Consider the following 44,492-nt stretch of genomic DNA (forward strand, 5'->3'; position numbering starts at 1 on the left):
AGGAAACACTACAACACAAAACGCCCGCACAGTGCTCTGGGACATAAACCGCCGGCCCCGGCAACCATCGTTCAATTGGACCAAAGGCCGGCCACGCACTAACAATCAACTTGGACCACACATGTGGGGCTGATCACCCTCAGTTCCAAGCAATTGTTTGTATGAACACCGTTTTGGGTTTTGCAGGCTCTTTCGCGATAGGTCGGAAGAAGTAGACTTGAAGCGTTTTTGTTATCAGTTTGGTATTGAAACGGGTTGTTCTAGCGCGCAATTGCGGTCGCCGCCAACCTGCTGCGCAATACAGCGAAAGGAAACACTGTGCCCAAAACACTGAAAGCTTGTTTGTCTTTGTGGTTGGTTGCAGTCGCTCCTGCGTACGCACAAGAACCTCCTCGTCTCGTTTTGCAGCTAACCGTCGACGCGTTTCGGGGCGATCTGCCGACACGCTACTTTGAGAATCTTGGGGAGGGTGGCCTTAAGTATTTACTAGAAAACGGTGTACACTATCTGGACGCCCATCATTGCCATGCCAATACAGAGACGGTTGTCGGACACGCCACATTGGCGACCGGTGCAACTCCGGCAGTACACGGGATGATCGGAAACATCTGGTTCGACAGAACCTTGGACCGCGTTGTCTACAACGTTGAAGACAGCACCGCTCCGCTTCTTGGAGATGGCGCTGGCATCAATGACGATATTGAAATTGACCCAACACAGGCGGCAGCTGGCACAGATGGCCGGTCACCACGCGCTATGCTTGTTACGACGCTTTCGGACGAATTAAGCGCTTCCACTGCTGGTGCGGCCAAGGTCTTTGGAGTTTCAATCAAAGACCGTGGGGCAATTACAATGGCGGGACAAAGCGGCAAAGCCTTCTGGTTCTCAAAAGCCGCAAATCGTTTTGTCACAAGCTCCTATTACTATGACAAATACCCGGATTGGGTTTCCTCATGGAATGACGCATCGCCGAGCGCCTCCTTTGAAGGAACCTCTTGGGAGTTGATGCACCCAAAGGAAGCCTATCTCTTTGGCGACCGTGACAACCAACCATGGGAGACGGATGTCGCCGGGTTCGGCATAACCTTTCCTCATCGCTATTCTTCGACGCAAAATGGGTTTGACCCGCTGAAAAATCCCTACTTCACGACCTTTTTAACGCTTAGTCCCGCTGGCGACGATCTGACAGCGCAGTTTGCCAAACGGTTGATTGATGCCGAGGATATCGGGCAAGACGCGGTAACGGATTATCTGGCGATTAGCTTCTCGTCCGTAGATTACGTCAACCATGTATTTGGCCCTTCCAGTCTTGAAGCCGAGGATACGATATACCGCCTCGATCAGACTCTCAAGAATCTCTTCGCGTTTATCGACGAACGGATTGGGCTGGAAAACGTTTTGATCGTTCTATCGGCGGACCACGGCACCACCGATGCGCCGGGCTATTTGGAGAGTTTTGGCATCCGAACTGGCCTTGTTGCTCCGGACACATGGGACCCGACGGAACGAATAACCAAGCTTAAGGAGCGGTTTGGGGTCACCGGGAAATTGCTTGAGGGTTATAATCACCCCTATCTCAATATCGCCCCCGAAGTATTGGCTCGCAGTGATATTGACTTACCCACGCTGGAGTCAGCTATTGCAGAAGAGCTTCTATCCTTTCCCGATGTGGCATTCGCAGTCCCCAGTACGGCTATCGAAGCAAACCTCCTGCCCGATACCGACATCATGCGCCTGGTCCGCAACAACTATCATCCCACCCGATCCGGGAACATATACGTAGTCTTCAAGCCCGGCTGGTTTATCGCAGACTTCGATGGTCTGTCCGTCACATCCACCCATGGGTCACCGTGGCGCGGTGACACACATGTGCCGATTATCTTTGCTGCACCGAGCTTAAAACCGCAACGGGTCGCGCGCCGGGTTTGCACGACTGCTCTCGCATCCACACTGTCTGCATTATTAGGCACGGCACGTCCAAATGGTGCGAGCGGTGAGGTACTACAAGAAGTCTTGGATTAGACCGCTGTGCAGCGCGAGACCTGATACTGAAACACGCTAGGCCAGACCGCGACGACATCGTCCATAAGGCGATCCGTATATTCGTTGCTTCCAGGCAATTACCGCACCCGCCCAACGCAGCACTCTTTAGCGTACACAACTGCGGATCAGAATTTCACGGAACATATCGTTCCGGCTTCGGAGACTGAATACTCTCCAAATACCCAGCAATTTCGATTAGTCTGGAAGGAATACGCGTAACCAAACCATTCCCCGTATCAAATTCGACAGTAGGGCCGTCGTTTAACTCGGTGATTATAGGCATGTCATCGCGAGGTTCTTGCGCTTTCAAATAACCGTCCAAGATCGACATGACCTCTAGCATCGGCCACACGCCTCCCCTACGGTCGGAAATCTTTGTTAAATCGGCAGGATCTGTTTTCAAATCAGCTGCGTCAGGTCCTTTTCCAGATGCATCGATTCCGTGACATCTGGCGCAATGCTCAACAAAGAGGTCTTTGCCAAGGTTCGAAAACTCATCGGCCACAGATATCGTTGCAACCGAAGAAATGCCCATGCTTGCAACGATCATAAAGTACCTCATAATCCGGAGGTCCTTTGCTAAACGAGAGTTCACTACAACAAAAATGGACCGACATCTTCCGCCGGTCAACGTCGGTCCTTTAACACATAACGTTCGCTACCCGCTTCGGGCCGCAAGCAGCTAGTGATGCTTACCTCAGAGAACGGCAGCACCGAGCCCAATGCTACCGCCTCGGTGATTTTGTAAGCACGGTAGATACGGTGCGCGTCTTTCTACTTCTTGTGATCGCGATTGCGCCCAGCACTAAGGCACATGCAAAAGCTTGAGGAAAAGAGATGGCTTCGCCAAAAGCAAGATATCCCACGGCAAACATTGTGGGCAATTCGATACTTCCGACGACCGCAGTTTGGGAGGCTCCAATGACAGGCGAGCAAATCGTGTAGATAAGCTGGGGCACGAACGCGGTGACCAGTCCAATACCAGCAATGAGAAGCCAATCGGATTGTTCTCTAGGAAGAAGCTCTCCAACCTCAGTACCAAGGATGAGCGGTGTGAGGCCCAGTACAGACCCCAGAGAAACTGACGCGATACGTGCCAATGGCGCAATCCGAGACAACCTGTGCACCAGGACACAAATTCCGAAGCCAAACCCGAACGGAGCGGCAAGGGATATCAGCAGCGTTGGCAGATGTCCCCCAGCCACTGACGCAGGCGAGCCAGCGAGGACAGCTGCCACCACAATCAGACTAGCGGCCAACATGGCGCGTCGCGTGGGTGCATCGCCAAACACAGCCCAAGCGACAACTAAGGTGAACACCGGATAGGTCATGTAAAGCACACCCACTGTCGAGGCGGGCAGCTTCTCCAGCGCCGTTACATATCCGATCCAACCAAGCCCCATTACGGCTCCGGCTGAAAGACCCCAAGTGATCTCTCGCCATTCTTTTCGGTGCACAATGAGAACAGGAAGCAGAAGAATTGCCGCAACAATGTAGCGATAAAATGCGACCGCATAGGGTGCGACGCCTTGCTCGGTTAGGCTGCGGCTGAAGTAGGGAACCAGGCCGAAACAGATTGAAGCAAAAAGAACACCAAAAACGGCAAATGCGTAAGGGATGGATGGTCGATTTCGCGCAGATGTCGTTGCCATAATCTGGAGCTATCACGCATTTGCATCTTCGTCTTCAGAGATTCTACGAAAGACTGCTTTGTCCCGCACACCGGTCGTTCACTGAATTTTTCTGAGCGACCGCACTGAGCCCAATACAGACATTTGGTTCAAGCGCAGCATCTGTCGAAAAGGACTAGAAACGTTCATTCGCTGCGTCCTGCGCCTTGGTTCACGAAGCAAAGTTAAGCCGCCATTGCTTTTTCATTCTGTACTAGTCCACACTGACTCTCCGTAAATGGTAAAGGGAGACCCCCATGAGCAAAGAAACGATCGGATTTGTTGGTGTTGGCTTGATGGGTCAAGGTATGGCCTCAAATCTGCTAATGGCCGGTTTCACAGTTAATGTGATTGCTCATCGAAACCGCGGACCTGTCGATGAGTTGGTCGCTCAGGGTGCGACGGAGGCGGAAAACCTCGCGGAGCTTGCAGCAGTGTCATCAGTTATCCATGTTTGTGCGCCCGGTTCTCCTCAGGTCGAGGCAATCGTGGCAGCCATGATGCCGTCCATGCAGGCCGGTAGCGTCATTGTAGACTGCTCCACGTCAGACCCGAATTCCACTTTGGCACTCGCGAATAAGTTAGCGCAGGCCGGTCACCATATGGCGGACGCGCCGTTGGGCGGGACACCCGTGCAGGCACAGAACGGAGAGCTGGCGACCATGGTCGGCGCAGACCCAGTTGTTTTTGAGCGGTTGAAGCCTGTTATCGCAGCTTGGGCAAAGACCATCGTTCACATCGGCCCATGTGCTGCAGGGCATAAAATGAAGCTTCTGAATAACTTTCTTTCACTGGGATACGCGGCGCTCTATTCGGAAGCGTTGGCACTGTCCGAAAAAGTCGGAATATCCACCAAGGAATTCGACTCGGTCATTCGTGGCAGCAGGATGGATTGCGGGTTTTATCAAACCTTCATGGGGTACGCCGTTGAAGGCAATCGAGACTCCCACAAATTCACTTTATCCAATGCTCTGAAAGATTTGCGTTACCTCGAAGCCATGGCAGATGAAGTGGGGATGTCCAATCCAATCGGAAACGCCGCAAAAAACAGTTTTGCAATGGCGCTCGCCGCTGGAGGTGACGGGCCGAACGACTACGTTCCTCACCTTGTGGATTTCGTAGCTGCGAGAAACGGCGTATCCAAGGCGTAATTCTGGTCGCATTGCACAAGCAGTTAAATGCGAACTCTTTAAGATACGGGCACAAGGATTTCAGGTAATACCGCCAATCATGATGAGGATTAGAACTGAGAATTTTTTTCCTTGGCGTTTGATTAGAAAGTTTCATCCTGCGTCATTTCCTTCTTAACATCAAATCCTTCGTAAAACCGCGCTACTACCTCTGACGTCGTTAAATTTACAGAGTGGTTGTCGTGTGTTACGTTGAAATCCGGATAACTCATTTCACGGATGCTCACGAACTGTTGGCGCTCAGAGCAAAAACCAATCAATTGACCTCCTCCGAACCGCTTCACAATGCGGCCTGCTGCCGGTTAGTTGAGCTCAACTGGCGCTGAATGAAAAGGCGCGGGACTTCTTTGCCAAGTCACTCACTCAACAATAAAAAAGAATAATGAAATACTTGCTCCAAACCCCAAGTGCCAGAGCAATCCTGATGGCACTCTTCATAATCATTGTCGTGAGGGTGTGCTGCCATGAAGGAGCTGGATATCAAGAGCCTGATAAAGAGTATTGGGACGGCAGAGGCAGGCCCTAACCCGCACTGCCACAGCCTTATGTGTCTTCTTTCCTCTCATAAGCTGTCATCTGAGAAAAATGGTCAGATGACCAAGTTGAGCCCAAAATGCCCCTGATCCACGAACATCGGAATACAAAAAACTGCAAGTAATCGGCATTCTATGCAGCTAAGTGAGCTACGAGAAGGTATATGCATAAGTCCGAAGTGTTAAATGCGGTGCGTCAGGTATGGCAGAGCAGAAGGGAACCACTACAGTGCCGTTAAACAGACACCGCGGACCTTAGTTGTTCTTTGCCAATTTGGCATTTGGAGCCGCGTAGATGAGGGGTGCCTCGCTCGAGAACCAAGAATTCATCGCCTAACGAATAAGCAAACTCAAAAAACTGCTCGACCAAGACTATAGCCATTTCCCCTTGATCGCGTAGCAGGCCGACGACTTCCCCGATCTGTTTGATAATGTTTGGTTGAATACCTTCGGTCGGTTCGTCCAAAAGCAGTATCTTTGGCTTCGTGATCAACGCGCGCGCAATTGCAAGCTGTTGCTGTTGACCACCAGATAAGTCGCCCCCGCGCCGAGAAAGGAACTCTTTTAAGACCGGAAAAAGCTCGAAGATATAGCTGGGGATCGCGTGATCGCTGCGGGGCAGGCAGGCGAAGCCGATTTCGAGGTTTTCGCGAACCGTTAAAAACGGAAAGATCTCGCGCCCTTGCGGAACGTAAGCCACTCCTTTTCTGGCAAGCTCAAAGGAAGTGACATTGCCGATTTTTTTGCCGTTCAGCACATAGTCGCCACCGCTGCGGGGATGCGTGCCGGATATCGCTTTCAAAAGACTTGTTTTTCCAACGCCATTTGTCCCCATCACGCAGGTCACCTGACCCTGACGCGCGGTAATGTCGACGGCGTGCAAGATCAGGCTGCCGCCATAGTGCAGGGTCAGATCGGAGATGTTCAGAAGGTCAGCGGCCAAGATAAACCTCGATTACTTTTTCGTTCCGGGTGACATGGTCCAACGATCCTTCGGCCAGAACCGATCCATCGTGCAGCACGGTGACTTTGCAGTTTAAGCGACGGACAAACTCCATATCGTGTTCGACAACGACGACGGCCCGGGTTTTGGCCGCTTCGACAAGAATGTCGGTCGTATGCTTGCGCTCTGCCGGGGTCATCCCCGCCGCAGGCTCATCGACCAGCAGCAATTGCGGGTCCTGAGCCAGCAGCATCCCGATCTCGAGCCATTGCTTTTGCCCGTGGCTAAGTTCACTTGCCTTGCGGTCCAAGGCGCTCTGCAGTCCGATTTCCTCGGCCAGCGTTGCGACTCTCTCATGATCTTCCTGACGCGCCCGGAACCGCAGTACAGCCAACGGCCCGCGTTTGTTTTTCAAAGCAAGCATCAGGTTTTCTCGGACGCTTTGGTCTTCGAACACAGTCGGTCGCTGGAACTTTCGCCCCACTCCGGCCTGCGCGATCTGACTTTCGCTCATCGAAAGTAGTGAAACCGATTTTTCACCCCAAAGAACATGACCATCATCCGGCTTGGTCTTGCCCGTGATGATGTCCATGAACGTCGTCTTGCCCGCCCCGTTCGGGCCGATGACGGCGCGCATTTCGGCCGGGCCGATTTGGAATGTCAGGTTGTTGATCGCCTTGAAGCCGTCAAAGGACACGGAAACGCCAGAGACTTCGAGAAGCGTGCTCATTCATTCGCCTCCTTTTCGCGCAGCGATCCAAGGTCTGGTCCTAGGTCGGCCCCATGTCGATCCGGCGCGCGGCGCTCTGTAAGCTTGTCGATCAGTCCCCCTATGCCGCGCGGCGCGAACAGCGTGACCGCAACAAATGAGAACCCAAGCAGGATGGTCCACCAGTCGACCCATTGGATCGTGTAGAACCTAAGCGAGATATCAGGGGCTTGCCCGCCCGTGAACCATGTCGACAGCAACGAGACAAAGGCCGCACCGATCACCGCTCCGTACAGCCGTCCGCGCCCGCCGATTGCCACCCAAACGGCCAGATAAATTGACGCAATGGGCGCAATCTCGGCCGGGTTAATGATGCCCGCCTGTGGATAGTACAAAGCGCCCGCGATACCACAAATCACGGCGGTGAAGGTAAAGATGAAAAGCTTGTAGGCCTCGACCGAGTATCCAAGGAACCGAACGCGGCTTTCGTCGTCTCGGATGGCGCGAATGACCGATCCAAATTTGCCGGACACCACCGATGCGCAGACAAGGTAGCCAAGGCCAAGCGCCAAGGCGGACGCCCAGAAGAACAGGATCGAAACTGTTGATTGCGGCACCGAGTCCAGTCCCGGCAGGTTCTGCAGCCCGGACAAACCATTGTTCCCGCGCAACCCGCTGTCGTTCTGGAATAGGTACAGGGACAGCGCCAGCGTCATCGCCTGCGTCAGGATAGACAGGTAAACCCCGGTCACCCGACTGCGAAACGCCAGCCACCCAAAGATAAGGGCCAGCAGACCGGGCACCAACACGACGGCAGCCAGTTGCAGCGGTAGGGAATGTGCGAAAGCCCAGATTGGGGGGAACTCGGATGCGCCGACAACGCCGAAAATCTGAGTGGCAATGCCATCCGAGATTTCCTGAACCGTCGGCGGCAAGGCAGAGGCCGCGAGGCTGTCGACCACGATTATCTCGGTACGGGCGTACATCAGCCACATGCCGATGGCATAGCCGCCAATGCCAAAGAACGCCATGTGCCCCAGCGACAGGATACCTGTGTATCCCCACACCAGATCCATTGCCAGCGCAGCAAGACACAGGCACAGCGTCTTGCCCAAGGCTTTTATAAAGCTGGTGGAAATCAGCCCGATGCCAAACCCTTCGCCCAAAAAGGTGATGATCGCCGTAAACAGGGACAGGATGATCAGAAAGATCGCGACAGAGGGATAACGCAGCACCAGCGGCTTGCGTATCGGCTCGGCTGTAGAAGTCATGTCAACCATATCACGCTTCCGCCGCCCGACCTTTGAGCGCGATGATGCCGCGCGGTCGGAATTGAATGAACAGGATGATGAAAAGGATCATGTAGGTCTGCGCAGCCAGCGTATTGGAGGGGTTGAACCACTCAATCCCCTTTTGCAGCGTTCCGACCATCGTCGCGCCCAGCAACGTGCCCCAGATGTTGCCAACGCCGCCGACGACCACCGTCATAAAGCTCTGTACAATGTAGTCAGAGCCCATCTCGGACGTGACTTTGGCGTAAAGCCCGATGGCCACGCCGGCGATGCCAGCAATGCCCGAACCCAGACCGAACGTCAGCATGTTGATCCGGTCCGGGTTGATGCCCATCGAGGACGCCATGCGCGGGTTCTGGGTCACAGCCCGCACCTCAAGCCCCAGCCGGGTTCGGTTCATGACAATAAGGAACAGCGCCAGAAACAGCAGCGCCAGAACGAAGATCGCAATGCGAATGTAGCTGATCGACACGATGTCGTTCAGAACCATCGACCCATCCAACCATGCCGGCGCAGTAAGAGGACGCGCCTGCGTGCCAAATATATTTTTGGCCAGTTGCTGCAAGGCAATGGAAACACCGAAGGTTGCCAGCAACGTCTCTAGCGGGCGGTGGTACAACCACCGAATGACGAGCCGCTCCAGCAGAACTCCGGCCCCGAAGGTCACGAGAAACGCGCATGGAATAGCCACAAGGATCGAAAGCGTCAGGTCAGGAATGAACAACTGCACCACATAGCCGGTGTAGGCGCCCATCATAATGAATTCACCATGCGCCATATTAATCACGCCCATGACCCCGAAGGTGATCGCAAGACCGATTGCAGCGAGGAAATAGATCGAGGCCAGAGACAGCGCGTCCAACACCAGATCCGCTGTCTGGTTCAATGCAACCTGCGTTTCGATGTTGTCCAAAGCCGCCTGTGCAGCAAGGGCGATGGGAAGGGGGGCCGACACGTACACCTTGAAAAACTTATGCTTTTGAACGGCTTCGGCAATATCTTCCTGTGCCACCAGAGGGGCCGCCAAACCTTGCTGGGCCAACACCTGATACGCGGCCTCTCGGGCGGCGTCCTCGTCAAGGCTCGCCACTTGCACACCCGCAACGGTATCGCCGTTTATGTTGGCGATCAGGGTTTGCTTTACCGCTGCGGCATCCACCGGTTCCGGGGCCAACCCGTTTGCGACAAGAAGGTTATAGGCTTGGTCCTGCGTCAACTCGTCTGATCCGACCTCAATGCCAACCGCACCGTCCGGGATTTCATCTGCGGCCTTGATTTCGGATGAAACCAAAGGATTGAGCGTTGCCCTGACATCAACACCCAGATCGCCGGCAAAGCTGTCGATTGCAGCAAGCCTCGCGGCCTCATCCTCATCAAAGCGAATGGTGAGCAAGCGTTCCAACCGGTCTTTGCGCGCCTTGAGGTCTGCGTCTTGTTCAGCCTCGATGGAACCCCGCAGGGCAGACAGGTGCGACGCTTCGGCGTCTCGCTCAATCGCTGTCAAAGCAGCGACGCGTGTCCTTGGATTGGGGTCGTTCAGCTGAAACTGCACCAGAGCAGACGCGATCAACCCGCGAATGCCAGAATTGGGCTTGAGTTGTTTGTATTTCTTTTTCTCGACAACCCCGATCTCGGCCCCGTCAGATACATCGAAGATCTGCAACCCACCGTCAGCCTTTGAGGCAAAGACAAAAAGACCGATTTCTTTGTTGAACCACATGTCCTTGGCCTGCCAACGCTCCAGAACGGTCTGCGCTTCCGGCAGCCCACTTTGCGCCAGCGCGTCGATCGCAGGGCCAATCGTCTTGCGAGAGGATTTCTGAATCACCTCCGCGTGGGACTGCAATATCTGCTGCACCGGGGCGTCTGCGGATTGCGCTTGCAAAAGGGTAGGGGCCACAAGGACCAGCAGGGCAAGCACTGCCCGCCTGAACGGAAGCGTCATTTAGGAAGACCTTTGTATTGAGCCTCGGGGCACAACTCGCGCGCCCCGAGGAATTCAGGTTAAGACCTTAGTAGTTGGACTTGATCTGTACGCAGCTCTCGGTTTCGGTGTTGTACATCCCGCAACCCAGCTCTTTCCAATCCGACACGAGAACAGCGGACTCAGGCAGATAGTCGGTCCAGGCATCGCCCGGAACTTCTTCGGTCTGGCTGATGATGTCGAACTGACCGTCTTCCTGGATTTCACCGATCAGGACCGGCTTGGCCAGATGGTGGTTGGGCAGCATCACAGCGGTGCCGCCTGTCAGGTTCGGGAATTCCTGACCGTACATGGCGGTCCGAACAGCGTCCACATCGGTGGTGTCGGCAGCCGTCGCCGCGTTCACCCACATGTTGAAGCCGATATAGTGGGCCTCCATCGGGTCATTGGTCACACGGTCCTCACCCATTCGGGCTTTCCAAGCTTCGACCCATGCTTCGTTCGCATCGCTTTCGGCCGACTGGAAATAGTTCCAGGCCGCCAGGTGACCGACGAGGTTGGTGGTATCCAGACCGGCTAACTCTTCCTCACCGACCGAGAAGGCGACAACCGGAATGTCATCAGCCGAGATGCCCGCGGCGGCAAGTTCTTTATAGAAGCCAACGTTCGCGTCGCCATTGATGGTCGAAATCACGCCGACTTTCTTGCCATCCGCACCAAGCGCGACCACGTCGGCCACGATCTTGGACCAGTCCGAATGTCCGAACGGCGTGTAGTTGACGAAAATGTCCTCTTCCGCGATGCCCTTCTGCTTCAGGTAGCTTTCAAGGATATTGTTCGTGGTCCGCGGATAGACGTAGTCGGTTCCCAGCAGCGCAAATTTCTCAACTCCCAGCTCATCCAGGAAGTAATCCGTGGCTGGGATCGCCTGCTGGTTCGGCGCAGCGCCTGTGTAGAATACGTTTTTCGAGCTCTCTTCGCCCTCGTACTGAACCGGATAGAACAGCAGGCCGTTCAGTTCTTCGATCACCGGCAGGACGGATTTGCGGGAAACCGATGTCCAGTTGCCAAAGATCACGTCAACTTCGTGCACTGTCAGCAACTCACGCGCCTTTTCGGCAAAAAGCGGCCAGTCCGAGGCCGGATCTACAACGACAGCTTCAAGCTCGCACCCCAGAAGACCACCGGCTTCGTTTTGCTGTTCGACCAGCATTTCCATCGTGTCTTTCAGCGTGGTTTCCGAAATGGCCATGGTGCCGGACAACGAATGAAGGACGCCAACCTTGATCGGGCAATCGGCCAGTGCAGGCAATGAACTGGCCAACAGGACTGCGGCGGTTGTGGTGAGAAGTTTGGTGTGCATCAGCATTTCCTTTTATGCGACGCGCAGCAGGGTTGTTCGGGGCGCCGAAACGTCCCATATACCCCCCCCACGCATAATTGCGGTGTGCGAGGGCGTCTTCAGGTTTCCTGGGCTGGGCACCTTCGCACATGTTCCAAGCCGTCTTGCGGCACTCCATAGTGCTAGGACAGTTCTCCGCAGCACTCAGAGTCTCATGACCCGAGTTCCTGGACAGATTGAGGGTATTGCCTAATCTTGCGGCAGCGCAGCATGCCCCGCTTAATAATGCGGCAGCGCAGCGAAGCGGCTCTTATACACCGCCAAGGATCAACAAGTTACACTGATCCAAATACTGCTTGGCGGTACGGCGCGCCACATTTGCCTTCGTTTCGTCTGAACCAAAGGTCGCGGTTTGCAGCAGACGTGCATGCGCGTGTTTGGAATTCACCCTGTGGCTTAGGACAAATTCGGCATTTTCTGCTGTGGTCGTCGCTTCCAGCAGAGACACAAACCCGCCGCGCCGCAGTTCATAGTCCTGAGCTTTGGCATCGTTCAAAAGCCACGCATGTTCCATTTCAGCCGAGAAGCGCCCTGCACAACCTGCAAAGGACTTTACGATCCCACTTTCTGCATAGAGCAATCCAGAAGACGCCAGGATGCACAGATTTGAAAGCAAAAATGTTCTCAAAGTGCTCATAAAATTACCATCGTCAATGGAAGTGCGCCCGTCAAGGCAGCACTCTGAAATCAACTGTGTTCAGTTTAGGGCTTACTTGAAATAAAATACCCCGCCTTTTTCGAGCTCAGATTTGATTTATCACACCGGTTCCGCAATATAAGGCCAAGCTCGCACCAAACTTCTGAAGAGGCCGAACTGACGCTCACTATCGGCTTCAAATAGCTAAAGCGTCGCATTAGTTGGAAGTTTCAATGTCTGAACTGAGACCCGCTTGAAACTCTCGATCCGCTACCCAAGACCAAGATTGAGGCCGCTCAAGCAGTCGTTCACTCAAACCAAACGTGCTGCAGTGTAGCAAACAACGGCTTTGTCCGCACAGCAGACATTGAGTGATTTTTCCCGAATGACCGATATGCGGACATTGCTGCCATCCGCATTTTTACTCCAAAGGACCGCAGTCAGCCCAAAGCGGTCAGTCAAAAAGCAAGGAAAATGGGCATTATCTTAATTATTCGGTGAATACCAGATCGGTGACGTATACGCGCGCTCTTGTCCGATCAATGTCGCTTCTTCAGGAATGTCAGCGCCTAGACGCACTTTGTCGTAAACGACCCAGCGTGGCGTCGGGATTTCAATGACCCGCGCGTAGTAAAACGCGTGTTCGACGGCATCAAAATCTGGGTCCACCCAGACCGTTCCCAGCTCTGAAGCGCCGATGGTGTTGACATAGTTTGCCGCTTCCAGGTCGACCGTATTGCCCACTGCTGGCAGTTTCCCGTCAGCATCCAGTTCACGGTCACCCGACCACGCCACATCATAGACTTTTTCCGACAAGTTCCCGTCGCTGTCCATCCAGCCTTTGACGATCTGGATGCGATCAAGATTGGCCCCGATGGGATCGCGTAGTGCATAGACCATGAAAGTTGGCGCATCGGACGTTGCCACTCGCAAATCACCACCCATCGGAACACCCTTTTCGTATCCAACAAAGGCTGGAGCGCGAGACCTCATGTCATCCTCGTCGAACTCCCATCCCCCAAAGAACCGCACAGCCATGCGCGGACCTGTTGTGGCATAGACCTCGCGGCGCACCATGGCATCCCATAGACTAGCGCGCGTGTTCTCTTCGGCCCAGACACCTGTGTACCCTGACGCCACCAATGACCAACCGGGGAAAATTCCATTTTCTGTTTCGGTGAACGGATGCGACGCACGTGTCAATGAAGGTTCGGCATTTGTTGCTTTACCAAAGTAATTGTCGCTGTCAGCGGTTGCCAGAGATGTATGGCTGTCCGTCGCGCCGGACAAGCCAAATTTGTATGGGTTTACACCCGTGCGCGCCTCGATAGCGAACCCCTGCTTTAGCGCCTCGCGCGCATATTCGCCTGACAGCATATCTGGCGTTTTGGCTTCAGTTAGATCGAGATTCCCCGCATCCCAAGTCTCGTAATTCGCAAACTCGTCATCCGGACTAAGTGCGGGGTGCGCTTCGCCGTCTCCCTTGATCTGGGTGATTTCGTATAGCGGTTCCCATCTCATCCGCGCCATTGCATAGGCTTCGTCCACAGGTTCGCCATTGTAACGTGTTTCAGATGGGAACATGATGCCGTTTGACAGGTTTCCATTGTGCGCGAGTGCAAAAGCCTGTCCGCCGGTATCGGCCTCATAAGCCTCCAACCATTTGTACAAGTCCATCGGGTCTGTAGAACCAATGGGGGCTTGCGTTGTCATAGGTTGGACCTGTTTGACCCGATCTGCATTGTCACGAAAAATGATATTGCGGTGCATGTTGTTGCCCCGGATCAGCGACGTCCACTCAAAGCCGTGGAAAGCCGTGAAGTCTCCCGGATCGTTGAACGATTCCACGGTTGCGATCATGTCTTCCCAGACCGAGGCATAGATAGGCGATCCAGGAGAATAATCTGCGATCAAGTCTGGATCCATGTTCCCTTGAGAGAACGTAGTGATCAGGTCCAGAGCTGCTGCAGCAGACGCCTCACCGCCGTCTTGCAGACTTTTTGCCCAGCGGGAGCCCTGTTCTGATTCCATAATGTTGGGAGATCCTTTGGCCAAATCGGTGATCATGCCCATTCCATCCGAGTGTTCCGTTGTCACGATCCAGTCTAACGGTCGCGCCAATTTAACACGCTGCCCCGTGGCAGAGACGACCTCTTCGCCTCGCGCAAACCGAAGCATTGTGTCCAGATCGGTCGTGTTCCCGAAAAGACCGGCATCCATTGAAAGACCGGTGTGAATATGAGTGTCGCCCCAAAATACGCGCGATGGAAAGCTGCGCTGAGCATAGGGTGAATAGGCTTTGCCGGGGTAAAGGTTTTGAAGGGACTCTTCAGAGGGTACAAACTGTGCGTCGGCTGCGCCCGAAATTAAAAATATGGAAGAGAACAAAGCGGAATTTAGGTGCCTGAGCATAATAAACCTCCCAAAACTTGCTGAAATCAAAACGCGTTATTTTACGAATGCCGCACATTCAGACCCGATGATAATACGTCATTCTTACCATGTCTTCGAATTTCCGCTTTGTCCGCAGAGCGGTCACTGATGCTCTGCGCAGCGAACGACTGCTCTGAGAGCTGACATTAGTGCAGTCCTTAGCTGCTTTGCAGTACTTGACCTATGTGCTGCATTCGCAGCCAATATAGCGGTCATTCTCTATGAAAGTACGATCAAGGGTTACTAAGTTTGGGTTCGGCAGGTTGAATGCGAAAGCCCTTGCTTGAGAAGTGGCCAAACCGGGCGGAATTGACGTAGCGAACATTATTCCTGAAGGTCAACTCACGCGGAATCCGTCGATTTAGCCAACACTCCAAGTTTTAAATCTGAACCTGAGAAAATCTTAGGCCTACAGGATCGACCAGATGCTTTGCGATGGAGCCATATCAAGTCGGTGTTTGAGTTTAAACTACCGTTGATTGTTTGCGCATGCACCTTTCAAACAACTTCTTCTGAAAAAACCGATGCAAGACCAAGTCGGTAAAATTACGCCAATTGCTTTAGCCGGGGCATCAAATCCAAAAGTTCCCGTGTATACGGATGCTCTGGAGATACGAACAAAGAGTCCGTCTTCTGAACTTCAAGCAGCTTCCCATGACGCATCACGCCCACTCGGTCACACATCTGACGTACGACCGGGAGATCATGGCTGATAAAGAGCATAGTCAAGCCGAGGTAGTCTTGCAGGTCTTTGAGAATGTTCAGGATTTGCGCCTGAATGGACACATCCAGGGCGCTGGTCGGCTCATCACAGATCAGAAAACGGGGCTGAGTTGCAAGGGCGCGGGCAATACAAATGCGTTGCCGCTGCCCGCCGGAAAATTCATGTGGATACTTACGCCACGCGTCCTTGGCCAACCCAACCCAGTCAAGCAATTCGCGCACCCGCGGTTCGATAGCGGACTTGGGCAGGATTTTGTGGTGATGGATTGGCTCGGCCACGAGGTCCCCGACCCTCATTCGTGGATTGAGGCTGGAGAAAGGATCCTGAAAGATCATTTGAATTTGGCGGCGATAGGCCTGCAGGGAGTCTGCTCCCATGGCCGTCACATCCTGACCGTCAAAGATCACGCGGCCACCGTCCACTGGATACAGCGTGCCGATCATCCGCGCGACGGTGGACTTGCCAGAGCCACTTTCGCCAACAAGACCAAATACCTCACCATCGCGAATGTCGAAACTGACCTGATCGACGGCGGTGAAGTAACGCCGCTGCGATGGCAGCAGGCCGCCCTTTTGCAGGAACGTTTTCGTGATGTTCTCGACTTCAAGCAGCTTACCGGATTCTGACAACTCGGTTTTGTCCCAATGCGCCGCCAGATCATCAATCTTGAAGGTTCTTGCCCGCTCGCCATAGCTGACCACCGGAAAGCGTTCTACCTTGGTGTGAGGTCGTGGCACGGCGGCAATCAGGGATTTGGTGTAATCATGCGTGGGCGCGCCAAGGATCTGATCGGTCGTGCCGCTTTCGACCACTTGGCCGGAATACATGACGGTGACCGTATCAGTGGTGTCGGCGATAACACCCATGTCGTGCGTCACGAGGATTACTCCAACCTGACGCTCCTTCGCCAGTTCCTTGATCAGGTCCAGTACTTGCGCCTGAACGGACACGTCCAAGGCCGTTGTGGGTTCGTCCGCGATCAGGACGCTGGGTTCGGAGCACAAGGCCAAGGCGATCACAACCCGCTGGCGCATCCCGCCGGAAAACTGGTGCGGATACTGATTGAACCGATCCGCCGGGTCGGGGATGGAGACGCGGTCCAGCAGTGCAATGGCACGCTTTTTGGCCGCTGTTGCAGACAGGCCCAGGTGCAGTTGGATCGTCTCCACCAGTTGCTGACCCACTGTGAATAGCGGATTGAGCGAGGTCAGCGGGTCCTGAAAGATCATTCCGATCTCCTTGCCCCGGATTCTGCGCTTGTCCTCTGCATCCAGTTCGTCGATCCTGCGACCGTTTAGCCAGACCTCGCCCTCGGACACATGGGCCGGAGGGTCCAGCAGGCCGATCACAGCATTGCCGGTCATGGATTTACCAGCGCCGCTTTCGCCAACGACCCCCCGAATTTCGCCAGGATGCAGATCATAGGTCACGTGCTCCACCGGCTTGAAAACGCCGTGGCGGGTCGGGATTTCCACCGTCAGGTTGCGGATAGAAAGAACGGGATCAGTCATTTCAGCCTCGGGTTCAGAACATCGCGCAACCAGTCGCCCAGCAGGTTCACGCTCAACGCCAGCGCCAGCAGAGTGCAGGCCGGGAAGAACAGGATCCACCACTCGCCCGAGAACAGGAAACCCTGTCCGATGCGGATCAAGGTACCCAGCGAGGGTTGCGTAGGCGGCGCACCAACGCCCAGAAAGCTGAGCGTCGCCTCGGCAATGATCGCCAGAGCCAGTGAGATTGTTGCGATCACCAATACCGGTGACAGCACATTGGGCAGGATGTGGCGCAGCATGATCGTCAGTGGGCTTTGCCCGATAATGCGCGCGGCGGCGACATAATCCTTGTTCTTCTCAACCAAAGTCGCGCCCCTGACGACACGGGCGAACTGCACCCAGTCAGACAGGCCGATGGCAAGGATCAGCACCCAGATCGCCATCTGGTCGCGATACTCAACGGGTGTGACGCCCTTTGCGATACCAAAGATCAACATGGCCAGAAGGATCGACGGGAAAGTCAGCTGCACATCGGCCGTGCGCATGATGATCGTTTCGGTCCAGCCGCCGAAATAGCCGGACAGCAAGCCCAGAATGATCCCCAGAACCATGGCAAACAGAACCGCGGCCACCCCGACAAACAGCGAAATCCGCATCCCGTACAGGATGGTCGAGAACACATCCCGCCCCTGATCGTCGGTGCCCATAAGGAAGCTTTCACCGGTAAAGGCATTCGGCTCCATCGGTGGGGTGAAGCCATTCATTAGGTTCAGGCTGGACGGGTCAAACGGGTTCGTCGGCGCAATCAGCGGTGCCAGGATCGTTGCGAGGATCAGAACCAACGCGACCGCGGCCGATACCATGGCCACAGGCGACCGGCGAAAGGCGTAGAACTGGTCGCTGTCCAGAATGCGTCTTACACGACTCATGCGCTGACCCTCAGGCGCGGGTCGATGAATGCGTAGAGAATGTCGACCGCTAGGTTGATGGTAACAAAGATGACCGAGATCATCATCAGGTAAGCCGCCATGACAGGAATATCCACGAACTGGATTGCGTTGATAAACAGAAGGCCAAGGCCTGGCCACTGGAACACCGTCTCGGTGATGATGGCAAAGGCGATAATGGCCCCCAATTGCAGGCCGATGATGGTGATCACCGGGACCATCGTGTTTTTCAGTGCGTGGCGAAAGTTTATGGTCCGATCGCTCAGGCCACGGGCGCGGGCAAAGCGGATATAGTCCTGCCGGAGAACTTCCAACATTTCAGACCGCACCAAACGCATGATCAGAGTCATTTGGTATAGACCGAGTGTTATTGCAGGCAAAATCAATGCCTTAAGCCCGCTTGCGGTCAGCAAACCGGTGCTCCACCATCCCAGATCCACGACCTCTCCGCGTCCGAAACTGGGAAGCCAGCCAAGTTCGACCGAGAAGATATAAATGAGCAGGATGCCGATCAGGAAAGTGGGCAAGGACACCCCGATCAGTGAGGCCGACATGATGAAATTCGCCGCAAAGCCATCCCGCCTGATGGCGGTGAAAACGCCCAGGGCGATGCCAAGGACAATCGCGAACACAGCCGAGACGATCGCCAGTTCCAGCGTTGCTGGTGCGCGTTCAGACAAAATCTCGGCGACCGGGCGGCCCTGACGGAAGCTGACGCCAAAATTGCCCTGTACGGCCTCTTTCAGAAACTTCACATATTGCACCGGAAACGGCTGATCGAGGCCCAACTGGCTGCGCAGACGCTCCACATCTTCCATCGTCCGTTCCTGCCCCAGCATGTTGTCGATCGGGTCGCCGACAAAGCGGAACATGGAAAAGGCAACAAGGCCTACAACAAAAAGGACCAGCGCCGACTGGGCCACACGCCTGATAATGTATGACAGCATTTAGTTGACCGTGACCCAGCGCAGAAGGAAGAAGTTATCAGGCCGTTGCGTCAACTCGATATTGCTGCGCGCGCCCCAAACCAGCGGTTGGACGTAGAGGGGCACATAGGCCACTTCGTCCTGCAAGATACTTGCGACCTTATCCAGCATCGCCTGACGCTTGGTTTCGTCAATTTCGGACTGGATCATTGGCAGTAATTCATCCACGCGGGCGTTGGAGTAACCGCCAAAGTTCCAAGAGCCCAGTTTCTTTTCCTCATTGGGGGTCGAGGCGAGAAAACGCACCGGATGTTCGGCGTCGAAAGTCCCGGGCGACCATCCCAGCAGATACATGTCGAAATTGTCAGCCCGCAGTTCCGGCCAGTAGTTCTGAACGGGCATTGCATCGAGTGTTACTTTCAATCCAACCTGCGTCAGCATGGCTGTGATCGCCTGGCAGACGGACTCGTCATTCAGGTAGCGATTGTTGGAACATTTGAAGCTAACTTCAGCGCCTTCAGCACCGGCCTCAACCAGTAGCGCCTTCGCGCCTTCGGGGTCGAAGGCATACGGGTCCGCGTTTGCAACCGAGAACCCTCGCATTGCTGGGCTGACAAGTTGGCTCGCCACCTCGGCGTTGCCGCGCATGATGGTTTGCAAGATGGCCGGCACGTTGACGGCCTTGGCTACGGCCTCACGAACGCGCGGGTCACGGAACAGATCAGAACTGCCTTGCCCTGCTTCGCTTGCGCCCTCCTGCTGATCAAAGCCCAGCATGATAACGCGCGCTTCGATACCCTGAATGACCTTTACGTCCGGGTTCCCTTGCAACCGGGCGACGTCCTGAATTGGGACAGGATTGATAAAGTCCACATCACCCGACAGTAACGCCGCCAGCGCTGTTGCAGGATTCTGGATGGGCACCAGTTCAGCGCGGGTCAGGTTATGCTCTGCCTCACCCCACCAACCGTCAAATGGTTCCAGAACGGTGCGCAAACCCGGCTCTCGCGCAGTGACACGGAATGCGCCGGTGCCGTTGGCGTTCAGTGTCGCGTGGTTGCCAGCCTCTTTGTCAGGCAATGTGGCGTCATTCGCCTCGGCCCACCCGCTATCAAGGATCATCCAGTTGGCGATGCTGTCTGGAAAGATCGGATTGGGCGCGGTCGTCATGACATCAACGGTGTAGTCGTCGACCTTCACCACCTCGCTGACCGGAGCGAACCAGCTACGGGTATCCGAATTTTCATCCGAGGCACGCTGGTACGAGAATATCACATCATCTGCGTTGAACTCAGACCCATCATGAAACGTCACGCCTTCCCGCAGATTGAACCGCCAGCCTGCGCCGTCACCAATGGTCTCCCAGCTGGTCGCCAGCGCCGGTTCGATGGACATATCTTTGCCCCGACGGACGAGCCCTTCGTAGACGTTATTCAGAAACCCCAAAACGGGGGCGGAATTGACTGCATGCGGGTCCAGCGTTTGCGGGTCGGTCGTGACCGCAAACGTGAACTCTTCGGCTGATACGGGTAACGCAAGCGCACACATTAGCGCGGCAGTGGTCAGACGTCTCATAATAGCTCCCACATATGTGGCGGCGAGCCCCGCATCCCGAGGCCCGCCGCTCAGCTTAGTTCAGACCGAAGTGCTTCACCATGGGTTGATCCTCGGGATCGACCTCGATGGCCAGATTTTCAGCCATGCCCCAGTTCAGCACCTGATGGTGGATCGGGATGTACAGCTGCTCATCCTGCACTACACGCCAAATGTCGGCTATGTCCTGGTCGCGGGCAACAAGGTCTGTGTTTGAGGCAAGCGATTTGATCTTGGCGTCAAGCTCATCATCATTAAAGCCAGTGCCGTTCCAGGTACCGATGTCACTTTCACGGCCATGAACCAGGAAGTTGAAGATGTATTCCGAGTCGTATGTCGGAACGCCCCAGCCCAGCATGTAGAAGTCGGTCTTTCCATCGGTGATCAGCGGGAAATGTTGCGCCTTGGGTTTGGCATCCAGATTCACGGTAATGCCAATTTGACCAAGCATCCCGACGGCCGCCTGGCAGATACCTTCGTCGTTGATGTATCGATCATTGGGGCAGTCAAGACGGATTGAGAAGCCATCAGGATAGCCCGCTTCAGCCAGAAGCGCTTTTGCTGCTTCAACATCAGTACTGCTTTCGGCGTCCATATCAGCCGTCCAGCCGTTCACGAAGGGCGGTGCAATCATCCCGGCGGGTTGCGACTGACCGCGCATGACCACCTGCTTGATGGCATCGCGGTTGATCGCCTTGGACATCGCCTGACGTACGCGCACATCTGCAAGGGGGTTCTTGCCATCGACGTTGTCGGCTTCGATATCATTTGCGCCCTGGTTCATCCCGAAAAAGATCACCCGGTTCTGCGGCGCCTGTTTGACTACAAGGCCATCCGCAGCGTTTACCCGTTCCAAGTCCTGAACCGGCATGTCCTGAAGGAAATTCACCTCGCCGGACAGCATAGCCGCGACGCGCGTCGCGTTATTCTGGATGGGCGTGTAGATAATCTCGCTGATTGCCATTGGGAACTGATCGCGGCCCCAATAATCCTCGTTTCGATGCATGACGGTCTTTACGTCGGGTTCGCGGCTGACCAGCTTGTAAGGACCAGTGCCGTTCACGTTAGTAGTCGCGAAGGTGATCTCGCCGCCTTCAAAATCCTGAACATCGACCGTGTTGTTCGCTTCGGTCCAGCCTTTGTCCATGATGAACAGGTCGGTCAGGTTTGCAGGCAGGATCGGGTTCGGACCGTCGGTCACGATCTCGACCGTATGGTCATCGACCGCGCGCACCTCGACAATCGAGTTGATCAGTTCTTTCATGTCCGAGTTCGGCTGTTTCGCGCGATTGATGCTGAACACCACGTCTTCTGCGGTAAGATCGGCACCGTCATGGAACTTCACCCCCTGACGCAGGTTGAACACCCAGACATTCGGATCGCTTTCGCTGGGGTTCCAGTCGGTGGACAATGCGGGCTCGAACGCGCCAGATGTGTCGCGGATGATCAGAGGTTCGTACATCTGGTGGCGCACGGTATGGGTGGGCCCTTCGTTCTGCGAATGCGGATCAAGCGTCAGCGCATCGCCCGAGCGCGCCCAACGCAGGGTTTCGGCAGTGGCCAAAGACGTCGTCGTCATCAACAGCGCCAGTACGAGTATTGGTTTTTTCATCATTTTCTCCCATATTGCAGTCGTTTAACCGCATTGAATTCACGATACTGTGTCGCAAATTTCTGCGAACGTTATGGTTGTGGATAGCATACCAACCGCAAATGCATGTCAATCGTTCAACTCGGTGCTGAATTTCTAAACGTAAGCGACCCGGGACTTTAGGAGGACAGCCACTCTCCCAGAAAACATCGCATCAAGTGTCTATTACTTAGGCGAGACGAAAACAAACCGCAAAAATCAAGCTTCCCGTACCGATAAGAAAACCCAGATAGCGCTGACGGGAATTGCGCTTCTCAGAGGCTTGATAAGTGTTCGGTTTTAGAAGCGATTGCCACACTGCCCTAGTCTCGCTGCCAGATTTGCAATCCTCCCGAGGTGTTTTCGCCGCGTTTGCAAAGTGCACAAAGCGGTGGTTCGAGCAGAACACACCAACGGCAGATTAGTCCGCACTTCGGTCGTTCAGAAGATTTCAGCGAACGTCCGCTGCCACTCAATGCAGACCTTCAGGCGAAAGGCCTCGGAATGACCACCAACAATGACCGCTATCCGTTCCCGTCCAATTGGCATGGGCGACTGCGCGAAATAATTGGCTCATCGAAGGTCAGTATTTAGGCTGCAATCAGCCGATCCGCACACCGCAGAGAGTGATTACTTCAAGCCGAAACTTACCATTGACGTCATGTTGAGTTATTCGAATGCGTGACTTAACAATTGCAGTAGATTGTTTGAATGAGGAGTTCGTTTTGCCAACTCGTTTAGCTTACTGTTTTCTCACTATATCTTTGATTTACTTTTTCACTGCTTTTGCCGCGCAAGCCCACTCTGGCGAGGGGTATGGTGGAGGCTTTGTCGCAGGATTTACGCATCCAATCCTCGGTTGGGATCATGTGGCTGCAATGGTCGCAGTTGGTATCTGGGGTGCGTTTCTTGGTGCGCCAGCAATCTGGATCTTGCCGGTTGTTTTTCCTTTGGTCATGGCCTTCGGGGCGATAGCAGGAATTATCGGTATTCCAATCCCTGCTATAGAAACAGGCATTGCTCTTTCCGCTGTTGTACTGGGAATAATGATCGTTTTTGCTGTCAAGCCGCCGATTTGGATATGTGCGGTTATTGTGGGGTCTTTTGCAATTTTTCATGGTTACGCGCACGGCACCGAACTTCCGGCCACGGTAAACGCATTTGCATATGCAGTCGGCTTTGTAATCTCGACAGGGTTGCTTCACCTTACTGGGATCGCATTCGGACTGCTTGTTCGCTGGCCTGCAGGTAGAGTTGCTGTGAGGGGTGCCGGTGGCTTGATCGCTTTTGCCGGGATCGCGTTTCTTACCGGTGTAGCCTAAGAGAATGAAAAAGTGCAGACTAATCTGCTATCCACTTGCGATTTTGGTCGCGGGGCCTGCCTCGGCCCATAGTGCCTTTCCCGGTATTGAGGGCTTTTATGTCGGGCTGATCCACCCCTTTTCGACACCGCCGCAGGCGCTTCTCATTATGGGCCTTGCTTTGCTTGGTGGTGGGTTCAAACCGGAACAGGTGCAATGGCTGCTTCCCAGCTTTTTTGTGGCGAATATTGCGGGCCTCGTTTTAGCTTTCGGATTTGAAGAACTCGACGCAAAAATGTTTGCAATCGCCTTTGCCGCGTGTTCGACGGCCGCGCTTCTTCCCCAAAAACTGTTGCCGTTTGCAATCGCACTGGTCTGCGTCGGAGCATTTCTGATAGGAGACGCGTCTGTCCCGGAGCCAGGGCCGTTAAGAGACAGATTGTTCACAATGTCCGGCTCCTTAGTCGGGGCCAATGTTGGTCTTTTGTATCTATTGGGGGGGTCCTTGTGGGTCAGAGAACGCTTTAAGAAACCTTGGGTTGGAATTGCTTTCCGCGTTGCTGCAGCTTGGCTTGGAGCCGTGTCATCTCTGATGCTGGCACTCGGCTTCGCAGGTGCAAATCTCTCTACGTGAACTGACTAACGCCTACCGTGTAGGCTCAGACAACCCAGCATGGGAAGGAGGCAATTGGCAGCTCGGGCAGTTTGCATAACCAAGTGGGGCTTGAATAGATGACCGCTTTCCTCCGTAAAGCCACATTGGCAAAGTCTTGTTTTGAATGTCCGGTCTGGGCTTAGAGCGGTAGTTGGCTTATGCTGAGCGGATGGCGGCTCTGTTCGCCAAGCAGACACTCTGAAGGTCTTTGAACCCTGCAGTGCGGCTAACGGCGGCTTTGTCCGCTTAGCGGTCGCTCGCTGCAACTTGCTTGAACGTCTGCAATGCGGACAAAGCGGCCATTAGTTGCACCGCTGCACAGGCCCTAGGAAAGAGTAATTTAGAGTTGAATAGTCACGTTTCTCAATCGACTGTCGCGCCTGGCACTTTTTCTTAGCTCGAAAAATTGACGGGCTTTGGCCAATATCGCGAGCGAACGCGCGTGAGAATTTGCAAACCCATCGCTAGAGAGCTGAGCGTTCGAAGACAAACCGAATGACACGAGCTTTCGGCTGTAACAAGATGATGGTGGAGGTGTAAGTTATGGCGGATGTTTTCGACCGCATTGCAGATTGGCTGCAAAAGCTGGCCTTTTTTGATGCTGACCTTGGTGGACTAGTCGAGCAGTTAAGTAACAGGCTGATCGATGGTGGCGTGCCGGTCACGCGTGTTTCCTTGGGTCGCCTGATGATGCACCCTGTAATTGGATTGCTCGATGCAACTTGGGATGCATCAAACCATCGTATTGAATGGACTGTTCTTCCACGCAGCTCAGTAACGGCTGATCTCTTCGACAAAGCACCCTTCGGAGAGAATTCGAAATTGGCCAATGAGATTGCGAAACAGCACTTTAATAAGGAAGTATGGGACTTGGCGGACGGACTTGCGAACGGCACAATCAAGTTTCCTTTCATGCGAGCAAATCTGACTGATCAAGCGACCCGTGACAAATTTCCGCTATTCCGAAAACTCGCTGAAGCAGGCGTCACCGACTATGTCGTATGCAGTGCACCATTCGGCAATCGTACTGTTGTCTTTGACGGAGAGTTGGAGTGGGCTTTGGGCGCGTCTGTGTCTTTTGCTACAAAGCGTCGCTCTGGCTTCACAGACCGTGAGGTAGATGGTCTGTCGCGGCTGTCTTTACCTTTGCTTGGTGCAGCGCGTGTATTGTCGGAGCAGTTCTTGGCAGCTGAGTTGATGGAGGTCTATCTAGGCAAGTTGTCCGGTCGATCCGTACTGAACGGTCAAATAGCCCGGGGAGATGTCAGCATAATTGACTGTGCTCTCTTGTTCAGCGATATGCGCGGCTCAACGGCGTTGAGCCAGCGCTTGTCATCGGAAAAATATGTCGCGACGGTTAACCAATTCTTCGATTGTGTCGGTGGGGCGGTACACGATCACGGCGGAGAGGTTCTTAAATTCGTTGGCGATGGGTTGCTTGCGATCTTTCCTTTTGATGGTCAACGAAGACTACCCGAAGACATGTGCGAAGCAGCCCTGTCCGCGGCGCGTGAAGCGTTCCAAAGGAATGAAGAACTTGATCCATCAGACCGTGCTGAATTTGGGGTTGGTTTGCACACTGGGGCGGCTGTCTACGGAAATGTTGGCACTGAAAAGCGCTTGGATTTTACGGTAACCGGCCCATCAGTCGCTATAGCCAGCAGGTTAGAGGGCCTGACGCGAAAACTTGAGGCGCGGCTTTTAGCAACGGGCGATTTTGTGAACTTGGTATCTGAAGAGCCGCAAAAATTGGGGCGGCATTCTCTGCGGGGTTTTGAGGAAGACTTAGAGGTCTTTTCTTACGAAATCGTCACATAACGCTCAATTCCATTAGGCTTTTGGCAATCATTCGTTGAGGCGCGGCTATGCGTCAGCGAACCCCTGCAAAGTCGGTCCAACACAAACCAGCGACCTTGCGCTTCTAGGATTCGATGCCTTGGTGGATGAAACCATACAGGTCTCCACGGCTAAAGGTGCGGGCGAAGGCGTAAGCTTCGGAAGCGAGACTCGCCTGATGTGCCAATAGACGACTGCACGACTTGGAAATCAGGTTTTCATCTGGGCTCGAGGCGTAAAACGCCGACCCGCCTTTGCAATGCATAGCCAAGCCAATATCGCTTGCGGTAGCTCGAGTGCCGATCTTGGCAGCCAACTGCTCATCAGCTTCAGTTTTTTTGGCGGTTCGCTCTTCGGATTGTGCGTTCGATTAATTCCGTCACCTGGCCGGGCGTTTCAATGGAAGACGAGTGGCCCGCTCTGCGAAACACCACCAGTTCAGAACTCTTGATTTCTCGATGGATGCGCTCGGACCTTTCGGGAACCGTCGCCACATCTTCGTCCCCGACGCCAATCCCGACGGGAACTTTAATGTTAGCGAGGAGGTCAATGCAGCCCGCCCGTTCGATCACGCCTTTGACTGCACGTGTAATGCCGATCCGATCATTTCCCGAAATAGCCTTGGACCATCTGGTTTTTTTCCTCAGCGCGTTCAGTGTCCTCGAGAAACGTGCGGCCAAACACAATTGGCATCACCCGTCCAATGACAGCCCATAGTCCAATCCATCGTGCCACAAAGTTCAGCATTCTGTAGCGCGGAGCGTTTTGGGAATCTTCAGGATCGGCGCTTCTTTCAAGCAGGGTCAGTGTTTTGACCAGGCTTGGCTCCCGCGCGGCCAATCTCATCCCGACAAATCCGCCCATGCTTAGTCCAACAAAATGGCACGGCTTTGCATCCAGATGCTTGATCAGTGCAGCTGCGTCCGAAGTGAGTGTGTCAATGTCATAACCGGCATCCGTAACGCCACTCCTGCCTTGCCCTCGATGATCGAATGTAATGCACCGATAGCGATCTCGTAGTTGAGAAACCTGCGCTTCAAACATCGCTCCACTGAACAAAAGGCCATGAGAAAAGACGACCGTCTCTCCTTTGCCACCCGTATCATCGTAGTGGATCTGTGCACCGTTTAGGCTAACCGTCGGCATTGAATTCTCTTTGCTTAGGAATGACGAAAATAACAGAAATCTGGCGAAAGTTCACTAGAGCGTTCCAAATTTGGTTCGCAAAGCCTTTTCCCAAGCCCTATCCAATGGACTGTTTGCAGCCCGAAGCGGCCATTCACAAATGGACTTTGAATATCCCGAGAAGTAAACAAAGCTGTCGATTTCTTTTGAGGCCCACCGGTTGTCTTTCTGAACTTGAAGCCGAGCGCGCGCCTTAAAATTTCTCTATAAGTTGGGGGATGGCCCACTCACAAACCACCCCCCAGCCGAACTGGACTGCAAAGGTCCAGGACGGTTGACTAAAATCGTTCAATTGCGGTTTCTACTTGGCCGCAAAACTTATCAATATCGCGCTTTAGCATATCACTTTCTCGCGTCTCATCTCTGACGCCAGATAGTTCTTCCATAACAGCCCACAAATCTTTTTCTGGAGCTGCCTCCGCGATGCGCACCAAAGCTCGAATAAGGGCGGCCGTTACGAGGCCATTGCCCCGGGCAGCGCGTCGCAGAGCTGGCATCGAGTCTTGAAACAGTGCCTCAGCCGTGATGGACGGGTAAATCACCCGCGCGTTTCCGTCGTCATCCCGATACACACCCGTGCAGAGCTTGGATGACCACGCTCGAGCCAGAGATGCTGATAGACGGTCGATGCACACAATTGCGGTAAACGTGTCATTTACACCCGGCGACAAAGCCCGAAGCGCGATTTCAATGAGGAGGTGGACAGAAAAACGGATATCTCCATTAGGATCTCGCGCGGGGATCAACGGAGCTGCCGCTTGCACTAGATCATTCAGGCTCTCGTCACTATCACCATAAACATTGGCCAAAGTGTCCGTTGGAACCATGAAGTCACCTGGCTGCACATCAAAAACGACGACTGCCCCTGCTTCCTTGGCCGCACTCACCAGACCTTCGGTATTGATCGAATTCACATATCCAGTGCCCGCGGCCGAGACTTGGCGCTTGTCTCCCTCCTCAGGGACTGCCTCTGAAGACGGAATATCTGCACTGTTTTCGATTGCGGCGCTCACTTGGCGATCCAAGGCTTCAGAAATCCGCGCCGCCTCCTGATCAATGGTTACGCGCGTCGAAACAGTATGAACGAAGAGCAACAGCAAAAGAACTGAGATGATCGAATAGACTATTCCAATCGCGACGGCCAAATTGACGGATGTGTCATCGCGTATCAGCCACAAGATCAACAAGCTGTATAAAAACGTCGCTCCAAGTGAGCCAACTGCAACCTGATTTACCCTGTCTTCGCCAAAGCGCTGCAAGAGCCTGGGCCCAATAGATCCTGCTGCCAAGGTGTAGACCAGCAAAACAATGGAATAGACCATGACCAACGCGGACATGGATGCTGCCGAGATTGCGCTCAGTACATCGCTCGCAGTGCTATTGGACACTCTGATCCAATCGGAAGCGGGCCAACCCCAACTCACGAGCGCTTGCTCCGTTTTGAAGACAATCCCAGCCACCAAAAGCCCTGAAAGACTGATGGCGGCAGGGATAGTTAGGAACCCGCGAAAGTACCTCACTAATTCTTTAGGTGTTTGCATTCCGTTCCCCATTCTCGACACGAGCTTCTTTAGCGAACACAGCTCTATGCGAACCGGTCGGCCGCTTCTTTCAAAGCACTCTGCATTTCGTCCCATGCAGCCTCGTAGCCCTTTTTGACATCTTCCCAGGCCTCGTCGCTGGTCGACTTCAAATCATTCAGTTGAGCCTCTGCGTCAGACCTTGCCTTGTAGAGCTTGCTGAGCTGTTCCTCGAGCTCTAGTTTGGCATCCGCTTCAGCCACCTTCAGCTTGGCTTCGAGAACATCAATCTGGGCGTTCCAACTGTCCAGTTGCAGCTGTGCCTTTTTCTCGTACCCAACACGTGTCATCATTTTTCCTTTCTTCTCAAACGGTGGTTCAGATCGAGGGGAGCCATCCATTAGGCCGCAACAATTGCCTTGAGCATCCAGACCGCTTCCTCATGCTTCGCCATCCTGGCGTTCATCAGATCCTCCGTAGCTCCATCGCCATAACGGGCTGCGGTAGCGGCAGTCTCACGCAGGTTCCGGGCAATCTCTTCGTGGTCTGCAACCAATTGTTTGATCATCCCCTCTGCATCTTTAACCGTCTCTTCTTCGGTCAGCTTGGCTTGGCTAACCATGTCCGTGAACGAGATCGGTGCCACCTGACCCAACGCACGCACCCGCTCGGCCAATTCATCCGCAGCTTCGAACAGGTCGCGATACTGACGCTCTGTCAGTTCATGGATCGGCAGGAATAGCGGACCCACGACGTTCCAATGTGTGCCTTGTGTTTTCACCATCAGGACCATGGTATCGGCCAGTACTTCCGTCACCGCGTTGGCGATCCAGGCGTTTTTGTCGATGCCTGTGTCGTTGGTTTCTTCCTGAACTTCAGACTTCAAGACTTGCTGTATCATTTTCACTCCGTTTCGTTGCTTGCGGAGTAAAACCTAAGAGCGATTCATAAAATTTCAAATAAAATCATATACTTAATATAGGTATCCGACACATCATGGGGCGCTTCATGATCCTGGGTATCCGGCACAACATGCCAAGATTGATGTAGACACACAGGCCCATTGCCATACATGCTTGGAGTAACTGACGTAAGCTACTGAGGTCATACCAGTGTCTGATCAAAATCGACCACCAAAGCGCACGGAAAAACTACAACTGATGCTCGACCTCGAAGAGCTTAAAACCATCGATGATTGGCGGTTCGAGAACAGATTGCCATCCAGAGCGGCCGCCATTCGAGAACTCATCCGTCGCGGTCTGATTTCCAATGAGTTTGAAGAACCACCTACTGATGCGCCTTCCGGTGAGTTTCGTGTTGTGGATGAGTGACAGGAACATCCACAGAGCACCAAGCGAAAACCATGTTTGATTAAGGTGATGTTCAATTCTCACCCTCGCGTCGGTAGTTGACCAACCTAGCGCGCCGCGAACACATAGGGGAAGATTAGGAAGGGCTTTCTTCAGCATTAATTCTTGGCGCCAGGCTACCCTTCACATCGGGACTGGAGCCCAACTCGCTCTCAGCGTCAGCAAGCGAAATTGCTTCATCTTCACCGACAGCAAGGACGGCAGTTTCAGGCGTAACCACCCTTGCAGGAGCGCTGACGCGAAATGCGGTCTTCTCACTTTCAGGTACGGCTGACTTGGCCATAATCCGCCAGACCGTAAACACGATCATCAGGCAATGCGCTGCCACAGTTGTCATGAATAGGCCCTGTGGCCCTAATCCAGTCATTGCTACACCTGCTATCAGCGGCCCGGCAATCGATCCCAGCCCGTAGACCATCAGCAACCCGCCTGAAACCTGAATCGAGGTGCCCGGCGGTGCATGGTCGTTCGCATGTGCAACGATGATTGGATACATCGCAAAAATTGCAGCGCCAAACATCCCAACCAAAGCAAGGTTCATGACGCGAGACTCCGGCGCAAGAAGGACGAAAGCCAGGTCCGAAGCGAGAGCCACAACCGCTGTAAACAGCAAGACTTTACGCCGGTCCATTCGATCACTTGCAAATCCAATTGGGACCTGTGCAAAAGCTCCGGCCAAAACCGGAATACTCGCGAACAAAGCTATTGCAGTAAGTGATAACCCAACGCGATCCGCATACACCGCAGCTAGGGTCCCAAATGCTGCATTTGAAATGCCAACAAGAAAGACCGCGGCGACCGCAACTGGAGAGTTTCGCCACAACGCCGGTAGATCGAGACGCACAGATGTCAGGGGTGCTGGCGATGCCGAGGTTGACAGGGCAGTTGGTATAAGCGCCAAACAATACACCATCGCGCCTACGGCAAAGAAAATGAAACCCGTTGCATCTCCCAGTGAGATAGCCATCTGACCGGCTGTCACCGCACCCAGGTTAACCATCGTGTAGACGCCAAAGACTGTACCACGCGTATTGGGTTCAACCTTATCGTTGAGCCATGACTCGACGATCATTGCCGCGCCTGCAAAACAAAATCCTGAAACTGCGCGCGACGGTATCCACGCCCACGTTTCTACTACCACAGCCTGGAAAAGGATCGTTACGGCGGCGAGGGCACACATTACGCCGAAGGTTCGAATATGTCCTACTGCCCCAACAAGCCTTGGTGCAACAAGGCATCCTGCTACATAGCCAACTGCCCACCCCGTTCCTAAAAGGCCCAGAGAGCTGGCGGAAAAACCTTCGAAAGAGCCACGAACGGGAAGTATCAGACCATGGACACCACCCGCGAACAGAAGAAGCCCTGATCCAAGAAGCAGCGCTGATATCGGTAAGAGCTGTCGGAACATCGGTTCCAGCCTAATGTCAAACTGGGAAATGAGAAGCTATTTTGCTTGCAAACACGTTTTTGCGAAGGAATTCAGGGCATTCGGTCCAGCAGTTTGGTCAATCTTTGGCAACCTACTTTAACTACAACCACTTCGAGAGTTTGAACACAATGTAAAGTGCAATTCCGATGGCAACCGAAGCCAGCATCAGCGCCCAAAAGGCAAAGGGCGCGTTCAAGCCGGGCATACCAGCTACGTTCACGCCAAATAGACCAGTCAGAAATCCAAGTGGCAGAAAGATTGCTGCCACGACGGACAATAGATAGCCGTTTCGAGCAAGCGCATTCGCGTGCTCGGCGTTCATTTGCTCCTGAAGCGCTGTCAACCGGTCCCGGCTTGCATCCAGTTCCTCAAGCGTACGGCGAGTGCGGTTCGCGGTTTCATTGACCAATACAGATGCGTCGCTGTGAATTACGCTACTTCTCAGTGAGGATAGAGCATCGAGCGCATCGCGTTGCGGACTGATATAGCGCCGAAGTTTGATCACCGTTTGCCGCAATCGCGCAATGCGCTCTGGTTTGATTTCATTTCCTGTAAGCCCGATCTCTTCGAGAGAGTCTGTCTCGTCTTCAAGTTCAAGCGAAACAGCCTCAATCCGCTTTGTGAGCCCCGCAGCAAGTTCTGCCAAAAATGCACCAACACTTTCTGGCCCGATACCGCTTTCGGCTTTTAGACGAAGACGGTCTGCTACCCAGACTTTGCGCACACGGGCAGATACGATGGCTCTTTCCGTAGCCCAGAGCCTTAGAGAAACCATATCCTCCGGAGACGCATCAGGGTTCAGGTTAACGCCGCGTAGGTTCAAGATGATGCCATCGTCGTGCATATCACATCGTGGTCGCGTTTCCGATTGAAGCAATGCCTGCGCGGCTATGTTTGGCAATTGTTCGTGTGCCCATTGCCTTAAGCCGCTGTCGGCGAGGTCGAAATGAATCCAGCGGTAACCGTTTTGCTGCCTTGCAAAGGGTTCTGGCCACTCTGAAGAGACGTGGACTGCTTGGCCAGCTACTATATCAAACGCGCAGATGGGAGTGACTGTTTGTGTGTTCATTGGCAATCCTATTTTGCGTCGATTGGGAAGCCAATGCATACCAAAGATTGCTCGCGGACTATCCCCTAAACTGGACAGACCATAGATGGTTTAGCGACCTATGCCACTATTGGTTTCCGGCAGAACAAGGCGCAATGAACACTAAGAATACCAAAGCGCGTTCATCTTTTGAAAGGTATCAGGTATGCGATCAATCCGATGTGTAATGGGTCATTTCCCTCAGCGCTTCCAGTTCAGCTTTATCATCGTCGTGAATACGCGCGAGGATTTCTTTACTGCTGACGACCGCAAACGGACCCCCTCCGCGTGTGACAACAAGGTTCCTGTAACCGTGTTTTGCCATAAGGCTAAGAGCCTTTGATAAGCTGGATCCTGAAGCGCAAGTGACAGGCTTTTCGGTCATCCAATCGCTAACAGTTTGTTCATAAAATGAAGAGCCGGAGTCGGCGAGGCACAACAGAATATCATGATCAGCCCGCATCTGCCATGAGGTCATTTTCCGAAGAAGACGTTGGGGGCATCAAAAAGGGGGAAGATTTGCGGTTTTAGTTTTCGGAACGACTTTCTATCTGTTCCCAACACCAACTGATCAGGAATGATAGCCCTCCGACTACAAAGACTATCATCGCCGCGGCTTCTATTCGGAACACCGCAAACTCAATCGTTGGGGCCGTCACCAACAGAGTGGCAACAGTAAAGAACATCGCGGTCCATAGCGTGTTACCACCGATTTTGTGCACGCCTATGACAGCGGAAGCAAACCCGAGGATCAATAAGACTTGGTGCGACAAGCCGCTGAACTCGAAACATAGGGCTGCCAAAGACCCAAGCGCCACGCCAACCCCAAACCGCAATGCAGCATCAGGCACTTTTTGAAGTGGAGCCAAGACGCGGAATACGAACAGTAACGAAAGCCAATAGGATTTTTGGTTTCCAATTACGTGAGCGAGAAACGACGTCAAACTCATGCCGACAATTAAGAATAGCCAGACAGAAATTGCTTCCTTGAAAGACATGGGGGGTCGTATTGCTGATCCCGCCAAGTTAAGCCAAGCGCTGAGCAAACTACCGACTGTTGCCGCGGCTAGAAAAACCAAAACATGAACGGCAATACGCTCGTCGGGTGGGATCAGTAAGTACAAGAGCAATCCGTTCAATGCAGGAACTGTCGCAAAACCACCGTACTTGTACCCTTCAAAAGCAGCCCAGCTGATCAAGACAAAACCACAAAGAAAGGCAATCCACTGAAGCGGGAAGAGTGTGCATACCAGTATGCTCACCATCACCATCGCCATTGTTCTGGCATTAGAAACAAGACTTGAAAAAACAGACCCTAAAAAACCAGCTGAAAAACCCGCGACTGCCGCGATACCACCAAACGCAACGACCTGACCGCCAAGCAGTACGACGAGTACGGCTGTTGTGCAAATTGCCAACGCTGTACTCCAAGAGAGCACTCCTCCATCGAACTTACTCGGCACCCTTGTTCCTCCACTAAGCGGCTTTTCGTCGTGAGTTCACTGTAGTCCGTACGAAACAGAACCTTTCGAATATTCTGAGAATTTTCACCGGTCCCAAGTTTTTAACAGGTCAGTGTAATCCCATAACAGCTCGCATTGTATCGCGATTGGAGGCAGTCGGTCAGCACTATGTATTGGCAACAGAAGCCCATTGGGTGATCCATTGTTTGAAGTCTTAACCATGCGTTATTGAGCGACGGGCGCCCAACCAGCTCGCTCTAAACCTTCAATAAATGCCGCGCTTATCCCTGGATCGATATGTTGCGCCTTTAGCGCTTTGGCGGGGTCGCTAGCCAGCATAGGCCAGCCCGCGCCCATGCGCTCCAAATGGACACCCGCTGCCTCGCGATTTCCCATCCCTTCATACGCAACCGCCAAAAGGCCGTGTCCTACGCTGGAACCGTTGACCACTGATTTGCTAGCGGCATCGAACATCCGCTCCCACTCCTCGTTCATCATGTGTCCGATAGCCAGAATATGGTAGTAAAATGGGAGCGGCTCAACAGAGCGCTCGATGGCCTGTCCCATGAACAGTCATTCGCTGCACCTTATGTTTTCGCTGACCCCGTGCGCAAAATACTCCTACTCTTGATCACCCGGATGAAAACAATTGAAGTTACGTGAAGTTTTACGTCGCATTCGATCTCTTAGGTCGAAAACAGCGCAGCGGCATAAGCGTGGATTGGCAAAATTCAGCACCAATCAAAAATGGTGTTCAGAATGTTGGAAGTTCATTCGATTCCCGGTGCATTTTCCGCACGGGAATGTGAGCAGATTGTTGCTGAGTCAAAAACAGCCCCGACGAACGAGGCTCTGCTCGTCGGGCAGAACAAGGACCACAACTTGCGCAGGGCAGATGTGACGTGGTTGGATGATGTTCAAGGCACAGAGTGGGTGATGGCGCGGCTGATTGAAGTGGTGCGTCGTTCCAATGCTGACAAGTTCGGCTTCGACCTGAAAGAGTTTGCCGAAAGTCCGCAAATTGCCTGCTACAAGGCATCAGTTGGAGGCCATTTTGCATGGCATTCTGATATCGGGGATGGGCCGACCGCTCGGAAACGCAAGCTGACGCTGGTCGTGCAGCTCAGCAAACCGGGAATGTACGACGGTGGTGACCTGGAAATCATGCCCGGTGCTTATGCGGTCACGGCCAGCCGTTATCAGGGCTGTGCGACTATTTTCCCGAGCTTCCTGCTCCATCAGGTGACGCCAGTGGAGCATGGTCAACGACGCTCATTGACCGTCTGGGCCCATGGCCCGGCATTTCGCTGATACCACTGTCATGCTTTTATACCACTGTCATGCTTTTCCAGATTGATCCAAAACTATGTCACACTCCAGGGCGGGCAGATATGTGCTCACTGGACACTGGGGTATTTCTTCAACACTGTCAGCAACCAGTCGGGCGGAGCCTCGATACTTGAAATCATTGCACCCAACTCCGGTTCTCTCACTTTCCGGGCCGCGTGCTCTGGCAAGAACCAGCACCTTTTTCGCTCGTGTTTTTCCTTCCAATTCTTGCTGAGTTTCTTCACGACCATCGGATAGAGTGTCACGCGGCAAGTTATTACGGTGCCGTCATCGAGGAGTTTGAAATAGTCGAATGTCCCAAGCGGTGTTTTGGAAATAGCGCCCAAAGCGCCTGCTTCCTCCCAGGCTTCGATCTTCGCGGACGACCACGGACTTTTTTTCTTGTTCGCCCATCCCTTTGGCGGGACCCAACGTCCTGTATCTCTGGACGTCACCAGCAACACCTCTACCTTGGAAGCGTTTGACAATCTCAAAGGTAGCGCTGCAACCTGCGCATACAGCTTACCTGTCGTTCGGGCGGCCTTCCTGGTTTTGCTCATATTCGCAAATGCCTTTACCCCTCAAACAACTGATCGATCAGGTGTATTGCGTGCCTTGTCGCGCAACACTTTCAGTTCCAATTCGTCTTCCTCATGAAACCGTGCAAGTATCTCTTTGCTGCTCACGACGGAATAAGGCTCGCCGCGTTGAGTGACGACCAAGTTTCGAATGTCGTGTTTCGCCATCAGACTGAGAGCAGTTGAAAGTTTCGAACCAGTCGCACATGTGATTGGTTTCTCTGTCATCCAGTCATTCACGGTTTGCTCGTAAAAGGAGGACCCTGAATCCGCGAGGCACAGCAGCACATCATGATCCGTGATGATCCCGACTAACTTGTCATTCTTAAGTACAGCGAGGGCATTCACTTCCAAAAGTGCAATCGCGACCGCAGCTTCGAATACGGTTGTGTCAGCGTCGCAGAATGGGCGTCTTTTTAGATTCTGTGCTTCGACAATGCTTGAGATCGTCATTCTTTTTTCCTCGTAAGAATGCGCCCGACCAAACTGATGGTTCGGGTGCGGGAGAACGTCAAACCAGAAGTGGCATCATTGCGGTTGCAAGGCTCAAGACGAGGAAGAACCCCGCCATGTCGGTTATAGTCGTCAATAAAGGGCCGCTGGCGACGGCGGGGTCCTGACCGATACGCTTCAACAGCAATGGTAGAATACCGCCAATGGACACGGCGACGACGGTGTTGAGCCCAAGTGCTCCACCAATCACCAGCCCCAGAAACGGATTGCCTTTCCACATCCAGGCAACGACGCCGATCAGAAGCCCGAGAACGAACCCATTGATCACCCCGACCGACACTTCTTTGAACCAGACACGCATGGCGTCGATGGGCCGGACAAGGCCGAGGGACAACTCGCGCATGCTGACGGCTACGGCCTGATTGCCCGAGCAGCCGCTCATGTCGGACACCATCGGCAAGAACACTGCAAGCGCGATCACTGCGGCAAGGGTTTGTTCATACGCGGCGATTACGCTGGCCGCGATCACATTGAGAACAATGTTGGCCGAGAGCCATTGAAGCCGTCGCCTCGCCCGAAGTGGGAGCGGCATCGACCGAAGTTCATCGCCGAAAACACCCTGGCGTTTCAGGCTGGCCGATTCTGCACGTTCCAGCAGGGCTTCATCGACGGCAGACCGCGAGACGACACCCACCAGATGCCCGTCCGCTTCAACGACCGGTAATCCAAGAAACGGGTGTTCATCGAACAAGTCTTCCAGTTTCTCCAGCGGCATGTTGGCTGGGACGGTAATTGGGGGCACCATGATATCGGTCAAACGCGCGCTTCGGCGTGTGGACACGAGGCTGCGCAATGAGACCACGCCAATTGGGGCACCATTCGAATCCAGCACATAGGGATGCTGACCCCGATAGCGTTCAAGGTCATACTCTTCATTGGCGAAGCGCCTGAGCACTCTTCCCACTGTATCGGTCTCGGAAAACGTGAAGGCTTCGGCAACCATGAGGCCTCCCGCAACATCGTCCTCATATTCCACCAGCCGACGAACATCTGCGGCATCCTCAGGATCCATCCGGGTAAGGATCGCTTCTGCGTCTGCGTCTTCAAGCTCTCCGATGACATCGGCCTGAACATCAGAATCCAGCTCTTCGATGACCTCTGCGGCCTGCTCCGACTCCATGCGCTCGACAAGATCGACCGCCATCGCGTTCGGCGCCTCTTCGACAAGTTCGGCAGCTAGTTCCGGTGGCAGCAAAGATAGTGCGGCGCTCCGCTGCTCTACTGGCAGATTGAGCAGTTCACGCAGGGCATCGCTCAACGGAAGCGGATCAAGCAGCTGTGCGAGTTCAGCCCCGTCACGCTCTGCCAGGGCTTGCTGCAACTGCGTTTCCAGTTCCCTCGGGATAGTATCGGTGTCTCTCATCTTCGTTTCATTGGTGGAGATTCTGGCCAGTGAAAGCTCTATAGCAGATTATTTTTGCCTATAGACAAATTTTTTTCGTCAATATAGTTAAAAATCATGCTTGAACATGACTGGATATCTATAACCGCCGCACGCCTGGCCGAACTTTATGATCAGGACTTTGGCGGTAAGCCAAATGGGCGCTATCGAATCCCGGACAAGCTCGTCCGTCGGATCGCAGGGCGTAGACGTTTATACGAAACAGACATCCGTGCACTGTCGGTTGCACTTTTTGAACTTGGGTACGTGTTAATAGACATGGACACGTTTTATGTCGTGATGAGCGCCAATTCGTTTGTGAACTACAGACGTGCCAACGATGACTGCATAGAGTAGATGCTATGGTGAAGCGTGCCTCACACCCAGAAATCATAGGTTGGCGTGAACGCATCAGCCTGCCCGACTTCGGAATAGAGAATATCCCGGCCAAGATAGACACCGGTGCAAGAACCGCAGCACTCCATGCTGTGGACCAGACAGTGTTTGAAATTGACGGCGAGCGATGGGTCGAGTTCATGATACCAGTCCAAAACCACCGTTCACCAAACCGGGTTCGAACCAGGGTTGTCGACGAACGTGAGATCAAGAACACAGGTGGCGTCCCCGAACGTCGACTGATCGTGAGAACGCAGCTTTTGCTTGGACGGCATCGTTGGCAGATCGACGTCTCTCTGGCCAACCGTGCAAAGATGGAATTTGATCTGATCCTTGGCCGCACCGCCATTCGCAGGCGGGGGATTCTAGTCGATCCGGGTCACTCCTATCTGCTGGGTTCCGGAAAAGCTCCAACAGGGATCAAAAAGAAAGCCAGACGCAAGGACCCGGAGGGACAACGCCAATGAAATTTGTCATGCTGGCTCGGAATCCAGAGCTTTACTCCCACCGTCGTCTGAAAGAAGCCGCAGAGCAGCGCGGACATGAGCTTGATATAGTGAACACGCTGCGCTGCTATATGAACATCGCTTCACGCCGCCCCGAGGTCTACTATGACGGCAAGAAGCTTGGGCGCTATGACGCGGTGATCCCCCGGATCGGAGCATCGGTCACATTCTATGGGTTGGCCGTGCTGCGGCAGTTCGAGATCATGGGGGTCTTTCCACTCAACGAGTCAGTGGCGATTGGCAGATCGCGCGACAAGCTGCGCTCCATGCAACTCATGGCGCGGGACGGCATTGGCCTGCCGGTTACCACCTTCGCGCACGATCCGAAGCAAACCGGCGAAGTTCTCAAACTCGCGGGCGACGCTCCACTGGTGGTCAAGCTGCTGGAGGGAACACAGGGCATCGGGGTGGTTCTTGCCGACTCCAACCGGTCGGCAAAATCTGTGGTCGAGGCCTTTCGCGGCGCGAAAGTTAACATCATGGTGCAGGAATTCATCAAGGAAGCGGGCGGTGCGGATATTCGTGCGCTCGTGGTGGGTGGGCGCGTGATTGCAGCCATGCAGCGAAAAGGAGCCGAAGGCGAGTTTCGATCCAACCTGCATCGGGGTGGAAGTGCCCAACCTATCAAGATCTCACCCGAGGAACGCTCTACCGCCGTGCGCGCAGCCAAGACGATGGGGCTGAACGTCTGCGGCGTAGATATGCTGCGCGCCAATCATGGGGCAGTTGTCATGGAGGTGAACTCCTCACCCGGACTTGAAGGGGTGGAAAAGGCAACTGGTATTGATGTTGCAGGCAAGATCATCGAGTTTCTGGAAAAGAACGCCGCCAAGGGAAATACCAAGACCAGAGGGCGCGGATAACGGCTATGCGCGAACCATTTGAAATCGGCGGTTTCACCGTCCCAGCAGGTACGCGGGCTACGCTGGACCTGCCGGTGAGCGTGATGTCCGATCATACGCCGGTCAGCATGTCAGTGCATGTGGTTCACGGCCGCCGCCCAGGGCCAGTCCTGTTTGTCAGCGCGGCAATTCATGGCGATGAGGTGATTGGCGTCGAAATCGCGCGGCGATTGCTACGGGCACCTCAACTCGACAAGATCGCGGGCACGTTGCTGGTTGTGCCAATCGTGAACGCGTTCGGCTTCATGACCCAATCGAGATACCTTCCAGACAGGCGTGACCTGAACCGTTCTTTTCCTGGCAGCGAGGGCGGATCATTGGCGGGCCGCCTCGCACATATATTCATGACTGAAATTGTTGAGCGTTCCGATCTCGGTATCGATCTTCATTCTGCCGCTATTCACCGCACCAACCTGCCTCAGATTCGAGTGTCTCCGGCCTCGGATGCGACGATCAGATACGCCGATGCGTTCGGCGCGCCGGTCGTCATGATTTCCAAGTTGCGCGACGGGTCCCTGCGAAAGGCGGCCCAAGAGCGCGGCGTCGACGTGCTGCTGTTCGAAGGTGGCGAAGGGCTTCGATTTGACGAGCTTTCGGCGCGGGCGGGGCTCGCAGGTATTCTTCGGGTAATGAACGCCATGGGCATGGTTGCCAAGCGCGGGATCGCCGCTGTGCGTGAAGCGCCTGTTCACGCAAGAACGAGTTCCTGGGTACGCGCTCCGGCCGGTGGATTGCTAAGAACATTCAAGGCAGCGGGCGAATATGTGGAGGTTGGCGACTTGCTTGGCCGGATCTCGGACCCGTTTGGTGAAATCAGAATGGACGTTCTTGGAGAAGCGGACGGTATCATTGTAGGCCGCACCAATTTGCCATTTGTGCACGAGGGCGATGCCTTGTTTCATATCGCCAAAACGACGAGCGCAGATGTCGAAATGCGGGTCGACATGATCGCCAATCAGCTCGACGGTGATCCAATGTTCGATGAGGACGAGATCATTTAGGTGGCCTGAATGTGAGAGCGCGGGGCAGTTGCCCGCCCCGCACCAATTTACTGGATTGCACGCAAACCGCGGCTCTCCAGCATCTCCCAAGCGGCAAGCCCGATCAGCGCTGATCCCGCTATCCATGCATTAGCCGTCGCCACAACATGGCCCGTGAAGTTCAACGCCGCCGGCGCCACGATCAACAGGAACCCCAGTGCCGATACCGGAGCCACCCGTGCGAGAAGGTGGCTCCGACCGTCGGCGCCGGACATGACCAGAACAACAATGCCAGTTGCCATGAAGGCGATTGCTTCAAGTTCAGCCATGCCCTGCAACAGTGTTTCCTCACGAAACAGGACAAAGGGGGACAAAACCAACCAAATACCCATCGCGGCAAGCAGCCATTTGTGGGGCGGGATTGGCTTCCTCATAGCCGTGACAACCTTTGCTTACTGATCACCTGTGGGACCAGGGAGAAGTTCTGCGTCAACGGCGGCAACCAATTCGTCGTCATTGATGAAACCATCTGCATTCGCGTCGATCTCCAGGAAGAGATCATCCGAGACTTCAGGATACTTGGTCTGAAGCTCTGCCAGCGACGCCAGGCCATCACCGTCCATGTCCAGGTCAGCGGGCATGGCGAATGCCGGAACAGCAAACAGCGAAGAGAGAAGAGCAACAATAGAAACTCGACTCATTTTGTTTTCTCCATGAGAAAATGGGCTTCTTGCCCATTGTGGGATTGGTGCAGCGCTCCGGTGTTGGTGGCAAATTCACAGGGGTCAGATTGCAACGGTTCCTCAGCTCGGGATCTCCACTACAAAATGAGAAATGTTGATTAGCGTTCCGATCTGGTGGGGGCACTTTCGCGCTACACTCGGTATATCGCACGAAATATTTGTGTTGAAAAACGAATTTTATTCTCGGATGATATCGAAAAATAGAATAGATAATCCTTGGATATCGAACAAGCTCGAACCTTTCTGGCCGTTGTTGAAACGGGCACCTTCTTTGATGCTGCGAAAAAGGTCCATGTCACCCAATCTACGGTGAGCATGAGAATTCGGACTTTAGAGCATCAACTTGGGCAAGTGCTTTTCGACCGCAGTAAATCTGGCGCAGCACTGACGAATGCGGGACAGCACTTTCTCAAAGCCGGTCCAGCATCCGGTCGATCAGGCTTTTCGCCGCGACTTGATTTGCGGAGCAATCATAGATGAGATCGAAGACTTCCTTATAAGTTGATCGTTTGTTTTTCGGCAGGTTATCGAAGATATCGCCCTCAATTTTGGTAGTGTGGGCATCGACAGCATTTTCGATTTTCCGAAGCTGGCTACGCAGCACGCCGCGATCCTCGTCGTCGAAGAGATCGAATTCAGTAGCCTTACGCATCTCCGACAGAAGCGCGCCAATCTCTTCTTTGATCGACTTGGCGTATCGTTGCGACACTGCGCCTTGCTTGAGGACCTCCAGCTTCTCGTAGATCTTGTCCGCAGCCAATTCGAAGGTTTTCAAACGGTTTCGTTTTTGAGAGGAAGTCCGGCATTCGCGTGCCACTTCTGCGCCCACGGGTCGAAGATGCGCAATGATGTTATCTAGACCTAATGTAGGTGCGCGCATAACGCTGCATTCCTAACACTGATTTTATTCAGAAAATCTGGGGGGCTTCGCCCATAATTTTGCGCAGCATTTGCGCATAAGTTTGCACGATTTGCCCATAAGTTTGCACGGTTCACTATACACGTTCAAAATTCGATTGTCGTAGCGTAATACGATCAACTTTAACGCATCAAAACTCAATCAAAAGTGCATTCTGACTGGTATAATTCAACCCAAACCGAACAACACAACTCAATCGCGAGGTCGCGGCAAATCCCTTTCAATGTAGCGCGGCTTGGTCGGCCTTGAATGTCCACTCACCGTGGCTCAACCAACGGTTCATATTTCCATAGACATTTCGTGCCAAGTCATTCCTCCATGATCAGAGGTTGATGGACGAAGATAGTTGTACCCAAATCTCTGATAAAGCGGGACGTGATGCTCTTTGCACATAAGGTAGATCGCGGATTTGCCCATTTTTCTCATGCGGCCGACGAATTCAGTCATCAATGCCCGCGATAGGCCTTTTCCTTGATGCGCCGGATCCACGACGACAGACATAATAACGACATTTGGCGCGCCGGGGTCATGCCCTACAAGTTCTTTGAATTCCTCGTCAGACATTTCAACGTTGTACGCACATCCGCAATTCACAAAGCCAACAATCTCGCCTTCGATTTCAAGAATGAGGAAACCATCGGGATAGACCTCGATTCTCTTTGCTATCTTTTCGAGGGTAGCCGCTTCGTCGCCTTCATAGGCATCAGTCTCGATCTCAAAGCATCGAATTGCATCATAGGTTTGGGCATTTCGAAATCTGTTCATGCATTTACACTATGAACGATGGGTCAAGTTGTATAGCCGCCGTCGGTCTTGCTCGCACCATTGCTCAATCTGCGCGCGGCGCAGACTCTCTCTGCGCTCACATCTAGCGGCAGCTTTGCGGGCAATGTTGCCCCAGGCGCACACATGCTTTTCATTCCACAACAACGCAGCACACCCTTGACCGTAATCACTTGCACATTTAGTCAAGTTTGAGCTGCCCGCTGGGACGACCCGGCCAAGCAAGGGCGTTTTTTTCAGGACGACCTGGCAAATTAGAGGTCGAACATGGCAACTAAAACCAAACAAGCCAGGAAACTGATCGAGGGTAGACCTGCCCTAATCGTAATCGACATTCAAAAGAGCACGTTTATTGATGACAGCGAAGTACGCTCCATCGACAACATGCCGGGCTACAAAGAGCGCATGATTGCTGCGCGCGATTTGGTTGACGCTGCGCATGACAACAATGTGCCCGTCATCTTCGTTCAGGAAGTCCATCGTCCCGATCAGATCGACTTCGGCAGGGAACTGGATGGTGACGAAGACATACACTGTCTCGAAGGTGATCCACGGACGGAAGTTGCAAAAGATGAGATGGGATATCGCAAAGGTGACTACATCGTACTGAAGCGACGGTATTCTGCATTTTTTGGAACCGATTTCGAAATCCTGCTGCGCGGTTTAAAAGTAGACACACTTTTATTGTGCGGCGGTTTGACGGATGTTTGTGTGCACTACACATTCGTCGATGGCCACCAATCAGACTACTTCTGCCGCGTTGTAGAGGACTGCGTTGGAGGGTCATCTGTCCAAGCCCATGAAGCTGCTCTCAAAGCTATGGAGTATCTACAAACCGGCGCTGTTCAGAGCCGAGAAGCAGTGATCAACGCGATCACCTCGCTCTAAATTGCAATCGAACTGTTAGTAGCAGTTGGGGCGCACAATTATTTAGGGTGCACAAACGGGTGGAGATTTTTGTTGCTTGATCGCCTTGGACTTGCCCACTTGAAGCAGAAGATACCGACACTTTCAGTGCAAGCCTTTGAGTGTGCGACGATGGCCCTTCAAAACCTCGCTTGCATCGCAATCCAGCCGTCGGCGCGTATAATGCGAATATGACAAGAGATATTGAATCTAACGCTCAGATAATTGCTGATGCCCTGACCTCTGCCCGGCAGATACCTAAACTGTCTTCAGAGGCAGAACAGCTATCGCTGGATGACGCATATTCGATTGCTAGTCGTGTCCGCGAGATTCTGGGCAAAGAAAGAGTCGGCCGAAAAGTCGGCTTCACGAACCGCACGATTTGGCCTGTTTACGGTGTGGATCAACCCATTTGGGGAGAGGTCCACGCAGATGGGCTGTTTTCGACTGATCAGCCGGTAAACTTGGCAAGTTATTCAGAACCGAGAATCGAGCCAGAAATCGTACTGGGCCTTAAACATGCACCAACAGCTGAAATGAACAATGAGCAGTTGGCAGGTTGCGTGGAATGGGTGGCCCCGGGATTTGAAATTGTTCAATCGATTTATCCCAACTGGAAAT

General features: G+C 53.7%; 45 protein-coding genes. 15 read left to right on the forward strand and 30 right to left on the reverse strand.

Translation table 11 applies throughout. The features are described 5' to 3' along the window. Both ACR0MI_RS22650 and ACR0MI_RS22655 read left to right on the forward strand, forming a co-directional pair. Positions 1 to 102 (forward strand): integrase core domain-containing protein (locus ACR0MI_RS22650; RefSeq protein ID WP_480442479.1); only part of this gene is annotated, 102 nt, incomplete at its 5' end. A 216-nt stretch (positions 103 to 318) separates the two neighbouring features. Beyond that, a complete protein-coding gene (locus tag ACR0MI_RS22655) occupies positions 319 to 2,022 on the forward strand; it encodes an alkaline phosphatase family protein (protein WP_170612331.1) in 1,704 nt (567 codons plus the stop codon). Positions 2,023 to 2,176: 154 nt separating this feature from the next. Here ACR0MI_RS22655 and ACR0MI_RS22660 read toward each other — a convergent pair whose 3' ends face one another. After that, positions 2,177 to 2,593, reverse strand: coding sequence for a c-type cytochrome (locus ACR0MI_RS22660; RefSeq protein ID WP_170612333.1), 417 nt, complete (start codon positions 2,591 to 2,593; stop codon positions 2,177 to 2,179). A gap of 175 nt (positions 2,594 to 2,768) precedes the next feature. Continuing rightward, positions 2,769 to 3,695: a DMT family transporter gene (locus ACR0MI_RS22665; protein WP_170817394.1), complete on the reverse strand. Its 927-nt coding sequence runs from the start codon at positions 3,693 to 3,695 to the stop codon at positions 2,769 to 2,771. A gap of 275 nt (positions 3,696 to 3,970) precedes the next feature. On the opposite strand from ACR0MI_RS22665, the gene ACR0MI_RS22670 reads away from it, so the two are divergent. Continuing rightward, the gene (locus ACR0MI_RS22670) at positions 3,971 to 4,864 is read left to right on the forward strand and encodes an NAD(P)-dependent oxidoreductase (RefSeq protein ID WP_170817393.1); all 894 of its coding nucleotides are present in this window, start codon (positions 3,971 to 3,973) and stop codon (positions 4,862 to 4,864) included. An 807-nt stretch (positions 4,865 to 5,671) separates the two neighbouring features. Here the strand turns inward: ACR0MI_RS22670 and urtE are convergent. The 12 genes from urtE to ACR0MI_RS22730 all read right to left on the reverse strand — a co-directional run bounded on the left by urtE (position 5,672) and on the right by ACR0MI_RS22730 (position 22,074). Beyond that, complete coding sequence (gene urtE, locus ACR0MI_RS22675; RefSeq protein WP_170612204.1) at positions 5,672 to 6,379, reverse strand: urea ABC transporter ATP-binding subunit UrtE; 708 nt, start codon at positions 6,377 to 6,379, stop codon at positions 5,672 to 5,674. Continuing rightward, positions 6,369 to 7,109, reverse strand: coding sequence for an urea ABC transporter ATP-binding protein UrtD (gene urtD, locus ACR0MI_RS22680; RefSeq protein ID WP_170612202.1), 741 nt, complete (start codon positions 7,107 to 7,109; stop codon positions 6,369 to 6,371). Before urtD ends, urtE begins: the two co-directional genes overlap by 11 nt. Then, positions 7,106 to 8,359, reverse strand: coding sequence for an urea ABC transporter permease subunit UrtC (gene urtC, locus ACR0MI_RS22685; RefSeq protein WP_480442297.1), 1,254 nt, complete (start codon positions 8,357 to 8,359; stop codon positions 7,106 to 7,108). The genes urtD and urtC overlap by 4 nt, the downstream gene beginning before the upstream one ends. A gap of 10 nt (positions 8,360 to 8,369) precedes the next feature. Next, positions 8,370 to 10,325 carry an urea ABC transporter permease subunit UrtB gene (gene urtB, locus ACR0MI_RS22690; RefSeq protein ID WP_170612200.1) on the reverse strand — a complete coding sequence of 652 codons (1,956 nt, stop codon included), beginning with the start codon at positions 10,323 to 10,325 and terminating at the stop codon, positions 8,370 to 8,372. Between the two features lie 67 nt (positions 10,326 to 10,392). Then, entirely contained in the window at positions 10,393 to 11,667 is a 1,275-nt protein-coding gene (gene urtA, locus ACR0MI_RS22695; protein WP_170612198.1) for an urea ABC transporter substrate-binding protein, read from the reverse strand. Positions 11,668 to 11,956: 289 nt separating this feature from the next. Then, a complete protein-coding gene (locus tag ACR0MI_RS22700; protein ID WP_170612196.1) occupies positions 11,957 to 12,397 on the reverse strand; it encodes a hypothetical protein in 441 nt (146 codons plus the stop codon). 432 nt (positions 12,398 to 12,829) lie between these two features. Beyond that, positions 12,830 to 14,755 carry a DUF3604 domain-containing protein gene (locus ACR0MI_RS22705; protein ID WP_170817392.1) on the reverse strand — a complete coding sequence of 642 codons (1,926 nt, stop codon included), beginning with the start codon at positions 14,753 to 14,755 and terminating at the stop codon, positions 12,830 to 12,832. A gap of 567 nt (positions 14,756 to 15,322) precedes the next feature. After that, a complete protein-coding gene (locus ACR0MI_RS22710; RefSeq protein WP_170817391.1) occupies positions 15,323 to 17,011 on the reverse strand; it encodes an ABC transporter ATP-binding protein in 1,689 nt (562 codons plus the stop codon). After that, positions 17,008 to 17,922 (reverse strand): ABC transporter permease, encoded by a 915-nt coding sequence (locus ACR0MI_RS22715; protein ID WP_170612359.1) that lies wholly within the window; start codon positions 17,920 to 17,922, stop codon positions 17,008 to 17,010. The genes ACR0MI_RS22710 and ACR0MI_RS22715 overlap by 4 nt, the downstream gene beginning before the upstream one ends. Beyond that, complete coding sequence (locus tag ACR0MI_RS22720; protein ID WP_170612361.1) at positions 17,919 to 18,887, reverse strand: ABC transporter permease; 969 nt, start codon at positions 18,885 to 18,887, stop codon at positions 17,919 to 17,921. The genes ACR0MI_RS22715 and ACR0MI_RS22720 overlap by 4 nt, the downstream gene beginning before the upstream one ends. Beyond that, positions 18,888 to 20,441, reverse strand: coding sequence for an ABC transporter substrate-binding protein (locus ACR0MI_RS22725; RefSeq protein ID WP_170612363.1), 1,554 nt, complete (start codon positions 20,439 to 20,441; stop codon positions 18,888 to 18,890). Positions 20,442 to 20,496: 55 nt separating this feature from the next. Next, complete coding sequence (locus ACR0MI_RS22730) at positions 20,497 to 22,074, reverse strand: ABC transporter substrate-binding protein (RefSeq protein WP_480442278.1); 1,578 nt, start codon at positions 22,072 to 22,074, stop codon at positions 20,497 to 20,499. Positions 22,075 to 22,766: 692 nt separating this feature from the next. Between ACR0MI_RS22730 and ACR0MI_RS22735 the strand changes: the two genes are divergently transcribed. From ACR0MI_RS22735 to ACR0MI_RS22745, 3 genes are all read left to right on the forward strand, one after another. Beyond that, a complete protein-coding gene (locus tag ACR0MI_RS22735) occupies positions 22,767 to 23,411 on the forward strand; it encodes a HupE/UreJ family protein (protein WP_170612367.1) in 645 nt (214 codons plus the stop codon). Positions 23,412 to 23,415: 4 nt separating this feature from the next. After that, the gene (locus tag ACR0MI_RS22740; RefSeq protein WP_170612369.1) at positions 23,416 to 24,024 is read left to right on the forward strand and encodes a HupE/UreJ family protein; all 609 of its coding nucleotides are present in this window, start codon (positions 23,416 to 23,418) and stop codon (positions 24,022 to 24,024) included. A 564-nt stretch (positions 24,025 to 24,588) separates the two neighbouring features. Next, on the forward strand, positions 24,589 to 25,863 hold the full coding sequence (locus tag ACR0MI_RS22745) for an adenylate/guanylate cyclase domain-containing protein (protein ID WP_480855660.1): 1,275 nt from the start codon (positions 24,589 to 24,591) through the stop codon (positions 25,861 to 25,863). Between the two features lie 621 nt (positions 25,864 to 26,484). Here ACR0MI_RS22745 and ACR0MI_RS22750 read toward each other — a convergent pair. From ACR0MI_RS22750 to ACR0MI_RS22765, 4 genes are all read right to left on the reverse strand, one after another. Continuing rightward, entirely contained in the window at positions 26,485 to 27,027 is a 543-nt protein-coding gene (locus tag ACR0MI_RS22750; protein ID WP_170612373.1) for an alpha/beta fold hydrolase, read from the reverse strand. Positions 27,028 to 27,344: 317 nt separating this feature from the next. Next, on the reverse strand, positions 27,345 to 28,607 hold the full coding sequence (locus ACR0MI_RS22755) for a DUF2254 domain-containing protein (RefSeq protein WP_170603650.1): 1,263 nt from the start codon (positions 28,605 to 28,607) through the stop codon (positions 27,345 to 27,347). A gap of 44 nt (positions 28,608 to 28,651) precedes the next feature. Next, positions 28,652 to 28,939 (reverse strand): sll1863 family stress response protein, encoded by a 288-nt coding sequence (locus ACR0MI_RS22760; RefSeq protein WP_170603648.1) that lies wholly within the window; start codon positions 28,937 to 28,939, stop codon positions 28,652 to 28,654. A 47-nt stretch (positions 28,940 to 28,986) separates the two neighbouring features. Further along, positions 28,987 to 29,487 carry a Dps family protein gene (locus tag ACR0MI_RS22765; RefSeq protein ID WP_170603646.1) on the reverse strand — a complete coding sequence of 167 codons (501 nt, stop codon included), beginning with the start codon at positions 29,485 to 29,487 and terminating at the stop codon, positions 28,987 to 28,989. Positions 29,488 to 29,698: 211 nt separating this feature from the next. On the opposite strand from ACR0MI_RS22765, the gene ACR0MI_RS22770 reads away from it, so the two are divergent. After that, positions 29,699 to 29,917: a hypothetical protein gene (locus ACR0MI_RS22770; RefSeq protein ID WP_170603634.1), complete on the forward strand. Its 219-nt coding sequence runs from the start codon at positions 29,699 to 29,701 to the stop codon at positions 29,915 to 29,917. 115 nt (positions 29,918 to 30,032) lie between these two features. On the opposite strand, the gene ACR0MI_RS22775 is transcribed toward ACR0MI_RS22770, so the two are convergent. From ACR0MI_RS22775 to ACR0MI_RS22795, 5 genes are all read right to left on the reverse strand, one after another. Beyond that, positions 30,033 to 31,364 (reverse strand): MFS transporter, encoded by a 1,332-nt coding sequence (locus ACR0MI_RS22775; RefSeq protein WP_170619840.1) that lies wholly within the window; start codon positions 31,362 to 31,364, stop codon positions 30,033 to 30,035. 121 nt (positions 31,365 to 31,485) lie between these two features. Then, positions 31,486 to 32,454, reverse strand: coding sequence for a zinc transporter ZntB (locus tag ACR0MI_RS22780; protein ID WP_170619839.1), 969 nt, complete (start codon positions 32,452 to 32,454; stop codon positions 31,486 to 31,488). Between the two features lie 190 nt (positions 32,455 to 32,644). Then, a complete protein-coding gene (locus ACR0MI_RS22785; RefSeq protein ID WP_170817387.1) occupies positions 32,645 to 32,950 on the reverse strand; it encodes a CBS domain-containing protein in 306 nt (101 codons plus the stop codon). Positions 32,951 to 32,999: 49 nt separating this feature from the next. Then, entirely contained in the window at positions 33,000 to 33,890 is an 891-nt protein-coding gene (locus ACR0MI_RS22790; RefSeq protein ID WP_170617470.1) for a hypothetical protein, read from the reverse strand. 270 nt (positions 33,891 to 34,160) lie between these two features. Next, positions 34,161 to 34,502 (reverse strand): hypothetical protein, encoded by a 342-nt coding sequence (locus ACR0MI_RS22795; RefSeq protein WP_170617471.1) that lies wholly within the window; start codon positions 34,500 to 34,502, stop codon positions 34,161 to 34,163. Positions 34,503 to 34,694: 192 nt separating this feature from the next. On the opposite strand from ACR0MI_RS22795, the gene ACR0MI_RS22800 reads away from it, so the two are divergent. Then, positions 34,695 to 35,246, forward strand: a complete 552-nt coding sequence (locus ACR0MI_RS22800; protein WP_170619836.1) for a 2OG-Fe(II) oxygenase — start codon at positions 34,695 to 34,697, stop codon at positions 35,244 to 35,246. A gap of 86 nt (positions 35,247 to 35,332) precedes the next feature. On the opposite strand, the gene ACR0MI_RS22805 is transcribed toward ACR0MI_RS22800, so the two are convergent. From ACR0MI_RS22805 to mgtE, 3 genes are read right to left on the reverse strand one after another with little or no spacing between them, the layout of a single operon-like run. Further along, positions 35,333 to 35,824, reverse strand: a complete 492-nt coding sequence (locus ACR0MI_RS22805; protein ID WP_170619835.1) for an NUDIX hydrolase — start codon at positions 35,822 to 35,824, stop codon at positions 35,333 to 35,335. Between the two features lie 21 nt (positions 35,825 to 35,845). After that, on the reverse strand, positions 35,846 to 36,295 hold the full coding sequence (locus ACR0MI_RS22810; RefSeq protein WP_170619834.1) for a CBS domain-containing protein: 450 nt from the start codon (positions 36,293 to 36,295) through the stop codon (positions 35,846 to 35,848). Positions 36,296 to 36,353: 58 nt separating this feature from the next. Next, a complete protein-coding gene (gene mgtE / locus ACR0MI_RS22815) occupies positions 36,354 to 37,718 on the reverse strand; it encodes a magnesium transporter (protein ID WP_170619833.1) in 1,365 nt (454 codons plus the stop codon). A 96-nt stretch (positions 37,719 to 37,814) separates the two neighbouring features. On the opposite strand from mgtE, the gene ACR0MI_RS22820 reads away from it, so the two are divergent. Genes ACR0MI_RS22820 through ACR0MI_RS22835 form a run of 4 tightly spaced genes read left to right on the forward strand, consistent with a single transcriptional unit; the run spans position 37,815 to position 40,541 of the window. Next, a complete protein-coding gene (locus tag ACR0MI_RS22820; RefSeq protein WP_170619832.1) occupies positions 37,815 to 38,093 on the forward strand; it encodes a hypothetical protein in 279 nt (92 codons plus the stop codon). A gap of 5 nt (positions 38,094 to 38,098) precedes the next feature. Beyond that, a complete protein-coding gene (locus ACR0MI_RS22825) occupies positions 38,099 to 38,599 on the forward strand; it encodes a putative ATP-dependent zinc protease (RefSeq protein ID WP_170619831.1) in 501 nt (166 codons plus the stop codon). Beyond that, the gene (gene rimK / locus ACR0MI_RS22830) at positions 38,596 to 39,501 is read left to right on the forward strand and encodes a 30S ribosomal protein S6--L-glutamate ligase (protein WP_170416203.1); all 906 of its coding nucleotides are present in this window, start codon (positions 38,596 to 38,598) and stop codon (positions 39,499 to 39,501) included. The genes ACR0MI_RS22825 and rimK overlap by 4 nt, the downstream gene beginning before the upstream one ends. Positions 39,502 to 39,506: 5 nt before the next feature. After that, the gene (locus ACR0MI_RS22835; protein WP_170619830.1) at positions 39,507 to 40,541 is read left to right on the forward strand and encodes a M14 family metallopeptidase; all 1,035 of its coding nucleotides are present in this window, start codon (positions 39,507 to 39,509) and stop codon (positions 40,539 to 40,541) included. 47 nt (positions 40,542 to 40,588) lie between these two features. Here ACR0MI_RS22835 and ACR0MI_RS22840 read toward each other — a convergent pair whose 3' ends face one another. Further along, complete coding sequence (locus ACR0MI_RS22840; protein WP_170619829.1) at positions 40,589 to 40,954, reverse strand: hypothetical protein; 366 nt, start codon at positions 40,952 to 40,954, stop codon at positions 40,589 to 40,591. An 18-nt stretch (positions 40,955 to 40,972) separates the two neighbouring features. After that, on the reverse strand, positions 40,973 to 41,221 hold the full coding sequence (locus tag ACR0MI_RS22845) for an EF-hand domain-containing protein (protein WP_170332111.1): 249 nt from the start codon (positions 41,219 to 41,221) through the stop codon (positions 40,973 to 40,975). A gap of 258 nt (positions 41,222 to 41,479) precedes the next feature. Here ACR0MI_RS22845 and ACR0MI_RS22850 point away from each other — a divergent pair, with 258 nt between their 5' ends. Further along, positions 41,480 to 41,743: a helix-turn-helix domain-containing protein gene (locus ACR0MI_RS22850; protein WP_170619828.1), complete on the forward strand. Its 264-nt coding sequence runs from the start codon at positions 41,480 to 41,482 to the stop codon at positions 41,741 to 41,743. Here ACR0MI_RS22850 and ACR0MI_RS22855 read toward each other — a convergent pair. Together ACR0MI_RS22855 and ACR0MI_RS22860 are read right to left on the reverse strand one after the other, a co-directional pair. Further along, positions 41,673 to 42,143, reverse strand: coding sequence for a hypothetical protein (locus tag ACR0MI_RS22855; protein WP_170619827.1), 471 nt, complete (start codon positions 42,141 to 42,143; stop codon positions 41,673 to 41,675). The genes ACR0MI_RS22850 and ACR0MI_RS22855 overlap by 71 nt on opposite strands. Before the next feature lie 318 nt (positions 42,144 to 42,461). Beyond that, entirely contained in the window at positions 42,462 to 42,947 is a 486-nt protein-coding gene (locus tag ACR0MI_RS22860) for a GNAT family N-acetyltransferase (protein ID WP_170619826.1), read from the reverse strand. Positions 42,948 to 43,232: 285 nt separating this feature from the next. Between ACR0MI_RS22860 and ACR0MI_RS22865 the strand changes: the two genes are divergently transcribed. Then, positions 43,233 to 43,853: a cysteine hydrolase family protein gene (locus ACR0MI_RS22865; protein ID WP_170816188.1), complete on the forward strand. Its 621-nt coding sequence runs from the start codon at positions 43,233 to 43,235 to the stop codon at positions 43,851 to 43,853. A 209-nt stretch (positions 43,854 to 44,062) separates the two neighbouring features. Then, the coding region (locus ACR0MI_RS22870; protein WP_480855671.1) for a hypothetical protein at positions 44,063 to 44,492 on the forward strand (430 nt) is incomplete at its 3' end.

It is taken from the genome of Ruegeria sp. D4 (genome assembly GCF_056534475.1).

Excerpts from the sequence above, each read along its gene's own strand:
- ACR0MI_RS22780 (WP_170619839.1), bottom strand. The coding sequence starts at position 32,454 with ATGAACACACAAACAGTCACTCCCATCTGCGCGTTTGATATAGTAGCT.
- ACR0MI_RS22730 (WP_480442278.1), bottom strand. The coding sequence starts at position 22,074 with ATGATGAAAAAACCAATACTCGTACTGGCGCTGTTGATGACGACGACG.
- ACR0MI_RS22725 (WP_170612363.1), bottom strand. The coding sequence starts at position 20,441 with ATGAGACGTCTGACCACTGCCGCGCTAATGTGTGCGCTTGCGTTACCC.
- ACR0MI_RS22720 (WP_170612361.1), bottom strand. The coding sequence starts at position 18,887 with ATGCTGTCATACATTATCAGGCGTGTGGCCCAGTCGGCGCTGGTCCTT.
- mgtE (WP_170619833.1), bottom strand. The coding sequence starts at position 37,718 with ATGAGAGACACCGATACTATCCCGAGGGAACTGGAAACGCAGTTGCAG.
- ACR0MI_RS22665 (WP_170817394.1), bottom strand. The coding sequence starts at position 3,695 with ATGGCAACGACATCTGCGCGAAATCGACCATCCATCCCTTACGCATTT.
- ACR0MI_RS22825 (WP_170619831.1), top strand. The coding sequence starts at position 38,099 with ATGGTGAAGCGTGCCTCACACCCAGAAATCATAGGTTGGCGTGAACGC.
- ACR0MI_RS22710 (WP_170817391.1), bottom strand. The coding sequence starts at position 17,011 with ATGACTGATCCCGTTCTTTCTATCCGCAACCTGACGGTGGAAATCCCG.
- ACR0MI_RS22705 (WP_170817392.1), bottom strand. The coding sequence starts at position 14,755 with ATGCTCAGGCACCTAAATTCCGCTTTGTTCTCTTCCATATTTTTAATT.
- ACR0MI_RS22735 (WP_170612367.1), top strand. The coding sequence starts at position 22,767 with ATGCGTGACTTAACAATTGCAGTAGATTGTTTGAATGAGGAGTTCGTT.
- ACR0MI_RS22715 (WP_170612359.1), bottom strand. The coding sequence starts at position 17,922 with ATGAGTCGTGTAAGACGCATTCTGGACAGCGACCAGTTCTACGCCTTT.
- ACR0MI_RS22765 (WP_170603646.1), bottom strand. The coding sequence starts at position 29,487 with ATGATACAGCAAGTCTTGAAGTCTGAAGTTCAGGAAGAAACCAACGAC.
- ACR0MI_RS22670 (WP_170817393.1), top strand. The coding sequence starts at position 3,971 with ATGAGCAAAGAAACGATCGGATTTGTTGGTGTTGGCTTGATGGGTCAA.
- ACR0MI_RS22845 (WP_170332111.1), bottom strand. The coding sequence starts at position 41,221 with ATGAGTCGAGTTTCTATTGTTGCTCTTCTCTCTTCGCTGTTTGCTGTT.
- urtC (WP_480442297.1), bottom strand. The coding sequence starts at position 8,359 with ATGACTTCTACAGCCGAGCCGATACGCAAGCCGCTGGTGCTGCGTTAT.
- urtB (WP_170612200.1), bottom strand. The coding sequence starts at position 10,325 with ATGACGCTTCCGTTCAGGCGGGCAGTGCTTGCCCTGCTGGTCCTTGTG.
- ACR0MI_RS22775 (WP_170619840.1), bottom strand. The coding sequence starts at position 31,364 with ATGTTCCGACAGCTCTTACCGATATCAGCGCTGCTTCTTGGATCAGGG.
- ACR0MI_RS22810 (WP_170619834.1), bottom strand. The coding sequence starts at position 36,295 with ATGACGATCTCAAGCATTGTCGAAGCACAGAATCTAAAAAGACGCCCA.
- ACR0MI_RS22860 (WP_170619826.1), bottom strand. The coding sequence starts at position 42,947 with ATGAACAGATTTCGAAATGCCCAAACCTATGATGCAATTCGATGCTTT.
- ACR0MI_RS22660 (WP_170612333.1), bottom strand. The coding sequence starts at position 2,593 with ATGATCGTTGCAAGCATGGGCATTTCTTCGGTTGCAACGATATCTGTG.
- ACR0MI_RS22840 (WP_170619829.1), bottom strand. The coding sequence starts at position 40,954 with ATGAGGAAGCCAATCCCGCCCCACAAATGGCTGCTTGCCGCGATGGGT.
- ACR0MI_RS22820 (WP_170619832.1), top strand. The coding sequence starts at position 37,815 with ATGCTTGAACATGACTGGATATCTATAACCGCCGCACGCCTGGCCGAA.
- urtA (WP_170612198.1), bottom strand. The coding sequence starts at position 11,667 with ATGCACACCAAACTTCTCACCACAACCGCCGCAGTCCTGTTGGCCAGT.
- urtD (WP_170612202.1), bottom strand. The coding sequence starts at position 7,109 with ATGAGCACGCTTCTCGAAGTCTCTGGCGTTTCCGTGTCCTTTGACGGC.
- ACR0MI_RS22755 (WP_170603650.1), bottom strand. The coding sequence starts at position 28,607 with ATGCAAACACCTAAAGAATTAGTGAGGTACTTTCGCGGGTTCCTAACT.
- ACR0MI_RS22800 (WP_170619836.1), top strand. The coding sequence starts at position 34,695 with ATGTTGGAAGTTCATTCGATTCCCGGTGCATTTTCCGCACGGGAATGT.
- ACR0MI_RS22740 (WP_170612369.1), top strand. The coding sequence starts at position 23,416 with ATGAAAAAGTGCAGACTAATCTGCTATCCACTTGCGATTTTGGTCGCG.
- ACR0MI_RS22835 (WP_170619830.1), top strand. The coding sequence starts at position 39,507 with ATGCGCGAACCATTTGAAATCGGCGGTTTCACCGTCCCAGCAGGTACG.
- ACR0MI_RS22795 (WP_170617471.1), bottom strand. The coding sequence starts at position 34,502 with ATGGGACAGGCCATCGAGCGCTCTGTTGAGCCGCTCCCATTTTACTAC.
- ACR0MI_RS22785 (WP_170817387.1), bottom strand. The coding sequence starts at position 32,950 with ATGACCTCATGGCAGATGCGGGCTGATCATGATATTCTGTTGTGCCTC.
- ACR0MI_RS22750 (WP_170612373.1), bottom strand. The coding sequence starts at position 27,027 with ATGCCGACGGTTAGCCTAAACGGTGCACAGATCCACTACGATGATACG.
- ACR0MI_RS22760 (WP_170603648.1), bottom strand. The coding sequence starts at position 28,939 with ATGATGACACGTGTTGGGTACGAGAAAAAGGCACAGCTGCAACTGGAC.
- ACR0MI_RS22855 (WP_170619827.1), bottom strand. The coding sequence starts at position 42,143 with ATGCGCGCACCTACATTAGGTCTAGATAACATCATTGCGCATCTTCGA.
- rimK (WP_170416203.1), top strand. The coding sequence starts at position 38,596 with ATGAAATTTGTCATGCTGGCTCGGAATCCAGAGCTTTACTCCCACCGT.
- ACR0MI_RS22805 (WP_170619835.1), bottom strand. The coding sequence starts at position 35,824 with ATGAGCAAAACCAGGAAGGCCGCCCGAACGACAGGTAAGCTGTATGCG.
- ACR0MI_RS22865 (WP_170816188.1), top strand. The coding sequence starts at position 43,233 with ATGGCAACTAAAACCAAACAAGCCAGGAAACTGATCGAGGGTAGACCT.
- ACR0MI_RS22745 (WP_480855660.1), top strand. The coding sequence starts at position 24,589 with ATGGCGGATGTTTTCGACCGCATTGCAGATTGGCTGCAAAAGCTGGCC.